The sequence below is a fragment of the Arthrobacter sp. NPDC056493 genome, assembly GCF_042795115.1.
GTDB lineage: Bacteria > Actinomycetota > Actinomycetes > Actinomycetales > Micrococcaceae > Arthrobacter.
Genome location: NZ_JBHTSL010000037.1, coordinates 1 through 53,745 on the forward strand (window position 1 = coordinate 1; position 53,745 = coordinate 53,745).

The 53,745-nt window shown below is 67.3% G+C and carries 54 protein-coding genes, 1 tRNA gene and 2 riboswitches; of the genes, 32 read left to right on the plus strand and 23 right to left on the minus strand.

From position 1 onward, the window contains the following. Positions 1-126 (plus strand): L-serine ammonia-lyase, iron-sulfur-dependent, subunit alpha (locus ACFQ50_RS15125; RefSeq protein WP_377996454.1); only part of this gene is annotated, 126 nt, incomplete at its 5' end. Positions 127-153: 27 nt separating this feature from the next. Here ACFQ50_RS15125 and ACFQ50_RS15130 read toward each other — a convergent pair. Next, positions 154-723: a TspO/MBR family protein gene (locus ACFQ50_RS15130; RefSeq protein WP_377996385.1), complete on the minus strand. Its 570-nt coding sequence runs from the start codon at positions 721-723 to the stop codon at positions 154-156. Positions 724-784: 61 nt separating this feature from the next. Here ACFQ50_RS15130 and ACFQ50_RS15135 point away from each other — a divergent pair, with 61 nt between their 5' ends. The 3 genes from ACFQ50_RS15135 (at position 785) to ACFQ50_RS15145 (ending at position 4,370) form a co-directional block, all read left to right on the plus strand. Further along, on the plus strand, positions 785-1,636 hold the full coding sequence (locus ACFQ50_RS15135) for a DNA/RNA non-specific endonuclease (protein ID WP_377996386.1): 852 nt from the start codon (positions 785-787) through the stop codon (positions 1,634-1,636). Between the two features lie 125 nt (positions 1,637-1,761). Then, positions 1,762-2,835: a lipid II:glycine glycyltransferase FemX gene (locus ACFQ50_RS15140; RefSeq protein WP_377996387.1), complete on the plus strand. Its 1,074-nt coding sequence runs from the start codon at positions 1,762-1,764 to the stop codon at positions 2,833-2,835. 38 nt (positions 2,836-2,873) lie between these two features. Beyond that, the gene (locus tag ACFQ50_RS15145) at positions 2,874-4,370 is read left to right on the plus strand and encodes a threonine/serine exporter ThrE family protein (RefSeq protein WP_377996388.1); all 1,497 of its coding nucleotides are present in this window, start codon (positions 2,874-2,876) and stop codon (positions 4,368-4,370) included. 21 nt (positions 4,371-4,391) lie between these two features. Here ACFQ50_RS15145 and ACFQ50_RS15150 read toward each other — a convergent pair whose 3' ends face one another. The 4 genes from ACFQ50_RS15150 to ACFQ50_RS15165 form a co-directional block, all read right to left on the minus strand. Next, a complete protein-coding gene (locus ACFQ50_RS15150; RefSeq protein WP_377996389.1) occupies positions 4,392-5,231 on the minus strand; it encodes a siderophore-interacting protein in 840 nt (279 codons plus the stop codon). 10 nt (positions 5,232-5,241) lie between these two features. After that, complete coding sequence (locus ACFQ50_RS15155; RefSeq protein ID WP_377996455.1) at positions 5,242-5,961, minus strand: uracil-DNA glycosylase; 720 nt, start codon at positions 5,959-5,961, stop codon at positions 5,242-5,244. A 62-nt stretch (positions 5,962-6,023) separates the two neighbouring features. Next, the gene (locus tag ACFQ50_RS15160; RefSeq protein ID WP_377996391.1) at positions 6,024-6,353 is read right to left on the minus strand and encodes an aspartate/glutamate racemase family protein; all 330 of its coding nucleotides are present in this window, start codon (positions 6,351-6,353) and stop codon (positions 6,024-6,026) included. Then, positions 6,323-6,742: an aspartate/glutamate racemase family protein gene (locus ACFQ50_RS15165; RefSeq protein WP_377996393.1), complete on the minus strand. Its 420-nt coding sequence runs from the start codon at positions 6,740-6,742 to the stop codon at positions 6,323-6,325. Before ACFQ50_RS15165 ends, ACFQ50_RS15160 begins: the two co-directional genes overlap by 31 nt. A gap of 205 nt (positions 6,743-6,947) precedes the next feature. Here ACFQ50_RS15165 and ACFQ50_RS15170 point away from each other — a divergent pair, with 205 nt between their 5' ends. The 6 genes from ACFQ50_RS15170 (at position 6,948) to ACFQ50_RS15195 (ending at position 12,695) form a co-directional block, all read left to right on the plus strand. Beyond that, on the plus strand, positions 6,948-7,310 hold the full coding sequence (locus tag ACFQ50_RS15170) for a DUF3263 domain-containing protein (protein WP_377996394.1): 363 nt from the start codon (positions 6,948-6,950) through the stop codon (positions 7,308-7,310). 49 nt (positions 7,311-7,359) lie between these two features. Continuing rightward, positions 7,360-7,983 (plus strand): LytR C-terminal domain-containing protein, encoded by a 624-nt coding sequence (locus tag ACFQ50_RS15175; protein ID WP_377996396.1) that lies wholly within the window; start codon positions 7,360-7,362, stop codon positions 7,981-7,983. A 158-nt stretch (positions 7,984-8,141) separates the two neighbouring features. Next, positions 8,142-8,345 (plus strand): cold-shock protein, encoded by a 204-nt coding sequence (locus ACFQ50_RS15180; protein ID WP_377996398.1) that lies wholly within the window; start codon positions 8,142-8,144, stop codon positions 8,343-8,345. Continuing rightward, positions 8,345-9,619, plus strand: coding sequence for an ABC transporter substrate-binding protein (locus ACFQ50_RS15185; protein WP_377996400.1), 1,275 nt, complete (start codon positions 8,345-8,347; stop codon positions 9,617-9,619). The genes ACFQ50_RS15180 and ACFQ50_RS15185 overlap by 1 nt, the downstream gene beginning before the upstream one ends. Before the next feature lie 290 nt (positions 9,620-9,909). Next, positions 9,910-11,538 carry a chaperonin GroEL gene (gene groL, locus ACFQ50_RS15190; RefSeq protein WP_377996401.1) on the plus strand — a complete coding sequence of 543 codons (1,629 nt, stop codon included), beginning with the start codon at positions 9,910-9,912 and terminating at the stop codon, positions 11,536-11,538. Between the two features lie 104 nt (positions 11,539-11,642). Next, complete coding sequence (locus ACFQ50_RS15195; protein WP_377996402.1) at positions 11,643-12,695, plus strand: RNase H family protein; 1,053 nt, start codon at positions 11,643-11,645, stop codon at positions 12,693-12,695. Positions 12,696-12,743: 48 nt separating this feature from the next. On the opposite strand, the gene ACFQ50_RS15200 is transcribed toward ACFQ50_RS15195, so the two are convergent. The 6 genes from ACFQ50_RS15200 to ACFQ50_RS15225 all read right to left on the minus strand — a co-directional run bounded on the left by ACFQ50_RS15200 (position 12,744) and on the right by ACFQ50_RS15225 (position 19,982). Further along, positions 12,744-13,031, minus strand: a complete 288-nt coding sequence (locus ACFQ50_RS15200) for a WXG100 family type VII secretion target (RefSeq protein WP_111902971.1) — start codon at positions 13,029-13,031, stop codon at positions 12,744-12,746. A 157-nt stretch (positions 13,032-13,188) separates the two neighbouring features. Next, positions 13,189-14,739: a sensor histidine kinase gene (locus ACFQ50_RS15205; protein ID WP_377996456.1), complete on the minus strand. Its 1,551-nt coding sequence runs from the start codon at positions 14,737-14,739 to the stop codon at positions 13,189-13,191. A 74-nt stretch (positions 14,740-14,813) separates the two neighbouring features. Continuing rightward, positions 14,814-15,527 (minus strand): response regulator transcription factor, encoded by a 714-nt coding sequence (locus ACFQ50_RS15210; RefSeq protein WP_043419482.1) that lies wholly within the window; start codon positions 15,525-15,527, stop codon positions 14,814-14,816. Positions 15,528-15,588: 61 nt separating this feature from the next. Next, the gene (locus ACFQ50_RS15215; protein WP_377996404.1) at positions 15,589-17,232 is read right to left on the minus strand and encodes a DNA repair helicase XPB; all 1,644 of its coding nucleotides are present in this window, start codon (positions 17,230-17,232) and stop codon (positions 15,589-15,591) included. Between the two features lie 13 nt (positions 17,233-17,245). Further along, a complete protein-coding gene (locus ACFQ50_RS15220; protein WP_377996405.1) occupies positions 17,246-19,738 on the minus strand; it encodes a helicase-associated domain-containing protein in 2,493 nt (830 codons plus the stop codon). A gap of 10 nt (positions 19,739-19,748) precedes the next feature. Continuing rightward, positions 19,749-19,982 (minus strand): hypothetical protein, encoded by a 234-nt coding sequence (locus tag ACFQ50_RS15225; protein ID WP_377996406.1) that lies wholly within the window; start codon positions 19,980-19,982, stop codon positions 19,749-19,751. 182 nt (positions 19,983-20,164) lie between these two features. Here ACFQ50_RS15225 and ACFQ50_RS15230 point away from each other — a divergent pair, with 182 nt between their 5' ends. Continuing rightward, positions 20,165-20,548, plus strand: a complete 384-nt coding sequence (locus ACFQ50_RS15230) for a cold-shock protein (protein ID WP_377996407.1) — start codon at positions 20,165-20,167, stop codon at positions 20,546-20,548. Positions 20,549-20,556: 8 nt separating this feature from the next. Further along, the gene (locus ACFQ50_RS15235; RefSeq protein WP_377996408.1) at positions 20,557-21,159 is read left to right on the plus strand and encodes a DUF3027 domain-containing protein; all 603 of its coding nucleotides are present in this window, start codon (positions 20,557-20,559) and stop codon (positions 21,157-21,159) included. Positions 21,160-21,297: 138 nt separating this feature from the next. On the opposite strand, the gene serC is transcribed toward ACFQ50_RS15235, so the two are convergent. Next, entirely contained in the window at positions 21,298-22,428 is a 1,131-nt protein-coding gene (gene serC, locus ACFQ50_RS15240) for a phosphoserine transaminase (protein WP_377996410.1), read from the minus strand. A gap of 343 nt (positions 22,429-22,771) precedes the next feature. Between serC and ACFQ50_RS15245 the strand changes: the two genes are divergently transcribed. The 10 genes from ACFQ50_RS15245 to ACFQ50_RS15290 all read left to right on the plus strand — a co-directional run bounded on the left by ACFQ50_RS15245 (position 22,772) and on the right by ACFQ50_RS15290 (position 34,053). Further along, on the plus strand, positions 22,772-23,467 hold the full coding sequence (locus ACFQ50_RS15245) for a metal-dependent transcriptional regulator (protein ID WP_377996412.1): 696 nt from the start codon (positions 22,772-22,774) through the stop codon (positions 23,465-23,467). Positions 23,468-23,618: 151 nt separating this feature from the next. Next, positions 23,619-23,860, plus strand: a riboswitch (cyclic di-AMP (ydaO/yuaA leader). 11 nt (positions 23,861-23,871) lie between these two features. After that, on the plus strand, positions 23,872-24,687 hold the full coding sequence (locus tag ACFQ50_RS15250) for a M23 family metallopeptidase (protein WP_377996458.1): 816 nt from the start codon (positions 23,872-23,874) through the stop codon (positions 24,685-24,687). 112 nt (positions 24,688-24,799) lie between these two features. Continuing rightward, a riboswitch (cyclic di-AMP (ydaO/yuaA leader) is annotated at positions 24,800-24,993 on the plus strand. 160 nt (positions 24,994-25,153) lie between these two features. Beyond that, positions 25,154-25,756, plus strand: coding sequence for a C40 family peptidase (locus tag ACFQ50_RS15255; RefSeq protein ID WP_377996414.1), 603 nt, complete (start codon positions 25,154-25,156; stop codon positions 25,754-25,756). Positions 25,757-25,858: 102 nt separating this feature from the next. Further along, the gene (locus ACFQ50_RS15260; RefSeq protein WP_377996415.1) at positions 25,859-26,647 is read left to right on the plus strand and encodes an NlpC/P60 family protein; all 789 of its coding nucleotides are present in this window, start codon (positions 25,859-25,861) and stop codon (positions 26,645-26,647) included. Between the two features lie 224 nt (positions 26,648-26,871). Then, entirely contained in the window at positions 26,872-27,372 is a 501-nt protein-coding gene (locus ACFQ50_RS15265) for an HNH endonuclease (RefSeq protein ID WP_306921098.1), read from the plus strand. A 35-nt stretch (positions 27,373-27,407) separates the two neighbouring features. Then, complete coding sequence (locus ACFQ50_RS15270) at positions 27,408-28,001, plus strand: molybdenum cofactor guanylyltransferase (protein ID WP_377996417.1); 594 nt, start codon at positions 27,408-27,410, stop codon at positions 27,999-28,001. A 36-nt stretch (positions 28,002-28,037) separates the two neighbouring features. Beyond that, complete coding sequence (locus tag ACFQ50_RS15275) at positions 28,038-28,385, plus strand: DUF6457 domain-containing protein (protein ID WP_377996418.1); 348 nt, start codon at positions 28,038-28,040, stop codon at positions 28,383-28,385. Next, a complete protein-coding gene (locus tag ACFQ50_RS15280; protein ID WP_377996420.1) occupies positions 28,382-29,917 on the plus strand; it encodes a molybdopterin molybdotransferase MoeA in 1,536 nt (511 codons plus the stop codon). Before ACFQ50_RS15275 ends, ACFQ50_RS15280 begins: the two co-directional genes overlap by 4 nt. A gap of 46 nt (positions 29,918-29,963) precedes the next feature. After that, positions 29,964-30,836, plus strand: coding sequence for a formate dehydrogenase accessory sulfurtransferase FdhD (gene fdhD, locus ACFQ50_RS15285; RefSeq protein WP_377996421.1), 873 nt, complete (start codon positions 29,964-29,966; stop codon positions 30,834-30,836). 190 nt (positions 30,837-31,026) lie between these two features. Then, complete coding sequence (locus tag ACFQ50_RS15290) at positions 31,027-34,053, plus strand: alpha-mannosidase (RefSeq protein WP_377996422.1); 3,027 nt, start codon at positions 31,027-31,029, stop codon at positions 34,051-34,053. A 10-nt stretch (positions 34,054-34,063) separates the two neighbouring features. On the opposite strand, the gene ACFQ50_RS15295 is transcribed toward ACFQ50_RS15290, so the two are convergent. The 7 genes from ACFQ50_RS15295 to ACFQ50_RS15325 all read right to left on the minus strand — a co-directional run bounded on the left by ACFQ50_RS15295 (position 34,064) and on the right by ACFQ50_RS15325 (position 39,645). Further along, positions 34,064-34,900, minus strand: coding sequence for an amino acid ABC transporter ATP-binding protein (locus ACFQ50_RS15295; RefSeq protein ID WP_377996423.1), 837 nt, complete (start codon positions 34,898-34,900; stop codon positions 34,064-34,066). After that, complete coding sequence (locus tag ACFQ50_RS15300) at positions 34,887-35,552, minus strand: amino acid ABC transporter permease (protein WP_377996425.1); 666 nt, start codon at positions 35,550-35,552, stop codon at positions 34,887-34,889. Before ACFQ50_RS15300 ends, ACFQ50_RS15295 begins: the two co-directional genes overlap by 14 nt. Further along, complete coding sequence (locus ACFQ50_RS15305) at positions 35,553-36,374, minus strand: amino acid ABC transporter substrate-binding protein (RefSeq protein ID WP_377996426.1); 822 nt, start codon at positions 36,372-36,374, stop codon at positions 35,553-35,555. Between the two features lie 289 nt (positions 36,375-36,663). Next, a complete protein-coding gene (locus ACFQ50_RS15310; protein WP_377996428.1) occupies positions 36,664-37,401 on the minus strand; it encodes a hypothetical protein in 738 nt (245 codons plus the stop codon). Further along, on the minus strand, positions 37,398-38,141 hold the full coding sequence (locus ACFQ50_RS15315) for a hypothetical protein (protein ID WP_377996430.1): 744 nt from the start codon (positions 38,139-38,141) through the stop codon (positions 37,398-37,400). The genes ACFQ50_RS15310 and ACFQ50_RS15315 overlap by 4 nt, the downstream gene beginning before the upstream one ends. A 35-nt stretch (positions 38,142-38,176) precedes the next feature. Next, on the minus strand, positions 38,177-38,911 hold the full coding sequence (locus ACFQ50_RS15320) for a hypothetical protein (protein ID WP_377996432.1): 735 nt from the start codon (positions 38,909-38,911) through the stop codon (positions 38,177-38,179). Next, a complete protein-coding gene (locus ACFQ50_RS15325) occupies positions 38,908-39,645 on the minus strand; it encodes a hypothetical protein (RefSeq protein ID WP_377996433.1) in 738 nt (245 codons plus the stop codon). Before ACFQ50_RS15325 ends, ACFQ50_RS15320 begins: the two co-directional genes overlap by 4 nt. Positions 39,646-39,840: 195 nt before the next feature. Here ACFQ50_RS15325 and ACFQ50_RS15330 point away from each other — a divergent pair, with 195 nt between their 5' ends. Both ACFQ50_RS15330 and ACFQ50_RS15335 read left to right on the plus strand, forming a co-directional pair. Further along, positions 39,841-41,505 carry an ABC-F family ATP-binding cassette domain-containing protein gene (locus ACFQ50_RS15330; RefSeq protein WP_377996434.1) on the plus strand — a complete coding sequence of 555 codons (1,665 nt, stop codon included), beginning with the start codon at positions 39,841-39,843 and terminating at the stop codon, positions 41,503-41,505. Further along, entirely contained in the window at positions 41,502-43,415 is a 1,914-nt protein-coding gene (locus ACFQ50_RS15335; protein ID WP_377996435.1) for an ABC transporter ATP-binding protein, read from the plus strand. Before ACFQ50_RS15330 ends, ACFQ50_RS15335 begins: the two co-directional genes overlap by 4 nt. A gap of 84 nt (positions 43,416-43,499) precedes the next feature. On the opposite strand, the gene ACFQ50_RS15340 is transcribed toward ACFQ50_RS15335, so the two are convergent. From ACFQ50_RS15340 to ACFQ50_RS15350, 3 genes are all read right to left on the minus strand, one after another. Continuing rightward, positions 43,500-43,904, minus strand: coding sequence for an NUDIX domain-containing protein (locus ACFQ50_RS15340; protein ID WP_377996437.1), 405 nt, complete (start codon positions 43,902-43,904; stop codon positions 43,500-43,502). Beyond that, positions 43,901-44,452: a DUF6314 family protein gene (locus ACFQ50_RS15345; protein ID WP_377996438.1), complete on the minus strand. Its 552-nt coding sequence runs from the start codon at positions 44,450-44,452 to the stop codon at positions 43,901-43,903. Before ACFQ50_RS15345 ends, ACFQ50_RS15340 begins: the two co-directional genes overlap by 4 nt. Before the next feature lies 1 nt (position 44,453). Further along, positions 44,454-44,526 (minus strand) — tRNA-Arg (locus tag ACFQ50_RS15350). A gap of 87 nt (positions 44,527-44,613) precedes the next feature. Between ACFQ50_RS15350 and ACFQ50_RS15355 the strand changes: the two genes are divergently transcribed. Next, a complete protein-coding gene (locus ACFQ50_RS15355; RefSeq protein ID WP_377996440.1) occupies positions 44,614-45,396 on the plus strand; it encodes a DUF998 domain-containing protein in 783 nt (260 codons plus the stop codon). Here the strand turns inward: ACFQ50_RS15355 and ACFQ50_RS15360 are convergent. Continuing rightward, positions 45,393-46,052: a hypothetical protein gene (locus ACFQ50_RS15360; protein ID WP_377996442.1), complete on the minus strand. Its 660-nt coding sequence runs from the start codon at positions 46,050-46,052 to the stop codon at positions 45,393-45,395. The genes ACFQ50_RS15355 and ACFQ50_RS15360 overlap by 4 nt on opposite strands. A 46-nt stretch (positions 46,053-46,098) precedes the next feature. Here ACFQ50_RS15360 and ACFQ50_RS15365 point away from each other — a divergent pair, with 46 nt between their 5' ends. The 7 genes from ACFQ50_RS15365 to ACFQ50_RS15395 all read left to right on the plus strand — a co-directional run bounded on the left by ACFQ50_RS15365 (position 46,099) and on the right by ACFQ50_RS15395 (position 53,695). Further along, positions 46,099-46,974 carry an inositol monophosphatase family protein gene (locus tag ACFQ50_RS15365; RefSeq protein WP_377996460.1) on the plus strand — a complete coding sequence of 292 codons (876 nt, stop codon included), beginning with the start codon at positions 46,099-46,101 and terminating at the stop codon, positions 46,972-46,974. 120 nt (positions 46,975-47,094) lie between these two features. Beyond that, positions 47,095-49,638, plus strand: a complete 2,544-nt coding sequence (gene pcrA / locus ACFQ50_RS15370) for a DNA helicase PcrA (RefSeq protein ID WP_377996444.1) — start codon at positions 47,095-47,097, stop codon at positions 49,636-49,638. 2 nt (positions 49,639-49,640) lie between these two features. After that, positions 49,641-50,372: a hypothetical protein gene (locus ACFQ50_RS15375; protein WP_377996445.1), complete on the plus strand. Its 732-nt coding sequence runs from the start codon at positions 49,641-49,643 to the stop codon at positions 50,370-50,372. Between the two features lie 224 nt (positions 50,373-50,596). After that, positions 50,597-51,766, plus strand: a complete 1,170-nt coding sequence (sucC, locus tag ACFQ50_RS15380) for an ADP-forming succinate--CoA ligase subunit beta (protein WP_377996447.1) — start codon at positions 50,597-50,599, stop codon at positions 51,764-51,766. A gap of 11 nt (positions 51,767-51,777) precedes the next feature. Then, positions 51,778-52,680, plus strand: a complete 903-nt coding sequence (gene sucD / locus ACFQ50_RS15385; protein ID WP_377996448.1) for a succinate--CoA ligase subunit alpha — start codon at positions 51,778-51,780, stop codon at positions 52,678-52,680. A gap of 176 nt (positions 52,681-52,856) precedes the next feature. Further along, the gene (locus ACFQ50_RS15390; protein WP_377996450.1) at positions 52,857-53,225 is read left to right on the plus strand and encodes an ArsR/SmtB family transcription factor; all 369 of its coding nucleotides are present in this window, start codon (positions 52,857-52,859) and stop codon (positions 53,223-53,225) included. Continuing rightward, positions 53,222-53,695 (plus strand): SRPBCC family protein, encoded by a 474-nt coding sequence (locus tag ACFQ50_RS15395; RefSeq protein WP_377996452.1) that lies wholly within the window; start codon positions 53,222-53,224, stop codon positions 53,693-53,695. Before ACFQ50_RS15390 ends, ACFQ50_RS15395 begins: the two co-directional genes overlap by 4 nt. Positions 53,696-53,745: the final 50 nt, after the last annotated feature.

Below are 53,745 nucleotides of genomic sequence, written 5' to 3' on the forward strand. Positions count from 1 at the left end.
GACGGCTCGCACCGGGTCTCGCTGGACGAGGTCATCGTGACCATGCGCGAGACCGGCAAGGACATGAGCTCCAAATACAAGGAAACGGCCATGGGGGGACTGGCGGTCAACGTCGTCGAGTGCTGACCCGGTCGCTGACCCACCAGACCGGACTTAGTTGTTGGCAGCCGCCCAGAGGTTCAGGCTCGACGCGAAGATGACCCATGACAGGTAGGGCAGCATCAGCAGGCCAGCCGTGCGGCGGATCGGCCCGAACAGCAGCACAGTGGCGGCCACAGCCAGCGCCAGCGCAATGATGATGCCCAGTGCCAGCCAGAGCGCGGCCGAACCCCACACCGGATACAGCCCAAAGAAGACGGGCGTCCACGCCAGGTTCAGGGCAAGCTGTACGCCGTAGGCAGTCAGCGCAGTCCTGCGCTCCGGGCTTCTGCTTCGCCACACAAGCCATCCCGCCACGGCCATGGCCGTGTACAGCGCGGTCCAGACCGGCCCGAACACCCAGTTGGGCGGCGACCACGGCGCCTTGTCTGCCGCCGCGTACCAGCCGGTGACGTTGCTGATGGTTGCCTGTGAGCCCAGCCAGGCCACCAGCGCGCTGCCCGCCAGGAAAGCCAGAAGCGCAAGAAGGTCGACGGCGGTGCGCCGCGGCTCAGGCTGCCCGCCGTCACTGCCGCTATTGCCGCCCCCGGCTCCGGCGGCGGCCACAGGGTCCCTGCTTTCCATTGCTCTACAGTTGCGAAGGCCGCAGCCGGAGTCAAGGCGGCCCTGCCCGGGGGAGGGCAAATTGTCAGGCAGGGGTGCCACCATGGGAGCCATGGGTGATGGCTACGATCCCGGCTTCCTGCGCGAGGCCCTTGACCTGCCGGGCCCGGACGCGCCCACGGTCCTGCTTAACTACACGCACTTTTCTGTGCGGCTGATGCCCGCACGCAGGCTTGCAGCAGTGACCGGCGTCAACATTGACGGAAAATCCCTGGTGCCGCTCCAGCGCGCGGGAACCTGGCACTACGATGTCCGGGTGCCGCAGGGGCTTCAGACCGGACCCGAGGTGTACCAGAACAATGACCTGGACCGGGGCCACCTCGTCCGCCGCCTGGACCCCGTGTGGGGTGATGACGTCACCGCGGCGACCGCCAACCAGGACACCTTCTCATACCCGAACGCGGCGCCGCAGGCAGCTGAATTCAACCAGGGCAAGGAACTCTGGGCGGGCCTGGAGGACCACGTCCTCAACCACGCCAGCCAGTACGACGCCAGGATCAGCGTTTTTACCGGACCCGTCCTCGACGCCAACGACCTTCCTTACCGGGGCATCCAGATACCCCGGAAATTCTGGAAGATTGCGGCCTGGACAACGGACGGCCGGCTGGCCGCTGCCGGCTTCCTGCTGGACCAGTCCCCGCAGCTGGGCCCGGAGGAACTGGCGCGGGACGTCAGGAAACGCCTGCTGGCCGACGAGCCGCCGCCGCTCGGACCCTACCGGACCTTCCAGGTCCCCATTCCGCACATCGCTGCCCTGACCGGCATGGCGCTGACCCGCCTGGCCGACGCCGACCGGTTCGCCGCAGGCGTTCCGGAAGGCACACCGGGCGGGGCCGCCCTGGTGCTCACCGACCTTCGGCAGGTGCGGCTCTGACCAGGATCACCTGCCGGTCAGGACCGCGTGCAAGCGTCAAGCGGGCCGGGAGGCCGGACCGATAGACTTGAGGCTGCTTCTCCGGCACCTGCACGAAACGTAAGCGAAGATTGGACACGGCACACTTGCGAGAATTCACTGCCCGCTTTGCCACCTCCGAAGAGGTCGCAAACTGGGACTCCCACGTCACCGCGAATCCGAACGGCGGAAACCTGCTGCAGTCGGAGGCCTTCGCGGAGGTCAAGCAGCACTTCGGCTGGAAGACCCTCCACCTCGTCTACGAAACAGCCGACTACACGAGCTACAACCTGGTACTGGAAAAAAGCTTCCCACTGCTCGGCAAATTCTGGTACCTCATCAAGGGACCGGACGTGGCCGGCGTCGAGGACATCCCGGGCATTGCCGCGGCAAACGCAGAGTTCGTCAAGCGTGCGCGGCTGGGCGTCTTCGCCATCAAGATCGAGCCGGACATCATCCTCAGTGACGCCGCCCGCGGGGTCATCGAGGGGGCGGGGCTGGTCAAGACGCACAACCTGCAGCCCAACGACTCCACGGCTCTGCTGGATATTTCCCCCGAGGAGAACCAGCTGCTGCGCAACCTCCACTCGCGGGGACGCAACGCCGTCCGCCGCGCCATCCGCGAAGGCGTCGAGGTGCACACCGTGGACCCCAGCGAGGAAAACTTCAAGGCCATGTACGCCCTGATGACGGACACGGTCCAGGCGAAGTCGCAGGTCCGCGTCCGCGAATACGACTACTACCGCCAGTTCTGGACGAACTTCATCAAGCGCGGCCAGGGCAGGCTTATGTTCGTGTACGAAAACAATGTCCCCTCCGTGGGCGCCTTCGTGATCAACTATGGCCGCAAGGGCACCTACAAGGACGGCGGATCCCTGCAGAAGCGCAACCAGTACGGCGATTCGCATCTGGTGCAGTGGACCGCGATCAACCAGCTCAAGGAGCTGGGGTGCACGGAATACGACTTCTGCGGAACGCCGCCCAGCGACAAGCTCAAGGACACGTCGAATCCCTTCCACGGACTGGGGCTCTTCAAGACCAGCTTCAGCAAGACGGTCACGGACTTTGTCGGCTGCTATGACCAGGTCATCAGCCCGCTGAAGTACCGGGCGTGGATTGCTGCCGGCGAACGCGTCGCCCGGCAGCTCTATACCCGCCGCACCGGGCAGCAGTTTTACTGAGATATTGAACTGGTAAGGCGACAGAAGGGGGAGCCCTGATGACCAAACAACCCCGCGGCTCCAACCGGCCGCCCACGGACGGGCTGCCCAAGACGGAGCCGCTTACCGCCTCGCAGCTGCACCAGAACGCGGCGGCCAAGCGCATGCTGCGCCGGCTGGTGCAAGGCGAAAATCCGCCGACGGCGCCACTGAGCATCGTGGACAGGCTCGCCGGGAGCCCCTACGCCAATCCCATGATCCAGGTGGGCGGGATCGATGAGTCCGCACGCAAGACGATGGACTTTGCGCTGCACCTTGCCGAGTCCATGTTCCGGTACGGCGCCGGCGCCCTCGAGGTCGAAACGAGCATCATCGCCGTGACAGCGGCGCTAGGGCTTAAAAACATCGAGGTGGACATCACCAACCAGTCCGTGGGCATCAATTACGCAGCCAAGGACCAGACGCCCATCACCCTCCTGCGGGTGGTCCGTTCCTGGACGAACAATTATGCGGGGCTCGCCCAGGTCCACCAACTGGTCACCGATATCGTGGCCGGCGGTGTCGGCCGGGACGAGGCCGTCCGCCGCCTCGACGAGATTGTCCGCCGCCCCAAGCCATTCCCGCGCTGGATGGTGACGGTGGCATTCGCGGTGTTCTCGGCCGTGTTCGTGGCAGTCATCGGCGGCGGACCCGGCGCCTCGGCCGTAGCGTTCGCCTCCAACCTCCTCATCAGCCTGCTGGCCAGGAAGCTGGGCCGCTGGCGGACGCCTGACTTCTTCATTACGGCGGCCTGCTCGTTTGTGGTGACGGTGATCGCGCTGCTGCTGTGGAGGTTCGGCAGTCCCGTGGGGATCCGGCTGGCCCCTGCCATTGTGGTGGTGGGCGGAATCCTGCTGCTGCTTCCCACCGGGCGGCTCGTGTCCTCGGTCCAGGACGCCATCAACGGCTTCCCCGTGACGGCGGCCGGCAGGTTCCTGTCCACCCTGCTGACGTTTGGGGCCGTCGTCGCCGGGATCGCGGTGGCGTTTGTGGTGGGGGACAGGATCGGCATGGAGCCGATCGACGTCACCGAAACCTTCCCGCCCGCGTACCCGCTGTGGGTGCAGGTGATCCTGGTTGCCATCGCCGTCGTGGCGATCGGTGTTACGGAACAAACGGACTGGAAGCTGCTGCTTCCGACGGCGGCCGTCGGTGTGGTGGGGCACCTGGCCCTCATCGGCAGCGAGGCGATAGGCGTTGGCCCGCGATTCTCGCCGGCTCTCGCAGCTGTGGTGATCGGCCTGCTGGCCCGTGTAGTGGCCCTGAAGATGGGCGCCCCGCAGCTTGTGGTCGCCGTCCCGGCCGGCCTGATTCTCCTGCCCGGGCTCACCATTTTCCGGTCGATGTACGTCCTGACCATCGAAGAATCTGAGATCCTGCTCGGGGCCGGCGGGATGCTCAGCGCCGGGGCGATCGTCTTTGGCGTGGCCGGCGGCATTGTGCTTGGTGACACGCTGGCCCGGCCGCTCACGCGGAGCCTTGCCAGCAATGAGCGGCGGCGGTCCCGCCGCCGCTAGGGCCGGTTGGATCTTTCCGGGTCAGATCTTGCCTATCGGCAGCTTCTTCTCGGCCTGGAACACGTCCTCGACGCGGCCACTGGCCCAGTAGCCTGACAGCGAAACCTGGCTGCGGTCCAGGCCGCGCTCGCGGAACAGCACGTCCCGCAGGCCCTTCATGTAGCCGCGCTCGCCGTGCGCAAAAACGTCCACGCGGCCGTCGGGCCAGACGGCGCTGCGCACCGCCTCCACCAGCTGGCTGCTCTCACCGGCTGGAACATCGCCGCGCTGCAGCCAGACCAATTCGAGCCCGGCCGGGGCAGCAATCTCCTGGACGTCCGCGTCCGTACCCACCTCGATGAAGGCCACGCCGCGGGCGTGCGCGGGGAGGGACTCGATGACGGCTGCCAGTGCCGGCAAGGCGGCCTCGTCACCGGCCAGCAGGTACCAGTCCGCGTCCGGATCGGGGTTGTAGCCGCCGCCGGGGCCGGTGAAGATGAGGCTGTCGCCCGGTTTGGCCGCGGCGGCCCAGGGCCCGGCCAGGCCCTCGTCTCCGTGGACCACGAAATCGATGGCAAGTTCGCCGGCTGCCGTGTCCACCCAGCGGACCGTGTAGGTGCGGGTGTGCGGCCACTGCTCCCGTGGCATCGTTTCCCGGATCGCCCACAGGTCCAGGGGCTGGGGGTAATCCACCCCGGGCTGCGGGAAGACGATCTTGACGTAACGGTCCACGAAGTCGTTGTTGACGTAGTCAGCGAACCCCGCGCCGCCGGCGACAATGCGCACCATATTCGCGGAAAGCTGCTCCCGCCGAAGGACAGCCAGGGTGACCTGCGGGCGGGATTTTTTGGTGGCGGTGGTGGCGGCCGGAAGGGAAGTCATGCAGGTAAGCCTAGCCTAAGTACCTTGGTGGTACGGCCGGAAGTTTCCAGTCCACCGCACCGGCGCCCTGCTCCGCCAGCAGCGCGTTGGCGCGGCTGAACGGCCGGGAGCCGAAGAACCCGCGCGATGCAGACAGCGGGCTCGGGTGGACGCTGGACACCACCGGGGTGCTGCCCAGCAGGGGACGGACGCTCTCGGCGTCCTTGCCCCACAGCACCGCCACCAGGGGAAGCGGCCCGCCCTCTCCGGTCCGCCGGCCGGCGACGGCGGCAACAGCCGCCGTCGTAATCGTTTCCCAGCCCTTGCCGCGGTGCGATCCGGCAGCGCCCTCGCGCACGCTCAGCACGCGGTTGAGCAGCAGCACCCCTTGCTCCGCCCAGGCGCCCAGGTCGCCGTGGATGCGTGCCGGCAGGCCCAGGTCCGCCTCAAGTTCCTTGTAGATGTTGGCCAGGCTGCGCGGAATGGGACGGGTCCTGGCGTCCACGGAAAAGGCGAGTCCCACGGCGTGGCCGGGAGTCGGATAAGGATCCTGGCCCACGATCAGCACGCGCACCTCCGCCAGCGGCTGGCGGAAGGCGCGCAGAAGATTCGGCGCAGCGGGCAGAACCCGGTGCCCGGCGGCCTCCTCGCCGGCCAGGAAGGACAGCACAGACCTTAGTTCCGGCTCCACGCCGGCCAGCGCCGCGGCCCAATCCGGGGCCACCAGTTCCGCCATCGGCATCCCGGCCATCTCAGCGAAGCCAACGGTGTCCGCCCCGGTGGGCGCCAGGTGGAACAGGGGTTCCGGCTCCACTAGTGTTGCCCGCCGGCGGGAGTGGAGGCCAGCGCGAACTCGACAGCGGCCTCCACATGGATGCCGGTGGAGTCAAAGCCTGGCAGCGGCAGCTGCGCCGGGTCGAGTAGCAGGCAGATCTCTGTGCAGCCGAGAATGATGGCGTCAGCACCGTCCGACTTTGCTCGTTCCATGAGCTCCACCAGCGCCTTGCGCGAGGTGTCAAGTACTTTGCCGGCACACAGCTCGTCAAAAATGATGCTGTGCGTGAGTGCCCGGCCGTCGGGGTCCGGCACCATGACGTCGATGCCGTGTCTCTTCATCCGCTCGGCGTAAAAGCCGTGTTCCATGGTGTAGCGGGTAGCAAGCAGGAGGGGCCTATTGGCGCCGGCGGCCTGGAGCCGAAGGCGGTCTCGTCGATGATGTTGATCATTGGCACCCCGACAGATTCCTCGACGGCGTCGGCCACCAGATGCATTGTTACTGCGCAGATCATCACACAGTCGGCGCCGGCCGCCTCCAGTCCCCGGGCGACCTGGGCCAGGGACCGGCCCGCGTCCTCCCAGCGGCCGGCCTTCTGCAGGGCGACGATCTCCTGGAAATTGACGGAATGCAGGAGCACCTCCGCGGAATTCAATCCGCCCAGGCGTTCGCGCACAGCTTCGTTGAGCATCCGGTAGTAGACGGCCGAGCCTTCGAAACTCATGCCGCCGATCAGGCCGATCCTGCGCATCTCCATGTCCGGCATCCTTTCCTCGGTAATGAGCATAATTCAGCGGGAACTGCTGCACGGCGCTCGTCTTCGCCGTCCCCGGGACCTGCGGCAGGCGGCCGGCAACTGGCGGGCCGGCTGCCGCCGGATGCCCGTGCCGCAAATGACAATGCTGTTATTCCTCCGTAACATAGGCGAGGTACTTTGACCGGATTCAGCTAAGGAGAGCGCAGTGGCCGAGCCGTTGCAGGACCATCTCACGGAGCAGGATTCAGGGCAGGGCCCGGCGCCGGAGCAGGGCCTGCGAAGCGGCACGCTCCTGGACGACTTCAAGCTCAGGGATTCGCCGCTGAGCGAGCGGGAGCAGCAGATTCTCGCCCTGGAGCGGCAGTGGTGGAAGTACGCCGGCGCCAAGGAACAGGCCATCCGGGAGCTTTTTGACCTGTCCGCGACGCACTACTACCAGATCCTCAATGCCCTGATCGACACAGAGCACGCGCTGGCGCACGACCCCATGCTCGTGAAGAGATTGCGTAGACTACGTACGTCACGTCAGCGGGCCCGCACTGCACGCCGCCTGGGATCTGACGCGTAATTGCTAGTGCCGGACTGCCGGCGAAAACCAACAAGGACGCCTGTTTACCATGACTAATTTTGCTCGGGACGAATTCGACAGGGTGCCTGAGGTCTCCTCCCGGCAGGGCGTGCACCGTGCTGTCTCCGGGCCGTCGCGCCCGAAGTTGTGGCCCATCCTTTCCGCGGGAATCGGGGCGCTCGCCGTCGGCCTCGTTGCTTTCCTCCTGCTGCCGCAGCTGGGTTTCCAGCCCACCATCGCGCCGCCTGCCGCGGCGGCTGACACTTCCAGGGCATCGGCCAGCCCCACAGCGACGCCCTCTGCAAAGGCGACGCCCAGCGCCTCGGCGTCGGCTTCCGAATCGGCGTCGCCCTCCGCGCTGGAACCCGCCACATCGGAAACCGTTGCCCCTGTGGCGGTGGACAAGTCGCAGCCGGTAGCCATCTTCAACGGAACGCTGACCTCCGGCCTGGCCGGCCGGGTGGGCGCCACGGTCCAGTCCGACGGCTGGGTGCTCGGTGAGGTGGCCAACTGGCAGGGCGCTCCCCAGCAGCAGTCCGTGATCTTCTACTCGGACGCCGCCCACCGGGCCAACGCCGAGGCACTCAGTGCACTGCTGGACATCCCCACGCTGGTGGAGAGCAAGGACTTCCCCACACCCGTTGCGGTGGTGCTGGGCCCTGGCTACCAGTAGCCTTTCCGGTTACGCCTGAATAACTATTGCCTCCGCTCCGGTCCGCTGGCCTGCGCCTCTCAGGGCCTGACTGGATAGAGTGAAGGCAGGCTTCGAGGCGTAATTCATGGCACACACCGACGTGGGCCTTACGCAAGCAACCTGAAAGTGTGGGGATCATGGCATTGGGCACCGTGAAGTGGTTCAACGCGGAAAAGGGCTACGGCTTCATCACCGTTGACGGTTCGGGCGATGACGTCTTTGTGCACTGGTCGGCCATCCAGACCGACGGGTTCCGGGTGCTCGACGAGGGCCAGCGCGTGGAGCTGGAAGTGGGCGAAGGCGAAAAGGGTCCGCAGGCAGAAAAGGTCCGGCCCGTCTAGTGGCACTCCGCACAGGTCTCCGGGGTACTGCTGTCTGGGGCACCGCCGTCGTGATGACGCTGGGTGCCTGCTCGGGATCGGGAGACAACGCCCGGACAGCTCCGGTTGAAGCCAGCGGCGACGGAACGCTGCGGATCGGTCTGATCCTGGACAACACCGGACCCCAGGCCTTCCTGAACGCCGCCCAGCTGGCCGCCGCCAAGCTCGCTGTCCAGGAGATCAACGCGGCGGGCGGGCACAAGGGCAGGCCAGTCGAGCTGCTCCCCGAGTCCACCGGCGCCGACACTGCCGCGCAGGCCCGGGAACTCGCCGACGCCAAGGCGGACGTGGTGATCGGTCCCACCGATTCCAGCCACGCCCCGGCCGCTATCGACGTGCTGTCCAAGGCCAGGATCACTCTCATCTCTCCCGCAAACACCGCCGCGGAACTCAGCAGTTACAAGAACGGCGGCTACTATTTCCGCACGGCCGCGGCGGACATTGCGCAGGCTCCCGTCCTGGTGAAGCTCGCCAGGGACGCCGGGGCCAAGAGCCTCGCGGTGCTCTACGAGGACGGCAACTACGGCCAGAATGTGTCTGCCGCCGTTTCCGCTGCCGCCAAAGCCAGCGGGCTGGACCCTGTCACCGTTTCCGGCTTCAAGGCGGGCGAGGCGCAGAAGTCCGCTGGCGGCGTCCGCGACGCAGCGCCGGACGCCGTCGTCGTCATTGCCCGCGACGGTGCGCAGGGAGCCATCGCCGAGCTCACCAATGCAGGAGTGCCGGGCAACAAGCTCATCCTCGCCGACGGTGCCTTCAGGCAGTACGGCTCAGCCCTCGGGTCGAGATCGCTGGAAGGAACGCGCGCCCTGGTGCCCGGCGTCTTTCCTTCAGCGCACTTCCAGGCCGAACTCGTGGCCATCGACGCGAAACTCAAGGACACAACGTTCGCGGCCGAGACCTATGATGCCGTGAACCTCGCGGCCCTGGCCGCCGCTGTGGCGGAGGACGACGCCGGTGCCTCCATTGCCGGTACGCTCAGCGCCGTCTCCGGCGGCACTGCCGGAAGCCGGGCGTCCGCTTCCCGGTCCGGCCAGCCGGCCGTCTGCTCGGCGTACAAGGACTGCCTCGCCGCGATCCGGGACGGCAAGGCCATTGACTACGACGGTGAGTCGGGGCCAGTCCGCTTCGATGCGAACGGCGACGTCACCGTCGCGAAGTACATGGTGTTCACCTATGGAGCCGACAATAAAGCCAAGCTCACGGGCAGCGAGGCCGCCGGAAGGTCCGCCGGCTGATCGCTGGCAGCGAATACTCCGCCCGTTTGCGGGATAAAACAAGCACATCTGCTTGCACTCTCCCCGGGGGAGTGCTAATTATTGATTAGCACTCCAGCGTGCCGACTGCTAAAGGGTCGTCCGGTTCCGGCCGGCACCACCCCGGCGGCGGCGCAAGGAGCGAAAGAAACACCTGGTTGGGGTGAGATCCGGACTGTCGGGCGTACAGAGGCCCGCGGAAAGGATCGTCCGTCGCGGGCACCGCAGCGAGGTTCCTTCTTAACGACTGTCCCGAAAGGACTACTGCCGTTATGGCCAAGATCATTGCATTTGATGAAGAGGCACGCCGCGGTCTTGAGCGGGGCCTGAACATCCTCGCCGACGCCGTCAAGGTCACCCTCGGCCCGCGTGGCCGCAACGTCGTCCTCGAAAAGAAGTGGGGCGCCCCCACGATCACCAACGATGGTGTCTCCATCGCCAAGGAGATCGAGCTGGACGATCCCTACGAGAAGATCGGCGCCGAGCTGGTCAAGGAAGTTGCCAAGAAGACGGATGACGTCGCTGGCGACGGCACCACCACGGCTACTGTCCTGGCCCAGGCACTGGTCAAGGAAGGCCTGCGCAACGTCGCGGCCGGCGCTGACCCGCTGTCCCTCAAGCGCGGCATCGAGAAGGCCGTTGAAGCCGTCACCACCGAGCTCCTGGCCTCCGCCAAGGAAATCGAAACCAAGGAAGAGATCGCGGCCACGGCTTCCATCTCCGCCGGTGACGACGAAATCGGCGCCCTGATCGCCGAAGCCCTGGACAAGGTGGGCAAGGAAGGCGTCATCACGGTCGAGGAGTCCAACACCTTCGGCCTCGAGCTGGAGCTCACCGAAGGCATGCGCTTCGACAAGGGCTACATCTCCGCTTACTTCGTCACGGACACCGAGCGCCAGGAAACGGTCCTTGAGGACCCGTACATCCTGATCGTCAACTCCAAGATCTCCAACGTCAAGGAACTGGTTGCTGTCCTCGAGAAGGTCATGCAGTCCAACAAGCCGCTGCTGATCATCGCCGAAGACATCGAGGGCGAGGCCCTGGCCACCCTGATCGTCAACAAGATCCGCGGCACCTTCAAGTCCGTCGCCGTCAAGGCTCCGGGCTTCGGTGACCGCCGCAAGGCGCAGCTGGCCGACATCGCCATCCTCACCGGTGGCCAGGTCATCGCCGAGGAAGTCGGCCTCAAGCTTGAGACCGCCGGCCTCGACCTCCTGGGCAAGGCACGCAAGGTTGTCGTGACCAAGGACGAGACCACCATCGTCGAAGGTGCAGGCGACGCCGACCAGATCGCCGGCCGCGTTTCCCAGATCCGCGCCGAGATCGAAAACTCCGACTCGGACTACGACCGCGAGAAGCTGCAGGAACGCCTGGCCAAGCTGGCCGGCGGCGTTGCAGTCATCAAGGCCGGTGCCGCAACGGAGGTTGAGCTCAAGGAGCGCAAGCACCGCATTGAGGACGCTGTCCGCAACGCAAAGGCTGCCGTCGAAGAAGGCATCGTTGCCGGTGGTGGCGTGGCCCTGATCCAGGCCGGCGCCAAGGCATTCGCCAACCTGCAGCTCCAAGGCGACGAAGCAACCGGTGCGAACATCGTCCGCGTTGCCATCGACGCCCCGCTGAAGCAGATCGCCTTCAACGCCGGCCTTGAGCCCGGCGTCGTGGTGGACAAGGTCCGCGGCCTGCCCGCCGGCCACGGCCTGAACGCTGCAACCGGCGAGTACGTCGACCTGCTGGCTGCCGGCGTGAACGACCCCGTCAAGGTAACCCGCTCTGCCCTGCAGAACGCGGCTTCCATTGCCGGCCTGTTCCTCACCACCGAAGCCGTTGTGGCTGACAAGCCGGAGAAGAGCGCTCCGGCCGTCGGCGGCGGCGACGACATGGGCGGCATGGGCGGCTTCTAGCCTCCCGCTGCTCCAAGCTGGCTAATGAGTGCGGCCCCCTCCACGGAGGGGGCCGCACTTTTTGTCTGCGCATGTTTGTCCTTGCAGTCTGGCAGGATGGTTCGGTGACGATTACTGCAGCAGCCGACGGTTCGGCATTGGGAAACCCGGGTCCCGCAGGATGGGCCTGGTACGTGAACGACGACTGCTGGCGGGCCGGCGGCTGGCCGCACGGCACCAACAACCAGGGTGAGCTGATGGCCGTGCTGGACCTCTTCCGCTCCACCGCGCACCTCCCCGACGAGGACCTGCACATACTCTGCGACAGCCAGTACGTGATCAATTCGGTGACGAAGTGGATGCCCGGCTGGAAGCGCAAGGGGTGGCGCAAGGCGGACGGCAAGCCCGTGCTGAACGTGGACATCCTCAAGGACATCGACCGGGAGCTCGCCGGGCGCAAGTACCGGTTCGAATGGGTCAAGGGGCACGCCGGGCACGAACTGAACGAGGCCGCCGACGAGCGGGCAAGGGCCGTGGCACTCGCCTACCAGCAGGGCGTTGCCGCGCGCTCAGGACCGGGGTTCCCCGACGCGGAACCGGCTGCAGCCCGGCGGCCTGTCAAGGAGGGCCGTGGCGGGGGCGGCATCCCTTCGCTGTTCGAACCTGTTGCACCGGCCCGGGGCGCGGCCGCGACCCCGGCCCGCAGTGATGCCGCCAACCAGGGCCGCATTGAGCCAGCACCCCCGGTTCTCTTCGGATCCGACGAGCCTGATCTCTTCAGCGAACTGGGTGCCGGCGAACTTGGTGACGAGGCGTTTGCGGAACTTCCGGCGGGCGCCACGCCCGAAGAGATTGTCGAGGCCCTGGAACGTGAGCTCCTCCGCCCGGACGTCCGCAGCGACATCGGGCGCACCGGACAGCTCCTGCACCCGGACTTCACGGAAATCGGAACCGCCGGCCGGCTCTGGACCCGCGACGCGATGATGATGTCCCTCGAGGAAAGCCCGGGCGGTCCCGTCGACCTGGACGTACTCAGCGCCGACCGGATCGGTGCGGACACGATCCTGCTGACCTACCGCAGCTATTCCCGCGCCGGCTCAGCGCTGCGCAGTTCCCTGTGGGTTCTGGACGGCGACCAGTGGCGCCTGCGGTTCCACCAGGGCACGCCCGAGGCATGAGCGGCCCCTGGCGTCAGCTGAACGCTGTGTCAGCTGGAGCGCCCGGCGTCAGCTGAAGCGTTGCGCGTTGCCCTGCTCCGCCTGGGCGTAGGTGTCCGCGGCCGACGACAGGGCCAGGTTGATGGAGGCGAGCGAGGCCTCAACCTTGCCCTGCGTCAGCGTCCACTCGGCCACAAGGGCCTGGAAATTGGTTGCCGCCGAACCGCGCCACGTGGCCTGCAGTTCGTCCAGGCCATGCTTCATCGCCTGGACGTCGGCGCTGATCCGGTCAACAGTTGCCTTGACGTTGGCTGACTTCACCTGCAGTAGGTCGGTATCGACGGAAATGATACTCATGGCGGGCCTCTCGACAATTAGGGCGACTGCCCCGGAAGGACAGCCGCTGTGGCTGGCGGACCGGCCGTTTCGGTCCGCTACGTCGAGCCTAGGAACCCGCCGGCACCCGCCGCCACAGCGGGATTCGCCATGTGGATAACCTCCGTCGGCAGCCCGGCTACCGCCCGCCGGCTGCCCGGTTCCCGCCGGTAACGCCGTCCCTGCCAACACGGTCCCCGGCAACGCTGTCCGAGAACGTCCCGATGCCATCGACCCCGATGCCACCCACCTCCGTACGGTCCACTTCCGCACCGTCCACGCCATGGCTGTCGGCCTCATGACCGTCCCACTCGGGGGAGTCCTCGCGAACGGGGAGGCTGACCACGAGTGTTGCGCCGCCGCCGTCGGTACCGTCCACCCGGACGGTGCCGCCGTGCGAGCCGACAATGGCAGCCACGATAGCCAGTCCCAGGCCGCTGCCGCCCGTCTCCCGGGTGCGCGACGTGTCGGCCCGGTAGAAGCGTTCAAAGACCCGGGGGGCCTCTGTGTCGGAGATCCCGGGGCCGTGGTCCCGGACTTCGAGGACGGACATGGCGGCACCGTCGTCGGCCCGCCGGACGCCCACGGCCAGCTCGATGGGTGTTCCCCCGGGCGTGTAGCGCAGCGCGTTGCCCACCAGGTTGCCGATGACCTGGCGCAGCTTCGCCTCGTCGCCGAGCACGGGCGCCGGTTCGGCGCTGCCGCTGTGCAGGCCGGTCAGGGTGATGGCGCGCTTTCGTTCGCTGGCCTGGGTGTCCACCACCGCGTCATGCGCGAGCAGCTGCAGGTCGATGGGCTTGCGCTGCAGCGGCCGCTGCTCGTCCAGCCGTGCCAGCAGCAGCAGGTCCTCCACCATGGAGCCCATCCGCTTGGCCTCGCTCTCGATCCGGCCCATGGCGCTGGCCACATCCTCCGAGGACTGCAGCGCGCCATGCCGGTAAAGCTCCGAGTAGCCCCGAATCGTCACCAGCGGGGTGCGCAGCTCGTGGGACGCGTCCGCGGCAAACCGGCGCATCCGGTCCTCGGAGGCCATGCGGGCCGCGAACGCCGCCTCGATGTGGGCGAGCATGGCGTTCAGCGACCTGCCGAGACGGCCCACTTCCGTGGAGGGGTTCTGCACATCGACGCGCCGCGACAGGTCGCCGGCGGCAATGGCGGCGGCGGTCTTCTCCACCCTGGCCAGGGGGCGGAAGGACCTGGTGACGGTCCAGTTGGCGATAAAGAAGGCGAGGACGAGCGTCAGCAGGCCAACACCCACCACCACGAGGCTGATGTGGCGCAGTACCTCATCTACCGTGGAGAGCGGCAGCCCGATGACCACCACCGCCCGCTGCTGCTCAGTCCCAACCACAACAGGGACCGCCACCACGCGCCAGTTCTTACTGTCGGTGCCCCGCACCTGGTAGGGGCGGAAATCACGCTCGCGGGCCTCGTCCACGGAGATCGACGCGATGTCCGGGCGGGCGCCCTTGTCGTCGATGGGATCCGGCTGCGTCCCCGGGTAGTAGAGCGTCACCGTGTAGTCCGTGGGGACCGCCGGGTTGGCAATGGGGGAGATCGAGCGCTGCGACTGGGCGGCGGTGACGGCGGCCCGCAGCTTGTCGTCCACCTGGCCCTCGAGGTAGCCGCGCAGCAGCGTCAGCGCACCCGCCCCCGTTACGGCCAGGGCCACCAGCAGGAGGGCCATCATGATGGCCACCAGCTGGGACCGAAGGGTGGCGGACTTCCAGCGCTCCAGCGCGGACTTCCAACGCTCCAGCAAGATCAGCGCTTCTCTGCTGTCCGCAGCACGTAGCCGACGCCGCGCTTGGTCTGGATCAGGGCCGGGGCGTCGGGATCGATGTCCACTTTGCGCCGCAGGTAGGAGATGTAGGACTCGACGATGGAGGCGTCACCGTTGAAGTCGTATTCCCAAACGTGGTCCAGGATCTGTGCCTTGGACAGGACCCGGTTCGGATTGAGCATCAGGTACCGGAGCAGCTTGAATTCGGTGGGGGACAGTTCGATCACCTTGCCGCCGCGGCGCACCTCGTGCGCGTCGTCGTCGAGCTCCAGATCGTCCACCCGGATGACGGCCTCGTCATCCTCCAGCATCGGCTGCGTCCTGCGGAGCACGGCGCGGATGCGGGCCACCACCTCATCAAGACTGAAGGGTTTGGTGACGTAGTCGTCCCCGCCCACCGTCAGCCCCGTGACCTTGTCCTCGGTGTCATCCTTGGCGGTCAGGAAGAGGACCGGGAAATGCTTGCCCGCCGCGCGCAGCCGGCGGGTGACGGTGAAGCCGTCCATGTCCGGAAGCATGACGTCCAGCACCGCGAGGTCGGGCGCGTGCGCCTCGACGGCTGCCAGCGCCTCCCGCCCGTTTCCCGCCGACACCACTTCAAAACCGGCGAAGCGCAAGGACGTGGAAAGCAGCTCGCGGATGTTCGGTTCGTCATCAACCACGAGGAGCTTCGCTTCGGCGCTGTTCTTTTTCATATTTCCCATGATGCTCCCAGAATCTGGGAGTTTTCTGAATGAATGTTGTGTGTTGCTTGGGTCAGCAGGATTCGACGTCCTTGGCGTCCATGATGCGGTAGGCGTAGCCCTGCTCGGCCAGGAAGCGCTGGCGTTTGGCCGCGAAATCCTGGTCAAGGGTGTCCCGGGCAACGAGGGAGTAGAAACGTGCCGCCCGCCCGTCCTGCTTGGGCCGGAGCAACCGGCCGAGCCGCTGGGCCTCCTCCTGGCGTGAACCGAAGGAGCCGGAGACCTGGATGGCCACGGAGGCCTCCGGCAGGTCGATGGAGAAGTTGGCCACCTTGGACACCACGAGGGTCTGGAGCTCCCCGGCGCGGAAGGCGTCAAAGAGCTTCTGGCGGGCCTTGACCGAGGTTTCGCCTTTGATGACCGGAGCGTCCAGCCGCTCGCCGAGTTCGTCGAGCTGGTCGATGTACTGCCCGATCACCAGGACCTGCTCGCCCCGGTGGTGTTCCACCAGCTGTTCGGCCACGAGGGTCTTCGTCTCGGAAGTGGCGCACAGCCGGTACTTGTCCGCATCCTCGGCCATGGCGTAGGCCACCCGCTCGTCCTTGGGCAGGTCCACGCGGACCTCCACGCAGTCCGCGGGGGCGATGTAGCCCTGGGCCTCGATGTCCTTCCACGGCGCGTCGTAGCGCTTGGGGCCGATGAGGCTGAAAACCTCGCCTTCCCGGCCGTCTTCACGCACCAGGGTTGCCGTGAGTCCGAGCCGCCGGCGCGCCTGCAGGTCCGCCGTCATCCGGAAGATCGGCGCGGGCAGCAGGTGGACCTCGTCGTAGATGATCAGGCCCCAGTCGTGGCCGTCGACGAGCTCAAGGTGCGGGTACAGGCCGCCGCGCTTGGTGGTGAGGACCTGGTAGGTAGCGATCGTCACCGGCCGGACTTCCTTGACGGCGCCCGAATACTCGCCGATCTCCTCCTCCGTCAGCGAGGTCCGCCGGAGCAGCTCGTCCTTCCACTGCCGTGCCGCCACCGTGTTGGTGACGAGGATCAGCGTTGTGGTGGAACTCGTGGCCATCGCCGCCGCGCCCACGAGCGTCTTTCCCGCGCCGCAGGGGAGCACGACGACGCCGCTGCCGCCCGCCCAGAAGTTCTCCGTGGCCAGCCGCTGGTACGGCCTCAGTTTCCATCCCGACTCGTCCAGCATGATGAGGTGCGGCGTGCCGTCGACGTAACCGGCCAGGTCCTCGGCGGGCCAGCCGATCTTGAGCAGCAGCTGCTTCAGCTGGCCGCGCTGCGAGGAATGGACCACCACGGTCTCGGCATCGATCCGCGGACCCAGCAGCGGTTGGATCTTCTTGGCCCTGCTGACCTCCTCCAGCACAGGGTAGTCGTTGGTGCGCATGACCAGCCCGTGTTGTGGGTCCTTTTCCAGCCGCAGCCTGCCGTACCGGGACATGGTTTCCTCGATGTCGATCAGCAGCGAGTGCGGCACCGGGAAGCGGGAGTACTTCAGCAGGGTGTCCAGTACCTTCTCGGCGTCGAGCCCTGCGGCCCGGGCGTTCCAGAGCCCCAGCGGGGTGAGCCGGTAGCTGTGCATGTGCTCGGGTGCGCGCTCCAGTTCGGCGAAGGCCGCGATGGCGTGCCTGGCCTCCGTCGCCTGCTCATGGTCCACTTCGAGGAGGATGGTTTTGTCGCTCTGGACAATCAGGGGGCCGTCATTCACGCAGGTACAACCTTCACTGCTGTATTTCCTCTGCTGCCTCGATGTCGATGATCCGGTGGATGGAAAGCACCCGCTCGGTATCCTTCGCGGGGTCGAAGACGCGGACGCGCCCGCCCGCCACGGATACCGGAACAACCGTTTCCAGTTTCGCATTCCCCAGGCTGTCCACCACGTTCATCACGACTTTCTGCCTGAGCCGGATGGCCTTGTGAAGGGTCTCCAGTCCCAGCTGGGTTGCCTCCTCGCCGCCGGCGGCGGCCGGACGGGAACCGTTGGGACTGGCGCCGTGCTCCGCATGGCTGCGGAGGACGGCGAGCTGGGCGGTGACGTCGGCGTCGGGAAGGGCCGAGCGCGGCGCGCTGTAAACGGGGCGGCCGGTGCCCGGAAGGGGTGCGGTGCGGTTGAGGCGGACGACGGCGGATCCGGCCTCTTCGACGGCGGGCGACAGTCCCAGCCCGCGCAGCACCAGGGCAGTCTGCCGGGGTGAGGCCATGGAGACCAGGACGGTGGGGGCGATCCGGACCAGGCCCAGGGACGACGCCGCAGCCTCCCGGCAGAGTTCACTGAGTGCGGCTTCGTCGTCACTCTGGATGAAGCTGGCGGCCGCCCCGACCCGAAGCTTGCCGTGCCGGGCCGCCGTGTCCTCCACGAGGTACTGCAGCGGCTGCGGCACGGCGGTGGCCGAGTGCCGGCGGAGGAAAGCCAGGATGGCTGCGGCGTCCTGGCCCGAGTCCAGGGCGCGGCGGATGGACTCCACGGAGAACCGGTATGTCGTGGCCGGGCCCTGCCCTTCGGCGTCGGCCATCCGCTGGAGCTGCTCGGCCAGATCGGGGGCCAGGTAGCCCGGTGCGACGGCGGTCAGGTCGGCCTGCAGGAGCACGTGGTTGAGGGCCGCCGGGAGGTGTTCGCCAAGGAGGTTCATGGCGTCGTCAGGCGCGTCCGCGGCGATGGCGGCACCCAGCTGGCTGAGCGCGCCGGACCCGATCAGCCCCAGCAGCTCCGCCTCGGCCAGGACGCCGCTGATCAGGGAACTGAACCGCCGCGCCATGCGGGGCTGCGCCCATTCGGCACGCTGCAGCACGGCTTCCGCATTGAGCACAGGTGCCGCCCCGTCCGGCATCTCCGCCTCGAGCGTCAGCTCCCGCAGTATCTCGAGGATCCTCTTGCGGATGACGGGCGCGTCGGACCGCTGTGCCTCGGCGGAGAGCGCGTTGACGGTGGCCGCCGGGGTGGCCCGGTGGTTGGCGGGGCCGGCGGGCTGGCCGTTGATGGGCTGGCCCACGAGTGAGGGGGCGCGCTCGCTGGCCAGCCAGGCGTTGACGAGCCACAGCCACTGTTCCTGCCGCGGCAGCCCGAGCCATTCCAGCTGGGGCGGCTGCACCCAGCATGAGCTGTCCACGTCCAGTCGGATCAGGCCGGACAGGGCGCAGAGCTCCAGCAGCACGGCGGTGGTGTGGTGATCCACGCGGAGTGTCTCGGCGAGTCTCCGCATTTCGCGGATGCCCACGCCGCCGCTCCGCAGGGTGGCCAGGGGCTGGTCCCTGACCGCGTGGAGCAGATCGCCGGTGAGGCGCAGGGTCTCGGCGATGGCCCCGAGCGCGGCGTTGCGGCGGAGCGCCGCGGTGGTGACGCCCAGCGTGGGCGCCGGGGGAACGAGGGAGAAGTTGTCGATGATGGCGCCGCCGCGCAGGGAGATACCCACGCTGTGCGGCAGTTCCACGTGGGCGGCGTCCAAAGGCACCAGGAGGCCCCGGGCCAGCAGCCAGTCGACGGGCCCGACGTCGTGACCTTCAGTTGTGACCGAAGCCTTCCGCTGGGCCTGGGGTACGGCGCCCATGGCCCAGTTGCTGAACCGCGCCAGCAGCGCAGACGTCCGCTCCGGGGCGCTGGCGAGGAGGGACTGCAATGCATCAGGGGAAGAGGTCCAGTGCTGCAGCGCCAGCGCTGCCTCCATCGGGGTGGTGGCCGCCTGCACGGCGGCGCCGCTGCGGTGCAGCTCCGCGACAAGCTGGACAACGCGCTGGGCGAAGGCCGGCTGCAGCCTGACCAGCTCGGTGTAGCTGCGGCCCAGCCCGGCCGGGTAGATCCCGACGACGTCCTTCAGGCTGCTCACCGGGAGGTAGAAGCGCTGCCTCTGGGCGCCGGGGCCCGCGCCGTGCGGCGGCTCCGCCCGCTGCACGAGGGCAAGGTCGTGCAGCGACTGCAGGAGCTGCTCGACGGCGGCCACCGTGGATCCCGCGATGGCCTTCTTCAGCGCCGCGGCCGATGCGCTGTGCCCGGTGTCAGTGTTGGTGCACAGGTGCAGGGTTTCAAGGACCTGCATCTGGGGACGGTTCAGGCGTTCGAGGGCCCGCTGAACGCTGACCCGTGCGCTGGCGCGGGCGGCTAAGGCGGGGAAGTCGGGAACGCCGGGGGAGATCAGGTCCGGCCGCGCAGCGAACAGTGCACGCAGTGACTCGTCGCTGCGTGCCTCCAGTTCCTTGCTGAGCGCGCGAATGAGGGACATCAGTCCAACGTTACCGCCCGCCCGGGGTTCCTGCCCGGCGGCGGGCTGCAACGCCGTCGGCCACCAGCACGAGCATCAGCAGGAACGCCGCCGGAAGGCCGTACAACGCCGTCGAGGTGATCCACTGCGGCGCGGCCTGGCCCGCACTGGCCAGTGCCATGACCGCCCCGACGGCGGCGAGGGACAAAACTGCAAGGAGCACTGCCGCGGCCATCAGTGGCCGCCGGATACGCGCGGATGTCATGGAAGTAACCTAACAGCAGCGCCGCGGCCGCGCCTCAAAGCGGGATTAGCCTGCCAGTCAGGATAACCTTGAAGGAACAGACCAACATGGACCAGGCAGTCATACCCTGAACCCGCACATCGGTGCGGATGCGGTGACGGCCGGCCGTGTCCCAAAACGTCAGAACGAAGAAGGTTGATTAGGTGCCTACCGGCAAGGTCAAGTGGTACGACAAGGACAAAGGTTTCGGATTCCTCGCGGGCGAGGACGGGCAGGAAGTGTTCCTGCCCAAGTCAGCGCTGCCCTCCGGAGTGTCCGAGCTTAAGGCCGGCACCCGGGTTGAGTTCGGCGTCGCGGATGGACGCAAGGGCGCCCAGGCCCTGGGCCTGCGCGTCCTCGACAAGACACCCTCCATCGCAAAGGCCAAGCGCCCCAGCGCCAAGGATCTTGCCCCGCTGGTGCAGGACCTGGTGACGGTTCTGGACAACCTGTCCGGCACTCTGTCGTCCGGAAAGTACCCGGACGGCAACAAGGGCAAGGCCATTGCCGCTGCCCTGCGTAAGGTTGCCGACGAGCTGGACGCCTAGGCCGCCCGATGAACCCGGAACCTGAACAGGCCGCATCCAAGGTGGAACCCAAGGCTGAACCCAAGACCGCCAAGAGGCGCGCCGGGGTCCCGGTGTGGCGGACGGGGAAGCCAGACGCTGTGCTGGCCGCTGCCGTGGACACCGCCCGGACCGCCATTGAGGGCATTGCGAAGGCATCCGAAATCGGGGACCACCTGGCTGCCCGCACCGAGGGCGACCGTGTGGTGACGCACCTTTTCGAATCGCGGCTGCCCGGGTACCTCGGCTGGCAGTGGTACGCCGTCCTGACCCGCAATTCGCGCTCCAAGGTGATCACGGTCAACGAGCTCGGCCTGCTTCCGTCCGAGGACTCGGTCCTCGCTCCGGAGTGGGTGCCGTGGGCGGAGCGGGTACGCCCAGAGGACGCCCAGGACCAGGACGCGGACGAATCGCAGGAGGAAGCTCCCGAGGAGGGCGCACCCAGCGAGGCTGCGGACGGAGCCCCGGGCGGGACTGCCGCGGACGCCGGGTCAGAGTCCGACGCCGAAATACAGTCCGACGCCGGTACAGAGCCCGGTGCCAAAACGGAACCGGGTGCCGAGACGGATCCGGACAGCCCCGAGCAGGGCTGACCACAACGCCAAACGGCGCCGTCCGGACGCAAGCCCGAACGGCGCCGTCGTACTTTAAGGGTGGAGTTTTTGTCCAGATAATGGGGCTAATCGGCCTTCGAACCCCGATTATCTGGACAAAAACTCCACCCTGGCGGCTTACTTTTTGAGCTCGCCCACGACGTAGTCGATGCACTCCAGCAGGGCGGTGACATCGGACGGCTCGATGGCCACGAACGTGGCGATGCGGAGCTGGTTGCGTCCCAGCTTCCGGTAGGGCTCGGTGTCCACGATGCCGTTGGCGCGGAGCACCTTGGCGATGGCGGCGGCATCGATCGAGTCATCGAAGTCGATGGTGGCGATGACGTTGGAGCGCTCGGCGGCATTGGCGACGAACGGCGTGGCGAATTCGGAGGCTTCCGCCCACTTGTAAATACGGCCGGCCGAATCGGCCGTGCGTCCGGCCGCGAAGTCCAGGCCGCCGTTGGCGTTAAGCCACTGCACCTGGGCGTCCAGCGTGACGAGCGTGGACAGCGAAGGCGTGTTGTACGTCTGGTTCAGCTTGGAGTTGTCGATGGCGGTCTTCAGGTCCAGGAAGTCCGGGATCCAGCGCCCGCTGGCCTTGACGCGCTCGGCCCGCTCCAGTGCGGCCGGGGAGAAGAGGCCCAGCCACAGCCCGCCGTCGGAGGCGAAGTTCTTCTGCGGCGCGAAGTAGTAGACGTCGGTCTGGGCCACGTCGACGTCAAGGCCGCCGGCAGCCGAGGTGGCGTCCACCAGCACCAGCGCGCCCTCGTCGGCGCCGTTCACCCGCTGGACGGGTGCGGCAACGCCGGTCGAGGTCTCGTTCTGCGGCCAGGCGTACACGTCAACGCCGGCCTCGGCCCTGGGGGCGGGGCAGGTGCCGGGCTCGGACTTGATGATGGAGGACTCCGCAAGGAACGGTGCCTTGTTCGTGGCCGCTGCAAACTTGGACCCGAATTCGCCGAAGGACAGGTGCTGTGCCTTCTCTTCCACCAGGCCGAAGCTGGCAACGTCCCAGAACGCGGTGGAGCCGCCGACGCCGAGGACCACCTCGTAGCCTTCGGGGGCGCGGAAGAAGGTGCTCAGGCCTTCGCGGACGGAGCCCACGAGGTTCTTCACCGGGGCCTGGCGGTGGGACGTGCCCAGGAGCGTCGTCGCGGCTGCGGAGAGAGCCTCGATCTGCTCCGGCCTGACCTTGGAGGGACCGGCGCCGAACCGTCCGTCCTTGGGCAGGAGGTTTGCGGGAATAGTGATGCTGGTGTCGCTCACAATGGCTCCAATTTTCGGCATGGAAAGTGCGGTTCGGCTGGGTCGGGGCGATGGCCGGCAGGCAACCATGACCGCCACGAAGCCCTCCTTATTCTGCCCGAAGCGCGGATACCGCGGGAACACGCCCCCGTCATAGTCCAGTCATTGAGACAGCGCCGCCGTCCGCCGTGCGGATTATCCGGAGTAATTCAAAATAGGCTAAGCTGGCACTGAACGTACGGGCAGAGCGCCGGTGCTGCGCCGCCGTCATATACGACCGCCGCTGCAGCTCGCCGGATCCCGGTGCGGCGGGCCCGCGGTACGGTGGGACGGACACAATACTGTGCTCGAGGAGCTGAGCTGAATGACGGATCTGATCGACACCACGGAGATGTACCTTCGCACCATTCTGGAGCTGGAGGAAGAGAACATCGTGGCGCTTCGGGCACGCATCGCCGAACGGCTCCGCCACTCGGGCCCCACCGTCTCGCAGACCATTGGCAGGATGGAGCGCGACGGCCTCGTCGTCGTCTCCGGTGACCGCCACCTTGAACTGACTGAAGTGGGCCGGAAGCGCGCTACCGAGGTGATGCGCAAGCACCGGCTCGCCGAACGCCTCCTCGCCGACGTCATCGGCCTTGATTGGGCCTACGTCCATGACGAGGCCTGCCGGTGGGAGCACGTCATGAGTGAGCGCGTGGAGCGCAGGATCTACGAAATGCTCGACCACCCCACCGAGTCGCCGTACGGCAACCCGATTCCCGGCCTGGCTGCGCTCGGCGGGCCGCCCGCCCGCCCGTTCTCGGACGGCGTGGTGAACCTGCTGGATGCCATGACTGGCTACGGCCCGGAATCCAAGGTCACCGTCAGCCGCCTGGCGGAACCCATCCAGGTGGAGCCGGAGCTGCTGCTCCAGCTGGATGAAGGGGGGATCCGGCCTGGCGCCGTCGTCTCGCTCGAACGCGTGGGGGAGTACATCTCGGTCCGCGTGCCCGGGTTTGAGGGTGCCCTTGAGCTCCCGCCGGAAGTTGCCGCGCACGTGTTCGTGCGCCTGGACTAGCTCCCAACGGGCCCGTGGGCCGGGTGCGGCTTCCTGTCTGACATCTGCAGGCAGGATGACCTACCACTTTTGCACAGGGAATATAACGGAATTATTACTGCGCTTCTTTAATCGCCTATAGTTAAACGGCAACGCCGATACTAAAGCGTTACCTGATCTGGAGCCGAACCTTGCCAGCAGATCAGTAGCACGAGTCACCCACTGGCAGGGGCGGGGGAACCACAACCGGCTGTTTCAACAGCCTTGGGGTGAAGTCCGCAGCAGCAAGTCTTTTCCGCAGAAGGAATCCTCCCGGGATACCCCTGTGCCGGAACGGCTTGTTACGGCGGACCGGGTCCGAACTCTCTGACCCGAATCCGACAGCTAACTTCGCAGGCTATCCAGAGAGGAAACAGTACTTGTCCATGCAGAATGCCCGGGGCCGCCGCCGCGCGACCGGTCCCGCTCCGGAGCCGCGCCTCGCGGAGGCCATTGCCGCGGACCGTCCCCGGGACGCCCAGCGTGAAGCGCGCCGCCGCCGGGGTCCCTTCCGGCAGGTCACGGATTTTGCCTCGGCCAGTGGCGTGGGGCAGAAAGCCGGCGTAGTCCTCGCTGCCACCGGCCTGCTGCTGACTGTTACTGTCCCCGCCACCAGCCCTGTCCTGGCCGCCGGAGAGCCGGGAGGGGCGTCTGCGTCCGCTGCCTCGGCCCAGCCGAAGGTCTCGGCTGAAGCGGCAGCAAAGATCGACTTCAGCCGCACGTCCGTCTCCACCACCGGCGACCCGGACGGAAAGCTGAAGCAGCTCCTCAGCGCCCAGTCAGCCGGCAGCATCAGCCGTTCGGCCTCGGTGGGGACCCTGGGCGGCCCGCTGACCACGCTGGTCAGGTCCTCGCCGTTCGGTTACCGGGTCAGTCCGATCACCGGCGGTGCCGGCGAGTTCCACCGCGGCCAGGATTTCGCTGCCCAGTGCGGCACCCAGGTGCTTGCCGCGGCCAGCGGCAAGGTCACCTTTTCGGGATGGCACCCCTATGGGGGAGGCAACCGCGTCGTGATCGATCACGGCAACGGCCTGGAGACCACGTACAACCACCTGTCGTCCTCCAGCGTCCAGGTTGGCCAGAAGGTCACCCGGGGCGAAGTTATCGCCCTCAGCGGGACCACGGGCGCCTCCACGGGCTGCCACCTCCACTTCGAGGTGATGGTCAACGGGGACGTCGTTGATCCCCTCGGCTGGCTCTGAGCCACGTCGAGCGAGCACCCTCATTCCTGTGACACGCCGTGACCTGAATGTGACATTGGCTCCGAACTGCTGTACCGTCTAAACCGCGTCAACTTTTCCGAAGTTGACGCTCTTGAGTGGATTGCCTAACTCTGCCACCGCTCAAGGTCCGTTCGCATTACATCGTCTGGCAGGGGCGGGGGAACCAATTTTGGTCTTCGCAAGAAGGCCTTGGGGTTAAGTCGCAAAGCTTCCCAGGAAGCGGAGCGGCCGGGTGACTCCCATCCGAATCCGACAGCTCACCTCGCAGGCATTGGGAGAGGCTACCTTCGTGTCTTCACGCCACAATGCCGCGCGCCACCGCGCGCAAACGGTTCGTATGAACCCGTTGGACTCCGTGTCCAAGGCGGTTAGCGCCAATGCCGGCACAGTAGGTCGCCAGGCAGCTGTTATCGCAGCTGCTTCAGGACTCATCCTGAGTGTTGGCATGCCTGCCAACGCAGCCGACGCCAACATTGGTGTTTCCGCCTCCTCGGAGACCGGATCCCAGGCCGCACAGCTTGCTGTGACCGCCGCGCCCACCGCCACTGTCTCCTTCGAGCGTCCTGCTGTCACCACCGTGGCAGCCCCGGTCGCCGAAGCCATCGCTCCGCAGTCGAACGATGAGAGCCAGACGGCCGATGCAGGCCAGGCCGGCGACGAGAGCACCGGTGCGGCCAAGGCCGTCACCGCAAAGTCCACTGATGGTGCGGCCTCCGCAGCAGCTTCCGGACTGGCAGCAATCGCGTACACCGGCATCGGCAGCCCCTACGTCTGGGGCGGCACCACGCCCAGCGGCTGGGACTGCTCCGGCTTCACTCAGTGGGTTTACGCACAGGCAGGCATCAGCATTCCCCGCGTCAACGCGTGGAACGCCATGAAGCCCACCTCCACGCCTGCTCCCGGCGACCTGGTCATGCAGAACGGCGGCGCCCACGTGGGCATCTACGTCGGCAACGGCATGATGATCAGCGCGCTGAACCCCTCGCAGGGCACTCTCCTGCACGCGGTGTCCGCAACGGGCACGTCCGCTTTTTACACCCTTCGCTAAAAATCCGATTCGAGGCGGGCCGGCTTACCCCCAAGATGCCGGCGCGTCGATAACCCACGGCCTGCTACCGCGGTCTGTGGAACACGAAAGAGAGAAACTTTAATGACTACACGTGCGACCATTGCACGGCACCGCGCCGAGGTCACCAAGACCAACTCGCTGGCTGTCATTGCCAAGGCCGTCGGCGACAACGCCGGTGGCATGGGCCGCCAGGCCGCAGTTATCGCTGCTGCTTCCGGTCTTGTCCTGACCAGCGGCATCGCCGCCAACGCTGCTGAGACCAACGTTCAGCGCGAATCCGTTCCGGCTTCCACGCTGGAGGTCCAGTCCGCTGCGCCGGCCACCATCTCCGCTGCTTCCAGCATCGCCATCTCCTACGAGAAGCCTGCTGTTTCCACCGCGCCGGCTCCCGTTGTCGAGGCTCCCAAACCTGTAGTCAAGGTCCAGGAAGCCACCCCCGCCGCTGACGCCGCTCCGGCTGCTGACGCAGCACCGGCAGTCCAGGCCACCGCCGCCGTCGAGACCGCTGCCCCGGCAGCGCCGAAGACCACGGCTGCCAGCGGCCAGGGTGCTGCGATTGCTGCAGCTGCCTACGCACAGCTCGGCGTCTCCCAGGACTGCACCGCGCTGGCCACCAACGCACTCGCCGCCGTGGGCATCCACTACCACGGCTGGCCGGCAGGCTACCTGTCCCTCGGCCGCACCGTCAGTGCTGCTGAAGCCCAGCCGGGCGACCTCGCCTACTACCAGAACGGCGGCATGGGCCTGGCCCACATCGCTGTGTACGTCGGCAACGGGCAGGCCGTCCACGGCGGCTGGAACGGCGGAACCACCGCACTGTTCAGCGTGAACGTCGGCTCCGGCCCCGTCTTCATCCGCGTCGGCGGCTAAGACACCCCCAAAGCATTACGGAAGGACCCCCGCCAACTGGCGGGGGTCCTTTTTTGCCTTGCGTCCGCATGAATTTTTGGTGACACGCCATGACGATGCTTGTGTTCGATTCGCTCATCTGCCTACTGAGTGTTTACTCTTATGGTGTCGATCCATAGCCCGGACATGCAGAGGGCAGCCGGCCCTCGCGCCTCTGCCGGGTGCGGCCGTGAAGAGGTATGTGCATGCGCACACTCGTTCTGAATGCTGGATATGAACCGCTGGCGGTAGTGACCTTCCGCCGGGCGCTGGTCCTTGTGCTCACCGGAAAGGCAAGCGTGGTGGCCGAAGGCGACGATCCTGTCGTCGGGCCGCAGGACATCATGGGCCGTCCGTCCGTGATTCTCCTTAACCGCTACATCCGCCCCCGGTACAACATGATCACCGCGGTGAGCAGGCGCGGTGTGCTTCGCCGTGACGGCCACCGGTGCGCCTACTGCGGCAAGGCAGCCCACACCATAGACCATGTCCAGCCCAAATCCCGGGGCGGTGCCGACTCCTGGGAGAACCTCGTTGCGGCCTGCCTCCGCTGCAACAACGTCAAGGGTGACCACACGCCCGGTGAAATGGGCTGGAAGCTCCGGTTCGATCCGGCTCCACCGGTGGGCACCATGTGGCAAATCAAGGAGCTGGAGAAGCCCACACCGGCGTGGGATCCGTTCCTGCTTCCGGAAAGGGCAGCCTGACGCTCGCCTGATCATCACGGCATTACGCTGGGTGTGTGGACTTTGACGCAATAATCCTGGCCGGCGGCCGCTCCTCGCGACTGGGCGGCTCAGCCAAGTCTGCCCTGATGCTCGACGGCGCCACCCTCCTTGAGCGCTCCGTCGCGGCAGCCGCGGGCGCGCGGCAGGCTGTTGTGGTGGGACCCGAGGCGGCGGGTCTTCCAGGTGGAGTCCTCAGCACGCGTGAGGATCCGCCCTTTGCGGGGCCGGCGGCGGCAATCGCCGCCGGCCTTTCCGCGCTTCGGGGGGCAGGCCGCGCTGACATGGTCCTGGTCCTCGCGTGCGATATGCCGCGCGTTGCCGAAGCTGTCCACGCCCTGCTGAACGCCCTGCCCGGCGAGGGTGGTGACGGCGTCATCGCGGCGTCCGCCGACGGGCGGCAGCAGCCGCTGGCGGGTTTTTATAGCACAGCTGCGCTGGAACGCGCCGTGCAGGACGCCGCCGCACGCAACGCCTTGGTGAACGGGTCAGTCTTCGCCCTCCTTGCTAGTCTTGACGTGCAGGCTGTGGTTGTCCCTGCCGGCTCCACGGATGACGTGGACACCTGGGACGATGCGGCCGCGTTGGGAGTAGCTGTCCGGGAGCAATGACCCGCATTCCGGACCGCCGTGAATTTGGAGGCAGGCATGAAAAGCCAGGACGAGACGCTTGAGGAATGGTGCCGTCTGCTGCTGCGGGCCTTTGAGCTCGAGGACGTCGACGTGGACATCAACGAGGTGTTGTCCGTCGCGGGAGTGGCTGCACACTCCGTGGTGCGTCCCGCTGCACCCCTCACCACGTTCATAGCCGGGCTCGCCACCGGCCTTCAGTGCGCTGCGGGCCAGGCGCCGGACGTCCTGGCGATGCAAAGCGCCATGGACGTGGCCCGTACCGCCGCCAAGGCCTACGCTGCCGAAGAGGCGCGGGCGGCGGCAGGTTCCCCGGCCGCGGGTTCCGCCGGAACTTCGGCGCCCAGCGGGACTCCGGGGGAATGACAGCCGCGCCCGAGCACCGCTCCGACGACCCGCACACTTCAGCTCAGCCAACCCCTGCAGGGGACGGAGCTGCTGCAGGGGATGGAACTGCCTCCGACACCGAACCGGCGCTTGACACAGACGCTGCGCCTGACACCGACCCCGCGGACGACGCCGCACCCGCCGCGGCGGGGGAACAGGAAACACCAGGGGCGCGGGACGCGCATGCCAAGCACCTGGCTCACACCTGGGAGGAGGCCCGGCAGGCCGCCTTCGACTGTGCCGCCCCGATTCCGGCGGCACCCGTTCCCCTGCGCCTCGCCGTGGGCCGGACACTGGCCGCGGACATCACCGCCCACCAGGACATGCCGCACTATGCGTCGTCCGCCATGGACGGCTGGGCCGTTAACGGAAGCGGCCCCTGGATCCTGGCCGAGCCGGGGCAGCGGCTGGCACCGCACCAGGCGAGCGTGATCGTGACGGGCGGACTGATTCCCGCCGGCGCCAAGGCGGTGCTGCGCACCGAGAGCGGTGTGATCTCCGCGGACGACGACGGACTGCCTGTCCTGACGCTGGGCGGCGCCGCCCGCCCCGGCGAACCCAGGAACGGCCAGCACATAAGGAAAGCCGCAGAGGAGGCGGCTGCCGGGGACGTGCTGGTCAGGGCCGGCGTCGTGCTTAACCCCGCCCATGTGGCCCTCGCCGCCCTGGCCGGGTACGACGAGGTGAAGGTCCTCGGCAAGCCCGTGGTCAAGCTGCTGCTGACAGGTTCCGAAGTGGTGGAGCAGGGGCTGCCCGAGCCCGGGCGCGTGCGTGACACGTTCGGGCCACAGCTGGCCACGGTGGTGGAAATGCTGGGTGGACTGTGCCGTGAACAGGTCCGCATCGGGGACGGTTACACGGAATGGCTCGAGGGCCTCGAAGACTCAGGCATCCCCGAGGCACTGAACTTGCCGGCCGACGTCGTCATCACCACCGGTGGAACCGGCCGTTCCGGCACGGATCATTTTCGGCGTGCCGTGGCGGAACTGGGCGGTCGGCTGATCATCGACGGCGTGGCGATGCGGCCGGGCCATCCCGCCGTCCTCGCCGAGCTGCCGGACGGGCGCTTCGTGCTTGGACTGCCGGGAAACCCGCTGGCGGCCATGATGACCCTGTCCACGGTGGGCGCGCCGCTCCTGGCGGCTTTGGGACACGGCCAGCTCCCGCCGGTCCGGGAAGTTCCCTGCGGCACCCTGATCGAACCCGATCCCGGGCGCACCCGGCTCATGCCCTTCCGGCTCCTCTACGGCATGGCCTCGCCCGCGCAGCACACCGGCCCGGGCATGATGCGCGGACTGGCATCGGCCGACGGCGTCCTGGTGGTGCCACCGCACGGAGTGCAGCTGGGCGAGATGGTGCCGGCTTTCGCGCTGCCCTGGGGTCCGGCCATCCCCGAGCCCAAGAGCGCCGAAGCCAAGCCCAAGAGCCCGGCGCGGAAGTCTGCCTCGCGGACCTCCGCCGGGCAGGCAGCCCAAAGCGGGCCGGTGGACTGGAGTGCCCTGCTCGACTGAGGTGCAATGATGGAGGCATGAACAGCCACTCAGCGCGGAGTCTCGCATGGGCCGTGTAACGCAACGACGCAAGGTATACCGCTACGTCCTGGACGGCTCGCCCGCGGCGTTGGAGTTCCCCGTCCGGCACCGTGAGGACGTGCTCGCGGTGGAGGAACCGCTGGAGATCCGGCTGGGCAACCTGTCCTTCTCAGTCACCATGCGCACGCCCGGGGACGACTTCGACCTCGTGGCAGGTTTCCTCGTCTCGGAGGGCGTCATCTGGGACGCCGACCAGCTGATCTCGCTCAGGTTCTGCGCCGGCGAGGACGAAAACGGGGTCCAGACATTCAACGTGGTCGAAGCCCAGCTGCGGTCCGACGTGCCCCTCCCGGACACCGGCAGGCACGTCTACACGTCCAGCTCGTGCGGGATCTGCGGCACGGACTCCATCGAATCGGTGACCAAGTCCTCGCACTTCAACCCGGCCGCGGACCAGCTCACCGTGCCGGTCGAAACGCTTGCCTCCCTGCCGGACAGGCTGCGGGAAGCGCAGGCGGTCTTCGAGGTGACCGGGGGAGTGCACGCTGCCGGACTGTTCAGGATCGACGAGGCCGGCGGTGCGGATCTGCTGTGCCTGCGGGAGGACGTGGGCCGGCACAACGCGGTGGACAAGGTGGTTGGCTGGGCACTGCGTGAGCGGCTGCTACCCCTTACCAACACCCTGCTCCAGGTATCCGGCCGGGCCTCCTTCGAGCTCGTCCAGAAGGCCGCACTGGCCGGCATCCCGGTGCTCGCGGCGGTCAGCGCGCCCTCGAGCCTGGCCGTGGAACTGGCCGAGTCCACGGGCGTCACGCTTGCCGGTTTCAGCCGGGGAACCAGCCTGAACGTCTACGCAGGCTCCGGCCGCATTTCCATGCCCGCACCGGTGGCGCGGTAGGGGCGTGGCCCCTTGGCGGCCGGACGCCAAGGCAGTAGATTTTATCCATCGAATGGAAGCGTAGATCCGCACACACGGCAGCTGATCTGCCCGGACCCAAGCTGCCCGGACCCAAGCTGACCGCGAAGCCCATGCCCGCACGAAAGCCAGCACAGCCCGCTTCTGCTTTCACGTACTAAAGAGGTACACATTGCACGACGACCGCCGGATCACGGAAGTCCGCCTGGACCGCTTTCTCCGCGAACGGATCACCCCCGCCATCTATGGCCGCAGCGTGCCACTGGAGCTCAGCAGCTGGGACGTTCCGGATGAACCCGTCCCGGTCCTGGAGGCGCTGCGCCAGGAGTTCGTGCCGCAGGAACACGGTGCCGCATGGGGGCGCCCGTGGAGCACAAAGTGGCTGCGGCTCCAGGGAGAGGTGCCGGATGCCTGGGGAACCGCGCCGGATACCGAAGTGGAGATCGCGGTGGACCTCGGGTTCACCACGGAGATCCCGGGCTTCCAGTGCGAGGGGATCGCGTGGCGGCCGGACGGCAGCATCATCAAGGCCATCTCGCCCCGCAACCAGCACATCCCGCTGAAGCTGCTGGGCAGCGGACTCGCCGTCGACTTCTACGTGGAGGCGGCCGCCAATCCCGACGTCGCCCAGGGCTGGAGCTTCGCGCCCACGCCCTACGGGGACAAGGCTACGTCGGGCAACGCGCCGCAGTACCGCCTTGGCAGCATCGCCATCGCCGAGCTGAACCGCGCCGTGTGGGAGCTCCAGCAGGATGTGGTGACGCTCAGCGGCCTCATGCACGAGCTCCCCACCGAACTGCCGCGCCGGCACGAGATCCTGCGTGCCCTCGAACGCATGATGGACATCATGGACCCGGACGACGTCGCGGGTACGGCGCCCGCCGGGCGGGCAGCGCTGGCCGAGGTGCTGGCCCGGCCGGCCTACGCCTCCGCCCACCGGCTGCTCGCCACCGGGCACGCGCACATCGACTCGGCCTGGCTGTGGCCGGTGCGGGAGACCATGCGCAAGTGCGCCCGGACCTTCTCCAACGTGGTTGCCCTCATGGACGAGGACCCGGACTTCGTGTTCTCCTGCTCCTCGGCCCAGCAGCTTGCCTGGATCAAGGAGTACTACCCGGAGCTCTTCGCACGCATCCGGGAGAAGGTGCAGTCCGGCCAGTTCATTCCCGTGGGCGGCATGTGGGTGGAATCCGACACCAACATGCCAGGCGGTGAGGCCATGGCCCGGCAGTTTGTGGAAGGCAAAAGCTTCTTCCTCAGGGAATTCGACGTCGAGTGCAGGGAAGCCTGGCTCCCGGACTCCTTCGGATACTCCGCGGCCCTGCCGCAGATCGTCAAGGCCGCCGGCAGCCGCTGGTTCCTGACCCAGAAGATCTCCTGGAACCAGATCAACCGCATGCCGCACCACACCTTCAACTGGGAAGGCATCGACGGCACCCGCCTCTTCACGCACTTCCCGCCGGTGGACACCTACAATTCCGAGCTCAGCGCCCGGGATCTGGCGCATGCCGAGCGCAACTACCGGGACCACGGATATGGCACCACGTCGCTCGTCCCGTTCGGCTACGGCGACGGCGGCGGCGGACCCACGCGCGAGATGCTCGCCGCCGCGCACCGCGCGGCGGACCTGGAGGGCTCGCCGAAAGTCCGGATCGGAACGCCGCACAGCTTCTTCGAACAGGCCGAGGCCGAGTACAAAGCGCTGCCGGTCTGGGTGGGGGAGATGTACCTGGAGCTGCACCGCGGCACCTATACCAGCCAGGCCAGGACCAAGCAGGGCAACCGCCGGTCCGAGCACCTCCTCCGCGAGGCGGAGCTCTGGTGCGCCACGGCCGCCGTCCGCTCCGGCGGGGAGTACACGTACCCCGCGGCCGAACTGAAGCGGCTGTGGCAGCTGGTCCTGCTGCAGCAGTTCCACGACATCCTGCCCGGCAGCGCCATCGCCTGGGTGCACCAGGACGCCGAACGCAACTACGCCGCCGTGGCCAGGGGGCTGGAAGCGCTCATCAGTGAGGCGGCTGCCGCCCTCCTTGGCGAAGGGACACAGGAGTTCCTGCTCAACGCCGGCCCGCATGCCCGCCATGGGGTCCCGGCGCTCGCGGCAGCTGCGGCTGAGCCAACGAAAGCTGAGGTTGCCGCCACGCCACTGGACGGCGGATTCGTCCTGGACAACGGCGTTATCCGTGCCGTGCTGGATGACAACGGTCTGCTGATATCCCTGCGGGATCACGGAACAGGCCGCGAAGCCATCGCCCCCGGCCAGTTCGGAAACCACCTGGAACTGCACCGCGACACCCCCAACGAATGGGACGCGTGGGACATCGACGAGTTCTACCGGCGCAACGTCACCAGCCTGACCGACGCCGCGGAGGTGCGGCTGGAGCGGCACGGCGGGGACGCCGTCGTCGTGGTGGAACGGCTCACCGGATCCTCCCGCATTACCCAGCGCATCACGCTGGCGGCCGGCAGCCCGTCCCTGGGTATCTCCACCGAGGTTGACTGGCAGGAACGCGAGAAGCTGCTCAAGCTGGGGTTCCCGCTGGACCTGAGGGCCGACCGCTCGGCCGCGGAGACCCAGTTCGGCCACGTCTTCCGGCCGACCCACGTGAACACCTCATGGGAGGCGGCGAAGTTCGAGATCTGCGCCCACCGCTGGATCCACGTCGCCGAACCCGGGTACGGCGTGGCCATCGCCAACGCCTCCACCTACGGGCACGACGTCGCCCGGTTTGTCCGGGACGACGGCGGGACCACCACCACCGTCCGGCTCTCACTGCTGCGCGCGGCCAAGTTCCCCGACCCGGAGGCAGACCGCGGCCGGCACGTGCTCGACGTCCGGGTCCGCCCGGCCGCGGGAATCGCAGAGGCTGTGGAGGAAGGCTACCGCGCCAACCTCGCACCGAGGACGGTCCGGGGCGGCCACCCGGGCGAGGCGCTGGTTTCGGTGGACAACCCGGCCCTGGTGATCGAAGCCGTGAAGCTCGCCGAAGACGGCTCCGGCGACGTCATCGTCCGGCTGTACGAATCACTCGGCCAGCGCTCGGCCGGACGGCTCACCGCCAACTTCCCGGCCACGGGAATCCAGAGCGTGGACCTCCTCGAGCGGCCGGCCGAGGCGACGGGCGTCGCGGCCGGCGCGGACACCGCCGAGCTCACGCTGCGGCCGTTCCAGCTGGTGACACTGAGGCTCGCGCGCTGAGACCTGGTACTTAGAACTCGTGGAGCAGGCGCCGGACGAACTGCCGCGTCCGCTCCTGCCGCGGCGCGCGGAGGACCTCGGCGGCCGGTCCGCGCTCCACCACGAGGCCGCCGTCCATGAAGATGACCTCGTCCGCCACCTGCCGGGCGAAGGCCAGCTCGTGGGTGACGATCACCATGGTCCATCCCTCGTCGGCGAGTTCCTGGATGACGCCCAGGACGTCGCCCACGAGTTCCGGGTCCAGCGCCGAGGTGGGCTCGTCGAACAGCAGCAGCTGCGGCTTCAGGGCAAGGGCACGGACAATGCCCACGCGCTGCTGCTGGCCGCCGGAGAGTTCGAACGGATACGCATCGCGCTTGTCCGCCAGACCCACGCGGGCCAGAAGCTTTTCGGCGTCGGCCACCGCCTCGGCCCGCTTGCGTTTCTGGACCTGGACGGGTCCCTCAATAACGTTCTGCAGGACCGTCATGTGCGGGAACAGGTTGTAGTGCTGGAACACCATGGCACTGCGGTCGCGCAGCTCTGAAATCTCCTTCTTGGAGACCTTGGCGGAGAAATCCAGCGCCAGCTCTGACCCGGCACCCGCGGAGGTGCCCGGCCCCGTAAAGGTGACCGTCCCGGCGTCGGGCGTTTCCAGTCCGTTGAGTGAGCGCAGCACTGTGGTCTTGCCCGAACCCGACGGCCCGATCAGGGCCACCACGTTGCCCCGGCGCACGTCGAGGTCGATGTCCCGCAGCACCACGTTGCTGCCGAACGCCTTCGCGAGGTTGCGGACGGCCAGGACCGGCCTGGCCTGCGCTCCGGCGCCGTGGGGAGCGGGTCCCCGTGCTTCGTCAGTGGGCGACATAGCGGTCCAATCTCCTTTCAAGGACGGACTGCCCGGAGGAGAGCGCCAGGCAGATCACCCAGTAGACCAGGGCTGCCTCGAGGTACAGCACCATGAACTCCTGGCTGAAGGCCGCGATCTGCTGCGCGTTGCGGAAGAGTTCCGTGACCAGGATCAGGGAGGCCAGAGACGTGTCCTTGACCAGCGAAATGAACGTGTTGGACAGCGGCGGCACCGATACCCTGGCGGCCTGCGGAAGGATGATCCGGCGCAGCGACTGGCCCCGGGACATGCCGATGGTGTGGCCGGCTTCCCACTGGCCCTTGGGGACCGACAGGATGGCGGCGCGGATGACCTCGGCGGCATAACCGCCCACGTTCATGGAAAAGGCGATGATCGCGCTGGGCCACGGATCAAGCTTCAGGCCCAGGCTCGGCAGGCCGTAGAAGATTACAAACAGCTGCACCAGAAGCGGCGTGCCGCGGATCACCGAAACGTAGAACCGCGCCAGGCCGGACACCGCCACGTTCCGGCTCAGCCGCATGAGCGCCACCAGCAGGGCCAGCGCGAGGCCGATCACGAACGACGCCAGCGTCAGCGGGATGGTGCCGGTGACTGCGCCCGTCACAATAGGGCCGAAGGAGCTCCAGACGAGATCCCAGTTCAACGGCATCTACTTGGTGACGTCCGTGCCGAAGTACTTCTCCGAGATTTTGGCCAGCGTTCCGTCGGCGCGAAGGTCATCCAGCGCCTTGTCCACCGCGGACGTGAGTTCCGTGGAACCCTTGCGGAACACGAAGGCGCTTTCCGACTTCTCCGTGGTTTCGGCAGCGATCTTCAGCCCGGCGTCCGGATTCGTCTTGGCGTAGTCCAGGTACGTGAGCTTGTCATTGACGGTCGCATCCACGCGTCCCTGGCGGACCAGCGCCACGCTCTGCGCCCAGCCTTCCACCGACTGCACGTTGGCGCCGGCATCCACCGCCAATTTGTAGAAGTTGCTGGTGAGCGACTGGGCCGTAGTCTTGCCCTTGAGGCTGTCAAAGCCGGAAATGCTGTTGTTGTCCGCCTTCGTCACGATCACGCCCGTGGAAACGGTGTACGGCTTGGAGAAGTCGTACTTGGCCTTGCGTTCGGCGTTGATGGAGATCTGGTTCGCGATGGTGTCGAAGCGCTTGGCGTCGAGGCCAGCGAAGATCCCGTCGAACTGGGTCTCCCGGAAGGTGGCCTTCACCCCGAGCTTCTCGGCCACGGCCTGGGCGATCTCGACGTCGTAGCCCGTGAGGTCGCCGGCACCTTCGGCGTGGAAGCTGAAGGGCTTGTAGGTACCCTCGGTTGCGATGACGATCTCGCCCTTGGACTTCACGTCGCTGAGCGACGTGTCCGCGCCGCCGGAGGCGGGAGCCTGTGAACCTCCGCCGCCGCAGGCCGTCAGGGCCAGTGCCAGTCCGGCAAGGGTGGCCGCAAGGGCGGAGCGGCGGGAATGGACACGGTTCATGGCGGGTACCTTCTTCTTCAGGCTGCGGCGTTGGCATTGCGGCGGCCGGATCCGGCTCCCGCTGCGCCACTGCGTGCAACGCATTGGCAGAGACCTTTTATTTCGCCATCATACGGGGGGTCAAAACGTGCCCTTAAAAAGGCTGAGTGGGGGCGGTCCCCAACGGCCGCCACCACTCATCCCCCCAATGTGTGATCCGGCAGGCGCCACAGCTGGTAAGCCAGGCAGCAACTGCTTTCACACATTCATGATTCTCTCACGGTCTAATGATTTTGTGAATCCCGGTCTGCTACCTTTCGGTAGATGACGTTCCGTGACCCCTGCGTTTGGCGGCATTCACGCGTGCCAGCCACACCATGACGAGGCCTGCGGTATAGAAAACCACCGCCCCGTTGTTCACGGCCGGCGCCGCCGGAAGCAGCTGGGGAGGCGCGAACTCAAGCCACAGACCGGCAACTGTGGTCACCGCCCCGGCCGCCATCAGGGCTGCCCCGGTCCTGACGAGCGGGGGCAGGCGTTCCTTGACAGTGCGGAGCAGTGCAGGCAGCAGTGCGATCGAGACATAGGCCAGGTAGCCCCTGGCCGCGGCCCAGTAGAACGGCAGCAGGGCCGCATTCCGGGTGCTGGCAGCGCCGGCGTCCCTGAAACGGACCGACGAGGACGACGGATCCATCATGAGGAAGATGGCCACCAGGGCAACGGAGAAAACCGCGAGCATGGCCAGCCCGGGGCGGCCGGCGATCATGCGGTGGGCGTCAGGGGCTCCGAACCCCTTCGTGACGCGGACCGCGATGAGGTAGATCGCCGCAAAAACAATCAGGCGCAGCACGACGTGGGCGATGTTGATGCCGCCGAGGGAACTGTCGATGGCCACGTAGAACTGTTCGATGCTCAGGACCGCTGCGGCCGTCGCCAGCAGGAAAATGAAGAACAGGGCCGGGTTGACCCCGCGCAGGGTGCTCGGGATCCTGGCCAGGGCGGCAGCCGCGCAAACCACCAGCGTTATCCAGGGGAGAATCTCGCTCATACCAGGTTCTCCCAGATTCTTTCTGTTTGATCCTGGTCCTGTTCCTGCCGCCTCAGGGTCTTACCGAGTGCCTGGAGGCGTTCCCCGGCCAGGGCTGTGAGGTCGCCGTCGCTGAGCCGGTCCAGCGCCGCCTGCCGTGCGCCGGGTGGCCAGCCGGCTTCGGTTTCGGTCACCAGGCCCGCGGCCACGAGTCCGCCTGCCGGTCCGACGCCGGCAGCCCGGGAGGTGGCGACGGCCAGTTCCGGGGCGAGCCGGTTGGCTGTCAGCTGTGCTGAGTAGTTCTGCGGGGCGATGCCGGTGGCGGCGGAAACGCGGTGGCGGAGTTCGCCGTCGTCGATTGCGTCCACCCAGTTTTTCACAGAGGTGGCGTGCGGCGGCGGGCTGAGCTCGGGCCAGCCGGTGGAGCCCGCCGGGCCAGTGGAGCCTGTGGGTGCGGTGCGGACAATGACCGCCCGCAGGAGGTCGACGGTGGCGATTTGGCTTACCAGTTCCTTGTCGGTAGGAGGGGTGGCGGAACTGGCGAGGTCGCTGTAGGTATCGAAAGTGGCCAGGGCGGCAACCGGATTGATGTTGTAGGCCCGGCTGATGCTCACGACTGTGGTCTCGGCAACCTTTCCCCGCACCATCTGCTGGGCGAGGGTGGTGCGCTTGACCCCTGAGACCCTGCAGACATCGGCCGTGCTGGTATCCGGTGCCACGCCACTAAGCCAGCGCTGGAATGCTTTGGCGGGGAGGGGCATGAAACGCTCTCTGCTGAACGAAGGTTTGACTCATACTAGCGGCGTTCGGCGGACAGCGGCCGGTGCTTCCGGCCGGCCCGGCCACTGGCCACCCAGATGAGTGCCAGGCCGATGACGAAGCAAAGGATGGACGTGTAGTTGACGACGAAGCGAAGGAATCCCAGCGCCGGCGGGACCACCGGGAACAGCAACGACAGGGGGATGGCGACGCTGCCCATGGCCAACAGCGCCGCGCTTATCCGGAGCAGGACGGGCAGCGGGCTCCTGACGGCCCTCAGCATCCCCGGGAGAATCGCGAGGCACACGTAGGCCGGGTAGGCGCGGCCGGCGGCACCGTAGTATTCGACGAGCAGGGCGTTGCGCTGGTCCTTGGCCGCCACGTCCGCCAGGCCCACGGAGGACCCGGAGGCGTCCATGAGGGCAAAGCACACCAGCAGCGCGGCCGAAATCACGCCCAGGGCAAGCATGCCGGCGCGTCCCCGGACCAGCTGGATTCCGCGGCTGTCCCCAAACCCGGCGGCAATCCGAAGGGCCAGGAAAAGGATGGCTCCGAAGATGATGAAGCGCAGCAGCAGGTTCGCGATATTTATTCCGCCCAGCAGGGTATCGATCGCCAGGTAGGGACCCCGGATGCTCAGCAGGATGGCCAGCGTCAGTAGCGCCAGAGCATAGAAGATGGACCGGTTCTTCCGGCGGACCAGGTTCGGGATCCGGCTCAGCGTTGCGGCGCCGGCCACGATCAGGGTGGTCCACTGCAGGATCTCAATCATCCGAGGTTCTTCCAGATCTGTTCGGTTTGTCGTTGGTCATGTTCCTGCCGCCGCAGGGTCTTGCCGAGTGCCTGGAGGCGGTCGCCGGCCAGAACGGTCAGTTGGCCGTCGGTCAGGCCGTCGAGTGCCGCCTGCCGTGCGCCGGCCGGCCAGCCGGCTTCGGTTTCGGTCACCAGGCCGGCGGCCACCAGTCCGCCTGCCGGTCCGACGCCGGCAGCCCGGGAGGTGGCGACGGCCAGTTCCGGGGCGAGCCGGTTGGCGGTCAGTTGTGCTGAGTAGTTTTGGGGGGCGACGCCGGTGGCAACGGAAACGCGGTGGCGGAGTTCGCCGTCGTCGATTGCGTCCACCCAGTTTTTCACAGAGGTGGCGTGCGGCGGCGGGCTGAGCTCGGGCGGTCCTGTGCCTCTGACCGTGCCCGCGTCCGGCTCGGTGCGGGCAATGATGGCGTGCAGCAGGTCCGCGGTGGCGATCTGGCTGACCAGTTCCTGCAGTGTCGGCGGGACCGGCGGCTCTGCCAGGTCCCGGTAAGGCTCGAAGGAGCCCAGCGCCGCCACCGGATTGACGTTGAAGGCCCGGCTGATCCCCACCACGGTTGCCTCGGCCACCTTGCCGCGGACCAGCTGTTGGGCCAGGGTGGTGCGCTTAACCCCTGAAGCCCTGGCCACATCAGCAACGCTGGCGTCCGGGGCGATGCCGTGCAGCCAGCGCTGGAAGGCCTTGGCGGGTAGGGGCATGGAACGCTCTCTGCTGACGGGCGGGGTGATGCGAAGTGGCGGCCCGCCGGCCTCGATTTTACCTAGCGCGCCGCTTCAACTATGCTAAGTGGTCGAACCCGCTGGTCCGTACACCCCCCAAGTCCGGACCAGCGGGTTCTTTCATGCCCGCCTGAGTTTTCGGGCGAAAACGGGCAGCGGTGAGAGGATGGATTGATGACTGCAACCCTTGTTGCGAAAGACCTTTCGGGCGGTCATGATCACCGCACCCTCTTCTCCGGGCTGTCCCTCACAGTGGCTCCCGGGGACGTTGTTGGCGTGGTCGGCGCCAACGGTGCGGGCAAGTCCACGCTGCTGCGGCTCCTTGCCGGCGTGGACCAGGCGCAGGACGGCACCGTCAGCCTCGCGCCCGCTGATGCCTTTGTGGGCTGGCTGCCGCAGGAGCACGAACGCGTCTCCGGCGAGACGGTTGCCGCCTACATCGCCCGCCGCACAGGCTGCGCCAAAGCCACCGCTGAGATGGAGTCCACGGCCGAGGCCCTCGGTTCGGGCGCACCCGGAGCGGACGATGCCTACTCGATGGCCTTTGACCGGTGGATGGCCTCAGGCGCCGCGGACCTGGACGAGCGGATAGCCCCCGTCCTCGCTGACCTGGGCCTGGACGTCGGCCCCGGCGCCGAAATGACCGGGCTGTCCGGTGGCCAGGCTGCGCGCGTGGCGCTCGCCGCCCTGCTGCTGAGCCGCTTCGACGTCGTGCTTTTGGACGAGCCCACCAACGATCTTGACCTGGACGGCCTGGCGAAGCTGGAAGCCTTCGTGCAGGGCCTTCGCGGCGGCGTGGTGCTGGTCTCCCACGACCGCGAGTTCCTCGCCCGCTGCGTGACCTCCATCGTGGAGCTGGACCTCGCCCAGAATTCGGTGGCCGTGTACGACGGCGGCTACGAAGCCTTCCTCGAGGAACGCGCCGTGGCCCGCCGGCACGCCCGCGAACGGTACGAGGAATTTGCCGCGACCAAGGCGGACCTGGTGTCCCGCGCCCGCACGCAGCGGGAATGGAGCTCCCAGGGCGTCCGGAACGCGATGCGGAAAAGCCCCGACAACGACAAAATCCGCCGTGCCGCCAGCACCGAGTCGTCCGAAAAGCAGGCGCAGAAGGTCCGGCAGATGGAATCGCGCATCGCCCGCCTGGACGTGGTGGAGGAACCCCGCAAGGAATGGCAGCTGCAGTTCAGCATCGGCCAGGCGCCGCGCTCCAGTTCCGTGGTGGCAACCCTGCGCGATGCGGTGGCGCGGCAGGGCAGCTTCACCCTGGGCCCGGTGAACCTGCAGCTCAACGCCGGTGAGCGGATCGGCATCACCGGGCCCAACGGCGCCGGCAAGTCGACGCTGCTGCGGCTGCTGCTGGGAACCCAGGAACCTGACTCAGGCGACGCCTCCCGCGGGGTGTCCGTGGCGGTCGGCGAAATCGACCAGGCCCGCGGCCTTCTGGCCGGACACTTGAAACTGGCGGACGCCGTCGAAGCCGTCCTGACCGATTACACGTCCGCCGAGGTCCGCACGCTGCTGGCGAAGTTCGGCCTCAAGGCCGACCACACCCCGCGCACGGTGGACTCGCTGTCGCCGGGGGAGCGGACCCGCGCCGCCCTGGCCCTGCTGCAGGCCCGGGGCGTGAACCTGCTGGTCCTGGACGAGCCCACCAACCATCTGGACCTCCCGGCGATCGAGCAGTTGGAGGAAGCACTGGACAGCTACGACGGCGCCCTGCTGCTGGTCACGCACGACCGGCGGCTGCTGGAAAACGTCCGCCTGGACGTGCGCTGGAACGTGGAGAACGGCGTCGTCACCGAACTGGCGGCAGGCAAGATGGAGCAGAACAGATGAGCATGGACGGCGTCGCCTGGCGGTCGCTTTACAACATCACCCGGGCCAAGAGCGGCTCCAGGCCCTTCTCCAAGGAGACCCTGAAGCGCGTCATGGGCTTCGCCCGGCCGCACCAGGGCAGGCTGATCGCCTTCGTGGCCGTGTCCGTCGCCATGGCCTTCCTGGCCGTGGCCACGCCGGTGCTGGCCGGCCAGGTGGTCAACACGATCGTCGCCCGCGCCGATGCCGGCGAGGTGATCCGCCTGGCGGCCCTGATCGCCGGCGTCGCGGTGGCCGAGGCGGCCCTGGGAATGGTGAGCCGCTGGCTCTCCTCCACCATCGGCGAGGGCGTCATCGTGGACCTTCGCACCAGGGTGTTCGACCACGTGCAGAGAATGCCCATCGCCTTCTTCACGCGCACCCGCACCGGCGCGCTGGTCAGCCGCCTGAACAACGACGTCATCGGGGCCCAGTCCGCCTTCGCGGGAACCCTGTCCGGTGTGGTCAGCAACGTGGTGGCCCTCATCCTCACCCTCGTGGTGATGCTGAATACCTCCTGGCTGGTCACCGTGCTGGCCATGATCCTGCTGCCGATCTTCCTCATCCCCGCCCGCCGGATGGGCTCCCGGCTGGCGGACCTGCGGCGCGAGGCGGCCGAGCACAACGCCGCCATGGGTACCCAGATGACCGAGCGCTTCTCCGCGCCCGGCGCCACCCTGGTCAAGCTCTTCGGACGGCCCGACGAGGAATCCCGCGAGTTCGCGCTCCGGGCCGGCAGGGTCCGCGACATCGGCGTGCGGACGGCCATGCTGCAGTTCACGTTCGTGACGGCGCTGACGCTCGTCTCCGCGCTGGCCCTCGCCCTGGTCTACGGCCTGGGCGGCTGGCTGGCCATCGGCGGCCAGCTCGCCCCGGGCGACGTCGTGGTGCTGGCGCTGCTGCTCACCCGCCTCTACGCGCCGCTCACCGCGCTGTCCAACGCCCGCGTGGAAATCATGAGCGCCCTGGTCAGCTTTGAACGGGTCTTCGAAATCCTGGACCTGGAGCCCCTCATCCAGGAAAAGCCCGGTGCGCTGGCGGTCCCGCCCGGGCCCGTGGCCGTGGAGTTCGACGACGTGCGCTTCTCCTACCCCTCGGCGGACAAGGTCTCGCTGGCTTCCCTGGAGGAGGTCTCCACGCTGGACACCCGCGGCGGCGAGGAGGTGCTGCACGGCATCAGCTTCCGGGTGGAACCCGGACAGACCGTCGCGCTCGTGGGGTCTTCCGGCGCCGGAAAGTCCACCGTGGCCCAGCTGCTGTCCCGGCTGTATGACGTCGACTCCGGCGCAGTGCGCCTCGGCGGCACCGCCCCGGCCTCCGGCCTGGACGTGCGCGACCTGACCTTCGATTCCATCCGCGCCACCCTCGGCATGGTCACCCAGGACGGGCACCTGTTCCACGAATCCATCGCCTCCAACCTGAGGCTGGCCCGCCCCGGGGCCACCGACGAGGACATGTGGGCCGTCCTGCGCCAGGCCCGGCTCGAAACCATGATCCGTTCCCTTCCCGACGGCCTGGAAACCGTGGTGGGGGAGCGCGGCTACCGGCTCTCCGGCGGCGAACGGCAGCGGCTCACCATCGCCCGGCTGCTGATCGCCCAGCCCCGCGTGGTCATCCTCGACGAAGCCACCGCCGCGCTGGACTCCACTAACGAAGCCGCCGTGCAGGCGGCGCTGGGCGCTGCGCTCGAGGGGCGCACCGCCGTCGTGATTGCGCACCGGCTCTCGACGATCCGTGCCGCTGACGCCATCCTGGTGGTGGAGGACGGCCAGATCGTGGAGCGCGGAACCCACACCGAGCTGCTGGCCGCGGACGGCCGCTACGCCGAGCTGTACCGGACCCAGTTCGCCGAGGCCACGGCCGTGGCGGAGGAAGCGGTTCCGGAGTACTGACTTCTTCTCATCGAGGGGTGAGATCTCGGCGCTTAGCCCGGCGCAAAGCGACGAGATCTCACGCTTCGGCGCCGCAGTTCGGAGTCAGCGCCCGGATTCCGCCAGGGCCGGAAGGATGTGGTCCGTGAGCAGCGGCGCCAGGTCGCCGGGCCATTCCGCCGCGAGGTCCAGCCACCGGATCTCGGCGATCTCCGCGGAGGGGTGCGCCACCCACGTGCCCGGTGCCGTGAAGACGGTGGCTTCGATTTCCGTGGCCGCCTCGTTGGCGGCGTCGGCCAGCCAGACGCCCATGAGGGTCAGTTCGCGGGGATCGACGGTGATGCCGACTTCCTCCTCGAGCTCCCGCGCCGCGGCCTGCACAGCGGTCTCGCCGGGCTCGGGCTTGCCGCCGGGATGCATGAACTTGTCCGTGCCGCGCTTGCGGACGGTCAGGAGCCGGCCTGCGGTGTCGTAGACACACACGGCGGAAACGATGATGCGGGGATTCACGGTTTCGAGCCTAGCCGGTTTGGTGCCGCCGTTGCGGGCAGCCGCCGCAGCACAGACTCCAGCAGGAGGTCCTTGCGGGGGCCGGCGACATCCCAGGCGTAGCTGAACTCGTCGTCGCCGTGGCGGACGTACGTGACCCGGTAGGTGTCCGGATCGCACCAGTGCCGGTCCTGGCTGGCCTCCGGCGAGAAGCTCATCCGGTGGAACGGCCGGCCGTCGGGAAACAGCATGTCCATGGCGTCCGGTGTGTCCGCGGGCCGGAGCAGGTAATCGCGGGTGGCCGGGCCGGTGAAGGTTTCGCCGTCCCCTGCTGGCAAACCGGCGGCGGGCCAGGCCACGGTCCCTTCCTCGTGGAAGCGGAGTCCGCCGTCGGCGTCGGGAGAAAAAATCACGACGCCGGTAAAGGTGCCGCGGGTGCCGGCGGCCCGGTCCAGCAGGGTCCGTTCCACGGTCCACCGCCCGGCACGGGGAACGTCGGCGGAGGAAGGGTCCGCCGGCAGGGTGCCCAGCAGATAGTCGCGGAGCCCGGGCGGGTGCTGCAGGTTCAAGTGCCCTCGATTGGAATCGAACCAACGACACCGGCTTTAGGAGAGCCGTGCTCTATCCACTGAGCTACGAGGGCGGGCGCCCGCCGCGGCCGGGTTTTGGACCGGCCCGTTCGGGCACGCTTACAAGCATACAAGGTGACGGCCCGTACTACGCTCTTGGCATGGCCGCCGCAGCTCAAGCCCCCGCCTTTCGGGAAACGTTCCTGCCAGACACCGCCTCCACACGGCAGTACATCGGGGCATGGGCGGTGCTCAGCGTCGTCCAGTATTTCGTGGCGGAGGCCGCGGTCATCGGGGCCTGGGCCGGACCTGGCCCCTACAGCCGGCGGACCGGCCTCATCAGCGACCTGGGTGCCCTCACCTGCGGGCTCTACAACGGCCGCAGCATCTGTTCGCCGCTGCACGTGCTCATGAATTCCTCCTTCGTGGTGCAGGGCCTGGGAATGCTGCTCGGCGCGCTGCTGCTGAGCTCGGCGCTGCTGCGCGTGGCCGCACGGGCCGGTGTCCGGGTGGCGGCAAACCATTCCGGGGAAGTGCCCTGGTATTCGGCGGTGGCGGCGCGGATCCTCACCGGGACGGCGGGCGCAGGAACGATCATCGTGGGGCTGGTCCCGGAGGACCTGGAGTCCGGCTGGCACTACGCCGGAGCCGTCATGTACTTCATCGCCGGGTCCCTGGCGCTGCTGCTGCTCGGCACGGTGTGGCTCCGGCAATCCCCGCTGGGCTGGTTTGTGCTGGCTTCCGGCGGGGTGTCCGCGGCCGCGCTTGTCACGGCGGCGGTCACCGGCCTGGACGTACCCGAGCCGGGAACCCTGGAGCGGCTGATGGGCTACCCCATCACCATCGGCCTCGCCGCCGCCGGCCTGGTCATCGCCCAGCGCGTCCGGCAGGAACGGCAGGCGCGCAAGGCCTTCGCCCGGGCGCAGGCGGCCCGGAGCGCCTAGGCTCCTTGATGCGTGGCGGTTTGTTGCGTGGCGGTTTTCTTCGACGCCCGGCGCCCCAGGAACACGGCGGCGCCGCCGGCGAGAAGGCTGGCCACGAACAGTACCCAGCCGGCCACGGTGAGGCCCGACGCCAAGGCGACCTGGCCGCCGTCGAGGTTTACAGCCGCGATCATGGAATCAATGGTGACGTTGCCCCACAGCCGGACCACCACGAACAGCAGCGGCAGCGCCCAGAGCGCCCAGCGCAGCGCCTTCCGGGCCACATTGGTGCCGATCAGCAGCAGCCAGGTGAAGCCGAAGATCAGCGGAAACAGGGTGCCCGCCGTCTTGTGGACGTAGTTGAGCTGGCCGCGGGCGTCCCCGTCCAGGGCCCGGCGGAGCTGCTCGGCGTAGCCGGTGTCGAACCCGCCGACCACGGAATCGGGCATGGCCAGCCCGCCGGACAGCTGCGTGAGCTGGTTCAGCGTGAGCAGGTGGACGTACCAGAACAGGAACAGGCTGGCCACCACGCCGGCAATGACAATCAGGTTGGCGTTGTTCTGCGCCTTCGCGGGAGTGCGGCCCGTGCCGGGGTTGATCACCGGTGGCAGGTGGTGCTGGGGTACCGCGGCCTTCGCGCCGTGCTTCTTGATCCGCTGTGCAGGTGTCTTGGCCATGCGTCCATTATCGCCCGTCGCAGTGCACAGGCCTGCTGTGCAGCGCATGCCCGGCGCCGATAGGGTGGGAACCGTGACGGAACTGGGCAGACACAAACTGGGCAAACACAGCGCAACCAACCTGAGCCCCGGGCTCGATGACTATGAGCTGGCGGCCCAACTGGTCCGGGAGGCCGGACAGCTGGCCCTGCTGATGCGGCAGGGCGGCCTCGACGCCCAGCGCAAGACCTCGATCTCCGACGTCGTCACCGCCGCGGACCACGCGGCCGAAGCGTATGTGCTGGAGCAGCTGCAGCGCTGCCGCCCGGACGACGGCGTCCTGGGCGAGGAAGGCGCCGCGGTGCACGGCAGCAGCGGGCGGACCTGGGTCATCGACCCGGTGGACGGCACCTACAACTTCCTCCAGGGCTCCACCTACTGGTGCTCAGCCATCGCCCTGAAGGACGAATCCGATGTGCTCCTCGGTGCCATTTTCCAGCCCGAGGAGGACAAGCTCTGGATCGGCGGCAAGCAACGCGCCACCACCCTCAACGGCGATCCCGTCACCACCTTCAAAGAGGACGGAACCAACCGCAACGCCGCAGACCTCTCCCACCTCGGCGCCGCCACCTACATCCACCCGCGCTGGCTCTCCGACCCGATGTGCGCCATGCCCTGGCACGCCGCCGCGACGTCGGCCGCCACGCTGCGGATGCTCGGATCCGGCTCGTGCGACCTCGGGCGGGTGGCAGACGGCCAGCTTGGCTGCTGGTTCCAGCACAGCTGCCCCGAATGGGACTGGCTCCCCGGGAAGGCGATCGTGACGGCGGCCGGCGGCGTCGCCGGGAGCGTCCGCGTCAACGGCCTGGAATGGTTCATGGCGGGAGGAACGACGGCGGTGCACCAGTTGCGTGCCGCCCTCGAGTCAGGCTCTGTCGACTAGGTTTTCGCTGGCTGGATCTGGCCGCGGAGCGAGTTTCGCGGGCCCAGGTCTCCGCTGCGCGCCGGGTTATCCACAGGGCGGATTCCAGTGTCAGCCCCACCGCCTAGACTTGTAGTCACCATGGATATGTTGTTTGACCCCTACGCTGACGGTCCGTTCAAGGCTGGTTCCCACACCGGTGCCAGCACCAGGTCGCGCCCCGAAACAGGGCTGATGACGCCCGCTTTCGGCGGCGGCCCGGGCGGATCCGCAGGCCGCCCGGTGGCTGGCCCGGCGGCCGGCCAGGCAGAAGGAGACCGGGCGGAGGAGCACGCCCGGCACCAGCTTCCTGACGCCGGGGCGCTGCTGGCGGGCCTGAACCCGCAGCAGGAGGAGGCGGTCAAACACTCCGGCAGCGCTCTCCTGATCGTGGCCGGAGCCGGCTCCGGCAAAACCCGCGTCCTCAGTAACCGGATCGCCTACCTGATCGCCACCAAGCGGGCCCACCACGGCGAGATCCTGGCCATCACGTTCACCAACAAGGCCGCCGCCGAAATGCGCGAACGCATCGAGGCCCTCGTGGGCGGCAGGGCCAAAGCCATGTGGATCTCCACGTTCCACTCGTCCTGCGTCCGGATCCTGCGGCGCGAGGCCGCCAACGTCGGCCTGAAATCCAACTTCTCCATCTACGACTCCGCCGACTCCCTGCGGCTGATCACGCTGGTGGCCAAGAACCTGGACCTGGACCCCAAGAAGTTCGCGCCCAAGGCCATCCAGCACAAGATCTCCGCGCTGAAGAACGAACTGATCGACGCCGATTCCTTCGCCTCAAGCGCCAACCACAAGGATCCCTTCCAAAGCGCCGTGGCCGACGTCTTCGCGGGCTACACCCAGCGGCTGCGCCAGGCCAACGCCATGGACTTCGATGACCTGATCGCCGAGACCGTGTACATGTTCAGGGCGTTCCCGGCGCTCGCAGACTCCTACCGGCGCCGGTTCCGGCACGTCCTGGTGGACGAATACCAGGACACCAACCACGCGCAGTACGTCCTCGTCCGGGAAATCGTCGGCGAGGGGCCGGGAGCGGCGGAACTCACCGTCGTCGGTGACTCGGACCAGTCGATCTACGCGTTCCGCGGCGCGGACATCCGCAACATCGTGGAGTTCGAGAAGGACTACCCCGACGCCCACACCATCAAGCTGGAGCAGAACTACCGCTCCACCCAAAACATCCTGACCGCGGCCAACTCCGTCATCTCCCGCAACCCCAACCGCCCCGAGAAAAGGCTGTGGACCGCGGAGGGGGAAGGCCACAAGATCATCGGCTACGTGGGCGAGAACGAGCACGACGAAGCCCAGTTCATCGCCAAGGAAATCGACCGGCTCCAGGACGAGGACAACCTCCGCCCCGGCGACGTCGCCATCTTCTACCGCACCAACGCCCAGTCGCGTTCCATTGAAGATGTCCTGGTGCGGGTCGGTCTGCCGTACAAGGTGGTGGGCGGCACCAGGTTCTACGAACGCAAGGAAATCAAGGACGCCCTGGCGTACCTGCGCGTGCTGGTCAACCCGGACGACGACGTCAACCTCCGCCGTGTCCTCAACGAACCCAAGCGCGGCATCGGTGACCGGGCCGAGGGTGCCGTTGCCGCCCTGGCCGAGCGGGAACGCACCTCCTTCATCGCAGCTGCCCGCCGCGCCGACCAGGCGCCAGGCATGGCCACCCGCTCCGTCAACGCGGTGCTCGGTTTCGTGAAGCTTTTGGACGACCTCGCCGAGGTCGCCGCAGGCTCCGGGGCCACTGCTGCGCTGGTAGCCGTTCTGGAACAGACCGGCTACCTCGCCACACTGCGCTCCAGCAACGATCCGCAGGACGAGTCACGGGTGGAGAACCTCGCCGAGCTTGTCGCCGTCGTGCGTGAATACGAGCAGGAGAACCCCGAAGGGAGCCTCGAGGCCTTCCTGGAACAGGTTTCGCTCGTGGCCGACGCCGACCAGATTCCGGACGCCCCAGGGGCTGACATCGACGCCGCCGTGGCGGAGGCCAAGCGGCTGGGCGTGGTCACGCTCATGACCCTGCACACGGCCAAGGGCCTCGAATTCCCCGTGGTGTTCCTGACCGGCATGGAGCACGGGCTCTTCCCGCACCAGCGTTCCGCCACAGACCCCAAGGAACTGGCGGAGGAGCGCCGGCTCGCCTACGTGGGACTGACGCGTGCCCGGAAGCGCCTCTACGTCACGCGCTCCGAGGTCCGCAGCATGTGGGGGCAAAGCCAGTACAACCCGGCCAGCCAGTTCCTGGAGGAAATTCCGTCCGAGCTCGTCGAATGGAAGCGCGAGGGCACCAGCCGGCAGGTCGGGGGCTGGGGGAGCGGAGCCGCCATCGGATCGAGCCGTTACAGCGGAACATTCTGGGGTGCCGGAACGGCCCGCGGCAACCGTGCGGATTCCTCGGCGGGCTTCAACGCCGACGTCCCTGCCGCCGTCGCGAAAAACCGCGTGCAACCGCAGAAGGAAGTTATTGCCGTCAGCGTGGGGGACATGGTCAACCACACCAGCTTCGGCAACGGCACCGTGCTCGCCGTTGAAGGCGCCGGGGACAAGACCGTAGCGAAGGTGAAGTTCGACGTCGGCGAGAAGCGGCTGCTGCTCCGGTACGCGCCGCTGACCAAGATCGACGCCTGACCGTGCCGGTGCGGCGCCTGAAACGCGTTGCTGCCGGCCTGCCGCCGGCGCTGCTGTTCGCGCTGGCCCTGTTCTCAATGACCCTGGCGGGCTGTTCGGTTACCGTCGCGGATCCGGAGTACACACCGCCGCCACCGCTGCCCGCCCTGGAGCAGCTGAACCAGGCGCCGCTCACAGACCCCGCCGCGTTTGCCGCCGGGGAGGACGTGCTGGCGTTCGTCACCGCGGACCGGAACGTGGTGTGTGCACTGACGTCCGCCAGGGGGCCGCACGTCAACCTGCCCTACGAAACCAACAACTTCAGCGATCCCGGCAATGCGAAACTCGCCACCGTGCCCGTGGCGCACTGCGAGCTCGCGGTGTATCCGGCGCCGGCAGCCGCGGACAGTGGTGACGACTGCTCCGGGACCGGACTCGGCTATCTGGGCGGCTCGGCACTCCTGACCCCTAACCGGGCACGGTACGGGGAATGCCGGTCCGGCGTCACGCAGATGGAGGCCGAGTACGGGCCAAAGGGAACACCCGACGGGCCCGTCTCCAGGTTTCCCGTCCTGCCCGATGGCGGCAACCTCGAACGGAACGGTTTGCGGTGCTCTGCATACCGCTCCGGGGTGGCCTGCGGCAACGTCTCAGGCGGCGTCGGTTTCTTTATCAGCCGGGATCATTACGAACTCATCTCCGGGAACGGCAAAAACGTCCAAACGGCGCCCGCGAAGGTCCCAAAAACCCCGTAATCCCGGGGTTTTTCTACCGTCCATAGAATAGTGTCCTTACTCACAGAACAGGTAGTCTGGAACGGGCCGGTCCCTCCAAAGGACTAGAGTTCCCAAAGGAGCATTGCGCCGCGTGGCTCGTTTCCGGACCTGCCGCGGGGCGCGTTAATTCCGCAGCCCGGTCCGCACCTTTTGGTGTTGCCCGGCTGTACAGAAACTACTTCGACGTAGAAGGACACTAAACCGTGGACCTGTTTGAATATCAGGCGCGCGATATGTTCGAAGCGCACGGTGTACCCGTGCTCGCCGGCATCGTGGCGCACACCCCTGAAGAAGCAAAGGCAGCTGCCGAGAAGATCGGCGGCGTAACTGTCGTCAAGGCACAGGTTAAGGTCGGAGGCCGCGGCAAGGCCGGCGGCGTCAAGGTTGCCAAGTCCGCCGATGAGGCACTTGAGCACTCCACCAACATCCTGGGCATGGACATCAAGGGCCACACCGTCAACAAGGTGATGATCGCCCAGGGTGCGGACATCGCCGAGGAATACTACTTCTCCGTCCTTCTGGACCGGGCCAACCGCAACTACCTGGCCATGTGCTCGGTTGAAGGCGGCATGGAGATCGAGCAGCTCGCTGTTGAGCGTCCCGACGCCCTGGCCAAGGTAGCCATCGACCCCGCCGTGGGCATCGACCAGGCCAAGGCTGACGAAATCGTCGCTGCGGCCGGCTTCGCTGAAGAACTGCGCGGCAAGGTCGCCGGCGTCATTCTGAAGCTCTGGGACGTCTTCAAGAAGGAAGACGCCACCCTCGTGGAGGTCAACCCGCTGGTCAAGACCGGCGCGGGCGAGATCGTCGCCCTCGACGGCAAGGTCACGCTCGACGAGAACGCCGAATTCCGCCACCCCAAGCACGCCCAGCTTGAGGACAAGGAATCCGCAGACCCGCTCGAGGCCAAGGCCAAGGCGCAGGACCTGAACTACGTCAAGCTGGACGGTGAAGTCGGCATCATCGGTAACGGTGCAGGCCTCGTCATGTCCACCCTGGACGTTGTCGCCTACGCCGGCGAGAACCACGGCAACGTCAAGCCCGCCAACTTCCTGGACATCGGCGGCGGAGCCTCCGCCGAGGTCATGGCTGCAGGCCTCGACGTCATCCTCGGCGACGCACAGGTCAAGTCCGTGTTCGTGAACGTCTTCGGCGGCATCACCGCCTGTGACGCCGTCGCCAAGGGCATCGTCGGCGCCCTGGCCGAGCTGGGCCACAACGCCAACAAGCCGCTGGTCGTCCGCCTCGACGGCAACAACGTTGAGGAAGGCCGCCGCATCCTGGCCGAGGCCAACCACCCGCTGGTTACCCTGGCCGCCACCATGGACGAGGGCGCCGACAAGGCCGCCGAGCTCGCCAACGCAGCTAAGTAAAGGGACGCACCATGTCTATCTATCTGAACAAGGATTCCAAGGTCATCGTCCAGGGCATCACCGGCGGCGAAGGCACCAAGCACACCGCCCTGATGCTGAAGGCCGGCACCAACATTGTGGGCGGCGTCAACGCCCGCAAGGCCGGTACCACTGTCCTGCACGGCGACACCGAAATCAACGTCTTCGGCACCGTCAAGGAAGCCATGGCTGAAACCGGCGCCGACGTCTCCATCGTCTTCGTGCCGCCGGCATTCACCAAGAACGCCGTTGTTGAAGCCATCGAGGCCGGCATCGGACTTGTCGTCGTCATCACCGAAGGCGTGCCGGTCCAGGATTCCGCCGAGTTCTGGGCACTGGCCCAGTCCACGGTTGACGCTGACGGCAACCAGGTCACCCGCATCATCGGACCGAACTGCCCCGGCATCATCACCCCCGGCGAGGCACTGGTTGGCATTACGCCGAACAACATCACGGGCAAGGGCCCCATCGGCCTCGTGTCCAAGTCCGGCACGCTGACCTACCAGATGATGTACGAACTGCGCGACCTCGGCTTCTCCACTGCCATCGGCATCGGCGGTGACCCCATCATCGGCACCACCCACATCGACGCCTTGGCTGCGTTCGAAGCTGACCCGGAGACCAAGGCCATCGTGATGATCGGCGAAATCGGCGGCGACGCCGAAGAGCGTGCCGCCGACTTCATCAAGGCCAACGTCACCAAGCCGGTCGTCGGCTACGTGGCAGGCTTCACCGCGCCGGAAGGCAAGACGATGGGCCACGCAGGCGCCATCGTCTCCGGTTCCGCCGGTACGGCCCAGGCCAAGAAGGAAGCCCTCGAGGCTGCCGGCGTAAAGGTCGGCAAGACGCCGTCCGAGACCGCCAAGCTGCTGCGCGAGGTCTTCGCAGCGCTGTAACGCGCACCCCAGACAACGCGGGGTCACTCCCAGCCCGATCCACCCCCCGGATTGGGCGAGGAGTGACCCCGCGTTTCTTTTTAACCCCTTGCCACGAGGTACGTGGAGGCCTATCGTTGTTATCAACCTAATGGTTGATAAACAGTTCGATTGATAACGAAGCCAGGTTAGAAGCAGTGGATTCCAGCAATGACGACGACCTTCTGAACGCGGCCTTCCTGGCCCTGTCGGATCCGGTCCGCCGCCGCCTCATTTCCCGGCTCAGCCGGGGACCTGCCACCGTCAATGAGCTGGCCGAACCCTTCGCGATCTCCAAGCAGGCGGTCTCGAAGCATATCCAGGTCCTGGAGCAGGCGCAGCTGGTCACGCGGAGCCGTGACGCGCAGCGCCGGCCCGTCCACCTGAATCCCGCACGGCTTGAGGTGCTCACCGCGTGGATCGACCAGTACCGGCTGGTCCGCGAAGCGCAGTTCCGGGACCTCGATGCCGTACTCCGCAACAAGACCGCCTCCGGCGGCAGCACCAGTTCAAAGGACCGACCATGAGCAACGCCCTTAAACTCACCGTCCCTGACGGCGTCCCGTTCATCGATTTCGAGCGGGAGTTCGATTTTCCGGTGGCGGAGGTCTTCCGTGCCCATCGCGAGCCCGAACTCATCACGCAGTGGCTGGGCCCGCGCGGCACCAACGTGGACATCGACCACTACGACTTCCGTTCCGGCGGCAGCTACCTGTACAACCACACCGGTCCCGACGGCGTGACCTACGCCTTCAGCGGCATCTTCCACACAGTCCGCGAGAACGAGTTCGCCATCCAGACCTTCGAGTTCAGCGGCTATCCGGACGTCGTCAGCATCGAATTCATGCACTTCGAGGACCTCGGCGGAAACCGGTGCCGGCTGCGGGGCCATTCCGTCTACCCCACCATGGAAGCACGCGACGGCATGGCCCAGTCCGGAATGGAAGGCGGCATGACAGACGGCTACGAGCGGCTCGACGAACTGCTGGCCACATAGGCAGCACAACCTAGCTTCCGACGGCGGCCGGTGACCTTTACGTTGAAGGC

Bases quoted from the DNA above. Each gene is read 5' to 3' on its own strand.
- ACFQ50_RS15250 (WP_377996458.1), top strand. From the start codon at position 23,872: ATGCAGAATGCCCGGGGCCGCCGCCGCGCGACCGGTCCCGCTCCGGAG.
- ACFQ50_RS15235 (WP_377996408.1), top strand. From the start codon at position 20,557: ATGAACCCGGAACCTGAACAGGCCGCATCCAAGGTGGAACCCAAGGCT.
- ACFQ50_RS15355 (WP_377996440.1), top strand. From the start codon at position 44,614: ATGGCCGCCGCAGCTCAAGCCCCCGCCTTTCGGGAAACGTTCCTGCCA.
- ACFQ50_RS15275 (WP_377996418.1), top strand. From the start codon at position 28,038: ATGAAAAGCCAGGACGAGACGCTTGAGGAATGGTGCCGTCTGCTGCTG.
- ACFQ50_RS15200 (WP_111902971.1), bottom strand. From the start codon at position 13,031: ATGAGTATCATTTCCGTCGATACCGACCTACTGCAGGTGAAGTCAGCC.
- ACFQ50_RS15260 (WP_377996415.1), top strand. From the start codon at position 25,859: ATGACTACACGTGCGACCATTGCACGGCACCGCGCCGAGGTCACCAAG.
- ACFQ50_RS15155 (WP_377996455.1), bottom strand. From the start codon at position 5,961: ATGGCCGGGATGCCGATGGCGGAACTGGTGGCCCCGGATTGGGCCGCG.
- ACFQ50_RS15130 (WP_377996385.1), bottom strand. From the start codon at position 723: ATGGAAAGCAGGGACCCTGTGGCCGCCGCCGGAGCCGGGGGCGGCAAT.
- ACFQ50_RS15180 (WP_377996398.1), top strand. From the start codon at position 8,142: ATGGCATTGGGCACCGTGAAGTGGTTCAACGCGGAAAAGGGCTACGGC.
- ACFQ50_RS15145 (WP_377996388.1), top strand. From the start codon at position 2,874: ATGACCAAACAACCCCGCGGCTCCAACCGGCCGCCCACGGACGGGCTG.
- ACFQ50_RS15255 (WP_377996414.1), top strand. From the start codon at position 25,154: ATGCCTGCCAACGCAGCCGACGCCAACATTGGTGTTTCCGCCTCCTCG.
- ACFQ50_RS15205 (WP_377996456.1), bottom strand. From the start codon at position 14,739: ATGATGGCCCTCCTGCTGGTGGCCCTGGCCGTAACGGGGGCGGGTGCG.
- ACFQ50_RS15325 (WP_377996433.1), bottom strand. From the start codon at position 39,645: ATGCCCCTACCCGCCAAGGCCTTCCAGCGCTGGCTGCACGGCATCGCC.
- ACFQ50_RS15245 (WP_377996412.1), top strand. From the start codon at position 22,772: ATGACGGATCTGATCGACACCACGGAGATGTACCTTCGCACCATTCTG.
- pcrA (WP_377996444.1), top strand. From the start codon at position 47,095: ATGGATATGTTGTTTGACCCCTACGCTGACGGTCCGTTCAAGGCTGGT.
- ACFQ50_RS15160 (WP_377996391.1), bottom strand. From the start codon at position 6,353: ATGGAACACGGCTTTTACGCCGAGCGGATGAAGAGACACGGCATCGAC.
- ACFQ50_RS15365 (WP_377996460.1), top strand. From the start codon at position 46,099: ATGCCCGGCGCCGATAGGGTGGGAACCGTGACGGAACTGGGCAGACAC.
- ACFQ50_RS15315 (WP_377996430.1), bottom strand. From the start codon at position 38,141: ATGCCCCTCCCCGCCAAAGCATTCCAGCGCTGGCTTAGTGGCGTGGCA.
- ACFQ50_RS15225 (WP_377996406.1), bottom strand. From the start codon at position 19,982: ATGACATCCGCGCGTATCCGGCGGCCACTGATGGCCGCGGCAGTGCTC.
- ACFQ50_RS15210 (WP_043419482.1), bottom strand. From the start codon at position 15,527: ATGAAAAAGAACAGCGCCGAAGCGAAGCTCCTCGTGGTTGATGACGAA.
- ACFQ50_RS15395 (WP_377996452.1), top strand. From the start codon at position 53,222: ATGAGCAACGCCCTTAAACTCACCGTCCCTGACGGCGTCCCGTTCATC.
- ACFQ50_RS15335 (WP_377996435.1), top strand. From the start codon at position 41,502: ATGAGCATGGACGGCGTCGCCTGGCGGTCGCTTTACAACATCACCCGG.
- sucD (WP_377996448.1), top strand. From the start codon at position 51,778: ATGTCTATCTATCTGAACAAGGATTCCAAGGTCATCGTCCAGGGCATC.
- ACFQ50_RS15330 (WP_377996434.1), top strand. From the start codon at position 39,841: ATGACTGCAACCCTTGTTGCGAAAGACCTTTCGGGCGGTCATGATCAC.
- ACFQ50_RS15280 (WP_377996420.1), top strand. From the start codon at position 28,382: ATGACAGCCGCGCCCGAGCACCGCTCCGACGACCCGCACACTTCAGCT.
- ACFQ50_RS15150 (WP_377996389.1), bottom strand. From the start codon at position 5,231: ATGACTTCCCTTCCGGCCGCCACCACCGCCACCAAAAAATCCCGCCCG.
- ACFQ50_RS15175 (WP_377996396.1), top strand. From the start codon at position 7,360: ATGACTAATTTTGCTCGGGACGAATTCGACAGGGTGCCTGAGGTCTCC.
- ACFQ50_RS15300 (WP_377996425.1), bottom strand. From the start codon at position 35,552: ATGCCGTTGAACTGGGATCTCGTCTGGAGCTCCTTCGGCCCTATTGTG.
- ACFQ50_RS15310 (WP_377996428.1), bottom strand. From the start codon at position 37,401: ATGAGCGAGATTCTCCCCTGGATAACGCTGGTGGTTTGCGCGGCTGCC.
- ACFQ50_RS15220 (WP_377996405.1), bottom strand. From the start codon at position 19,738: ATGTCCCTCATTCGCGCGCTCAGCAAGGAACTGGAGGCACGCAGCGAC.
- fdhD (WP_377996421.1), top strand. From the start codon at position 29,964: ATGGGCCGTGTAACGCAACGACGCAAGGTATACCGCTACGTCCTGGAC.
- ACFQ50_RS15320 (WP_377996432.1), bottom strand. From the start codon at position 38,911: ATGATTGAGATCCTGCAGTGGACCACCCTGATCGTGGCCGGCGCCGCA.
- ACFQ50_RS15295 (WP_377996423.1), bottom strand. From the start codon at position 34,900: ATGTCGCCCACTGACGAAGCACGGGGACCCGCTCCCCACGGCGCCGGA.
- ACFQ50_RS15165 (WP_377996393.1), bottom strand. From the start codon at position 6,742: ATGGAGATGCGCAGGATCGGCCTGATCGGCGGCATGAGTTTCGAAGGC.
- groL (WP_377996401.1), top strand. From the start codon at position 9,910: ATGGCCAAGATCATTGCATTTGATGAAGAGGCACGCCGCGGTCTTGAG.
- ACFQ50_RS15265 (WP_306921098.1), top strand. From the start codon at position 26,872: ATGCGCACACTCGTTCTGAATGCTGGATATGAACCGCTGGCGGTAGTG.
- ACFQ50_RS15305 (WP_377996426.1), bottom strand. From the start codon at position 36,374: ATGAACCGTGTCCATTCCCGCCGCTCCGCCCTTGCGGCCACCCTTGCC.
- ACFQ50_RS15360 (WP_377996442.1), bottom strand. From the start codon at position 46,052: ATGGCCAAGACACCTGCACAGCGGATCAAGAAGCACGGCGCGAAGGCC.